Below are 55,600 nucleotides of genomic sequence, written 5' to 3' on the forward strand. Positions count from 1 at the left end.
CCGGCGCGCACCGGCTGGGCGGTGACGTTGACGGGCGGGTTGTCGATGGTGATGCGCGCAATGCCGCGCTGCGCGGTGAAGCGCACCGGATCGGTCATGGGAACCTCTCGGACAGTCGGGGATCTGGGGGCGCGAGGCCCCCGCTCAGGTCGTGGCCGGCGCGCGGCGCGCCTCGTATTCGGCCTTCAGCTCATTGCGCAGGGCGAATTTCTGGATCTTGCCCGAGGCGGTCGCAGGCAGCTTTTCGCGCAGCTCCAGCCGCTCGGGGAAATATTGCTTCGCCAGATGCTGCCCTTCGAGGAAGGCGATCATGCTTGCGAAATCGACGCTTTGCCCCGGCTTCGGCACGATGAAGGCGCAGGCCCGCTCACCCAGGCGCTCATCGGGATAGGCGACGATCGCGACCTGATGCACGGCGGGGTGCTTGTAAAGCAGCGCCTCGACCTCGACGACGGGGATGTTCTCGGCGCCGCGGATGATCACGTCCTTCGAGCGGCCGCAGATCCGGATATAGCCCTCGGCATCCATCCGCGCGATGTCGCCGGTGTCGAACCAGCCGGCCTCGTCGGTGTTGTTCCACTGCGGCCGCTTGAGATAGCCGCCGAAGTTGGAGCAGCCGCGCACGTAAAGCTCGCCCTCATGGCCCGGGGGCACGGGCTGACCGCCCTCGCCGCGGATCTGGATCTCCATCCCGGGCAGCACGAAACCGTCGGTATGCACCGAACGCGCGTCGGGATCGGTGGGCGCCACCACGGTGACCGCGCCGTTTTCCGTCATCCCCCAGGCGGAGATCACCTTGGCGCCGAGGATCGCATGCGCCCGCTCGACCAGCGGGCCGGGGATCGCCGTGCCGGCGCAGAGGAAGATCCGCAGGCTCGACATGTCCGCCCCGCTCTCCTCGACCGCGGTCGAGAGGTCCATCAGGAAGGGCGTCGAGGCCATGGTGAAACTCACCCCTTCCGAGGCGATCAGCTGCGCGCCAAGCGCCTTGTCCCAGCTGTCCATCAGCACCATCCGCGCGCCAAGCATCACGGGCAGCAGGAAGCCATACATGAAGCCGGTCTGATGCGCCATCGGCGAGGCCATCAGGATCCGGTCGGAGGCCCCCAGACCCAGCCGCGCGGCATAGGCGACAAGGTTCGAATACATCGTGTTCGCGGTGTGCATCACGCCCTTCGGCTCACCGGTGGTGCCCGAAGTGTAGATCAGCTGGCAGACGTCGTTCGCATCGCCGCGCATCTCGGCCGAGCGGGCGCGCAACGCGTCATCGGCGACGAGCGCCGGATCGAGGAGCATCGCGTCGAAGCTGTTCGGCCCCTCCCCGCCCGCGACGATGATATGCTGCAGATCGGGCAGATCGGGGCGCATCCCCTCGGCCATCGCCTCGTGATCGAAACGGTGGAAGATCTTCGGCACGACGAAGGCCTTCGCCTCGTCATGGCGCAGCATGAACAGAAGCTCATGCTCGCGGAAGATCGGCATCACCGGGTTGAACACGATGCCGAGCTTGCGGCAGGCGATGTAGAGGACGATGAATTCCCAGGAATTCGAGAGCTGGCAGGCCAGCACGTCGTCCTTGCCGAGGCCGAGCCGGTCGAGCCCCGCCGCCGCACGCCACGAGAGCGCGTCAAGCTCGGCCCAGGTGAAATCACGCCGCCCGTGGTCCGTCACCGTGATCGCGGTCAGCGCGCGCGTCCCGGGCTGACTGGCCAGGCATTCCTCGAAATAGTCGAGCAGCGTCTTGCCGGGCCAGTAGCCCGCGGCTTCCATCGCCGCGCGGCGCGGCTCGATCAGTATCGCGTCGAATTGCATCGTGTCTTCCTCCCCAAGACCCGTTTCAGCCCGCCACCGCGGCCCGACCTGCCCGCTCGCGGGCGATGATATTCTTCATGATATGCGCGGTGCCATCACCGATCTGCAGGCCGAGCACATCGCGCAGGCGCTGCTCGAAGGGCAGCGCGTCGGAATAGGCGGCGTGGCCGTGGATCAGCAGGCAAGCATGGATCGCCTCGTAAGACAGAAGCGGCGGCCACCATTTCGCCATCGCGGCCTCGGCCACATGCGGCAGGCCCTGATCCTTGAGCCAGAGCGCGTTGAGGCTGAGCAGCCGCGCGCCCTCGACCCGGGTGTCGAAATCGGCAAGCTGATGGGTGATGCCCTGAAACGCGCCGAGCGGCTTGCCGAAGGCGTGACGTTCGCCGATATAGGCCCAGGTCTCGGCCAGCGATTGCCGCGCCGTGCCAAGGCATTGCAACCCGATGAGCGAGCGCGAGAAATCGAAGCCCTGCATCACCTGCACGAAACCCTTGCCCTCTTCGCCGAGACGGTTCTCGACCGGCACGCGGACATTGTCGAAAAAGATCGAGCCGCGCCCGATCGCGTGCTGGCCGAGATCGGTGAAGCGGGTGGTCGAGATACCCGGCGTGTCCATCGGCACGAAGACCGCGGTGATCCCCTTGGCCCTGTCCTCGGGCCTTCCGGTGCGGGCAAAGACCACCGCGCCCTTCGCCTGATCGGCGGCGGAGATCGAGGTCTTCTCGCCATTGATGACGTAATGATCGCCCCCCCGCTCCATCTTCAGCCCGAGGTTCGCCGCATCCGAGCCGCCGCGCGGTTCGGTCAGCGCGATCGCGATCATCAGCTCGCCCGCGATCAGTTTCGGCAGCCATTCGCGCTTGATCTCGTCATTGGCGAAATTCGCGAGGATCTGACCATTGAGCGAGGCGAGGATATTGACGTAACCGAAGTTGAAATCGCCTTTCGCGATCTCCTCGATGATCGCGCCGGAATAGATCGAACCGGCGCCGAGCCCGCCGAATTCCTCGGGCAGTTCGGGCGCGATCAGGCCAAGGCTGCCCATCTCGCGCAAGAGATCCGCGCCAAAGCCGCCGCTCTTCTCGCGCGCCTGATAGCCGGGGGCCAGTTTCTCGGTGGCGAACTTGCGCGCGAGATCGCGCAGCGCGTTCAGCTCCTCGGTGTCGAAAATCGTCGGATACATCGCTTTCCTCCTCAAGCGGTGACGGGCCCCGGCCGGGCCCGCGGCCCGCGCCCTCCCCCGAGGGCGCGGACGGGGCCTTACTTGCCGAACTTGCGGAAGTCGGGCTTGCGCTTCTCGCGGAAGGCGACGCCGCCCTCCTTGCTCTCGTCGGTGTCGTAGTAGAGGCTGAGCGCGCGCATGCCGAGCGCCGAGATCCCGCGGATATTCTCGCTGTCGGCGTTGAAGCTGACCTTGGCGAGGGCAAGCGCGGTGGGCGAGCGCTCCATCAGCTCGGCGACCCAGCGGTCGACCTCGGCGTCGAGCTCCTCATGCGGCACGACGGCATTGGCGAGCCCCCAGGCGAGCGCCTCGGCGGCGGTGTAGCGCTTGTTCAGATACCAGATCTCGCGGGCGCGTTTTTCGCCGACGACGCGGGCGAGGTAAGCGGTGCCAAAGCCCGGATCGACCGAGCCGACCTTGGGCCCGACCTGACCGAACTGCGCCTTTTCCGAGGCGATCGTCAGGTCGCAGATCGTGGCCAGAACGTTGCCGCCGCCAATGGCAAACCCGTTCACCCGCGCGATCACCGGCTTCGGCACGTCGCGGATCAGCGATTGCAGCTCGTCGATCGGCAGGCCGATCACACCGCGCCCGTCATACTGCCCGTCATGCGCCGACTGGTCGCCGCCGGTACAGAAGGCCTTGTCGCCCGCGCCGGTCAGCACGATCACGCCGACCTTGCGATCCCAGCCCGCGGTCTGGAAGGCGTGGATCAGCTCGTCGACGGTCTGGCCGCGGAAGGCGTTGTACTTGTCGGCGCGGTTGATGGTGATCCAGGCGGCGCCGCCGCGAATCTCGTAAAGAATGTCTTCGTAGGTCATCGGTCGTCCTCAGCCGTGCATGGTCAGGCCACCGGAGACGGAAATCGTCTGGCCGGTGATGAAGGCGGCGTCGTCGCTCGCCAGGAACAGGATCGCGCCGGGCAGATCCTCGGGCTTGCCAAGCCGCCCCATCGGCACCGCCTTGGCGAAGGCCACGCGCAGCTTTTCCTTGTCGCCCGCGGCCTCCATGAAGCTTTCCAGCATCGCGGTCTCGGTCACGCCCGGGCAGACGGTGTTGAAGGTGATGCCGTGGCGCGAATGCTCGCGCGCGAGCGTCTTCATCAGCGCGATGACGCCGGCCTTGCAGGCGGAATAGACGCTCTCGCCCGAGGAGCCGCCGCGCCCCGCGTCGGAGCCGATCGAGACGACCTTGCCGCCCGCCTTGCGCTCCACCATCGAGAGCAGCACCGGCTTGGTGATGTTGAGCACCGCGCGCAGGTTGATGTCGATGATCTTCGACCAGTAGTCGGGTTCCGACTTCAGGAAGGGCACGAAGAGATCCCAGCCCGCATTGTTCACCAGCACGTCGATCGGCCCGAAATCGGCCTCGATCTGCGCCACCGCGGCGCAGGTGGCCGCGTAATCGGTGAGATCGACCACCATCGCGGTCGCCGCGCCGCCCTGCGCCTGGATCGCCGCGACCACCGCCTCCGCGGCCGCCGCGCTGATGTCGGCGACGATGACTCGGCTGCCCTCTTCGGCAAAGCGCCGGCAGGTCGCCGAACCGATCCCACCACCGCCGCCCGTTACGACAACCACTTTCCCTTTAAGACCACGCAAGATGCTCTCCTTCCATCGCATTGGGCCGCAGAGATCCGCCCGGATAATCGGGATCACCCCTGATTATCCGTCGAATCGCCTCATCCATGACTTGGACGGCCTCCCTGCAGCCACCATGAGGGAATCGGAAATTTATGTCAATATATTTACCTTCTTTTGCATGCGCAGCATCGCTTGACCACGGCGGCGACTGGCGCCAATACTGGCGCCATGAGCGAAAAGAACGAACATTCAGGGGATATGGCGCCGGGACTGGCGAACCGGCTGTTCTTTCGGCTCTACCAATGCACCAATATGTTGCACAAAACTGGCACCCGGGCGCTCGATGACCACCACATCACGACGCAGCAATGGGCGGTGCTCGGCGCGCTGACGCGCCCGGCCTTCGAACGCGGCGTGGCGGTGGGCGATCTTGCGGCCTTCCTGCTGGTGAGCCGGCAGAACCTGACCGGCGTGCTCACCCGGCTCGAGGCGCTGGCCTATATCGAGCGCACGGTGGATGAGAACGACAACCGCTCGCGGCTGATCCGGCTGACGACCAAGGGGCGCAGCCTCTGGGACGAGAACATGCGCCCGGTGATCTCGGATTACTACGATGCGGCGCTGCGCGGCTTCTCGACCGAGGATCGCATCCACATGATCCATTACCTCGACAAGATGTTACGCAATTTCAAGGATTTGGACCCAGAAGCCCCGGGCGAGAAAAAAGCGGCGGAGTGACCCGCCGCCTTCGGTTGCGCCTGCGCGATCAAAGCCCCGCGGACGCGCGCGCCCCGGCCACCAGCGCCTTCGCGATCACGATCTGCTGGATCTGCGTGGTGCCCTCGTAGATCCGGAACAGCCGCGCATCGCGGAACAGCTGCTCGGCGCGGTATTCGCGGATATAGCCGTTGCCGCCATGCACCTGCACGTTGCGGTCGGCGATCCGGCCCACCGCCTCGGAGGCGAACATCTTCGCGCAGGAGGCCTCGACCGAGACATTGAGCCCCGCATCGCGCTTGCGCGCCGCGTCGAGCACCATGCAGCGCGCGGCATAGGCGTCGGCCTTGCTGTCGGCGAACATCGCCTGGATCAGCTGGAAATCCGCAAGACTCTTGCCGAATTGCTTGCGCCCGACGGCATAGGCCAGCATGTCGTCGAGGATCCGCTCCGAGAGCCCCACGCAGGCCGCCGCGATATGCAGCCGCCCCTTGTCGAGCACCTTCATCGCGGTCTTGAACCCCTGCCCCTCGACCCCGCCGATCAGCGCCGAGGCCGGCACCCGGCAGTCCTCGAAGATCACGTCGCAGACATGCGCGCCCTGCTGGCCCATCTTCTTTTCCGGCTTGCCGAGGCTGAGCCCGGGCGTGCCACGCTCGACCGCGAAGGCGGACACGCCCGAGGCGCCCTTCTGCGCCGGATCGGTGCGCGCCATCACGGTGAACAGGCCCGCATGCGGCGCGTTGGTGATGAAGCGCTTGGTGCCGTTGAGGACGTAGAAATCCCCGTCGCGCCGCGCCGTGGTACGCACCGAACCGGCGTCCGAACCGACCTCGGGCTCGGTCAGCGCGAAGGAGCCGATCAGCTCTCCGCTGGCCAGCCGCGGCAGGTATTTCGCCTTCTGCTCGGGCGTGCCGTCGATCGCGATCCCCTGCATGCCGATGCCGACATTCGTCGCGAACATCGAGCGGAAGGCGGGCGCGGCGCGGCCCAGCTCGAAGATCGCGCTCACCTCCTCCTCCATCGTCAGACCAAGCCCGCCGAACTCCTCGGGCGCGGTCAGACCGAAGAGGCCAAGCGCGCGCATCTGCGCGACGATGCGATCGGGGATCGCGTCACTCTCGGAGACCTCGGCCTCGGCAGGGATCAGTTGTTCATCGACGAAGCGGCGCAGGGTCGAGCAAAGCTGCGCAAGCGTATCGGACTCCAGCGCCATCACATCCTCCCGTAGTTATGGCAATATATTGACGTATAATCGCCGCGACACCTTCGCGCAACACCGATTTTACAACACCAACGCCATCGCATCACTCAGACCGTAAAAGGCGCGCTTGCCAACTTACGACAATATATTTACTCTTATCCGCAGGGAGGACCACTCATGAAAGCCATCGTTCTGCGGCAGCGGGGCCGCGCCGGCGTCAGCCTGTGCGAGATGCCGCGCCCCGCGCTGCGCCCGGGCTGGGCGCGCGTCCGGATGATCGCCGCCTCGGTCAACCGGGTCGATCTCTACATGCGCGACAGCGGCGCGGGCATCACCCACGACCTGCCGCAGATCATGGGCGTCGACGGCGCAGGCGCGGTGATCGAGGCGCCCGATTGCCCCGGCCTTGCGCCGGGCGATCCGGTGGTGCTCTACCCCGCCGAGTTCTGCGGCACCTGCCGCGCCTGTCTCGCGGGCGACCAGCCGCTGTGCCACCAGATCCGCATTCTGGGCGAGCACCGCGACGGCACCTTCGCCGAAGAGGTGGTGGTGCCGGCGCGCTCACTCGTCCGCCTCGCCCCCGGCGCAGACATGGACCAGGCGGCGATGCTCGGCGTGGCCTATCTCACCGCCTGGCGGATGGTCTTCGGCAAGGCGCCCACCGGGCCCGGCCAGGTCGTGCTGGTGCAGGGCGCGGGCGGCGGCGTCTCCCATGCGGCGATGCAGCTTGCCCGGATGGCCGGCGCGCGGGTGATCGTCACCACCTCCGGCGCCGGGAAACTTGCGCATTTCCGCGCGCTCGGGGTCGAGGCGATCGACTATCGCGGCGAAGACGTGCCAAAGGCCGTGCTGCGCCTGACCGGCGGCGAGGGCGCCGATCTCGTCATCGACACCGTCGGCGAAAAAACCTGGGGCGCCAGCCTGCGCAGCCTTGCCCGCGGCGGGCATCTGGTGACCTGCGGCGCCACCACCGGCGCCCATCCTTCCGCCGATATCCAGCGGCTTTTCGTGCGCCAGCTCTCGATCCACGGCTCGACCATGGGCTCGATGGAGGAGTTCCGCCGCCTGATCCGCGCCTGGGAGGCCGGCGGTTTCACCCCGCTGATCGACCGCGCCTTTCCGCTCGCCGAGGTGCCCGCCGCCTTCGAGCGCCTCGAAGACCCCGCCCGCATCGGCAAGATCCTGATCCGCATCGCCTGAGGTTCCCATGGCTTACGAAAACATCCTCACCGCCACCGACGGCGCCGTCGGCATCATCACCCTGAACCGGCCCGAGGCGCTCAACGCGCTCAACAGCCGCATCACCGCGGAAATCTCGGCCGCCGCCGCCGCCTTCGACGCCGATCCCGCGATCGGCGCGCTGGTCGTCACCGGCTCGGCGCGCGCCTTCGCCGCCGGGGCCGATATCAAGGAGCTGAAGGACAAGGGCTTTGCCGAGGTCTATGACGAGCAGCTGATCACCGCGACCTGGGAGGGGCTGATGCGGGTGCGCAAGCCGGTGATCGCCGCCGTCTCGGGCCATGCGATCGGCGGCGGCTGCGAGCTTGCGCTGATGTGCGACATCATCATCGCCGCGGAAACCGCGCGCTTCGCCCTGCCCGAAACCGCGATCGGCACCATCCCCGGCGCGGGCGGCACCCAGCGGCTGACCCGGATCGTCGGCAAGGCGGTGGCAATGGACATGATCCTGAGCGGGCGCGCGCTGAGTGCCGCGGAGGCGCTTGCGATGGGGCTCGTGAGCCGGGTGGTCGCGGCGGGCGAAGAGGTCAGCACCGCGATCGCGCTGGCCGGCGCCATCGCGAAACGCTCCCGCCCGGTGCAGCAACTGGCGAAAGAGGCCGTGCTCAAGGCCTATGAGACGCATCTTTCCGAGGGGCTCTATGTCGAGCGCCGCCTGCTTTACGCGACCTTCGCACTCGAGGACCGCAAGGAGGGCATGACCGCCTTCGCGGAAAAGCGCCCGCCGGTGTTCCGCAACGCCTGACCGGGAGGGACCGGAGCGAGGCGGCCCTTCCGACGGCTCAGGAGATCTGCGCGCCGCACCGCCAGCCCGGGCGGGACCGCGAGGCCGGGCGGGCGCGGCGCGCTCACTGTTTCAGGGTCGGCGTGACGCCCCAGGTATCCGACAGCATGTACCCGGTCTGCCAGGGATCCTCGGGATCGAGCAGATAGGAATGCTGGCCGGTGATCCAGGCGCGCCCGGTGATCTGCGGAATGATCACCGTGCGCCCGCCCACCTGCTCGACGCTCAGGATCTTGCCGACGAAGCGCGAGCCGATGATCGAGGCATGGATCAGCTCGTCACCGGCCTTCATCTGCCCCTTCGCCTGCAGCACCGCCATCCGCGCGGAGGTTCCGGTCCCGGTGGGCGAGCGGTCCGACCGCCCCGGGGCGACGATGCAGCTGTTGCGCGTCACCTGGCCGCTGCCCTCGAAGGGCATCGCGAATTGCACGATCGACACGCCGCGCACATTCGCAAAATCCGGGTGCGCGACGTCGAACTGTTCGCGCGCGGCCTTGCGGATCTTCTCGCCGAGGATCGCGAGGTCGCGCGCCTCGTCGGGCACCACCTCGAAGCCCAGCGCCTTCGCGTCGACGATGCCGAAGAACATGCCGCCATAGGCGATGTCGAGCGGGATCGTGCCATGCCCCTCGACCTCCAGCGCGCCGTCGAGCACCGCGGCGAAGGCCGGCGCGTTGCGGAAGGTGATCGAGCGGCATTTGCCGCCCTCGCATTGCGCCGTGACCTCGATCACCCCTCCCGGCATGTCGAGCTTGAACCGCGTCACCGGCTCCTGCATCGGCACCATGCCGGTTTCGAGCAGAACGGTCGCGACGCAGATCGTGTTCGAGCCGGACATCGGCGGATATTCGGTCGGCTCCATGATGATCGCACCCGCCACGCATTCGGGCGAGATCGGCGGCACGATCAGGTTGACGTGGCGCGCCACCGAGCCGCGCGGCTCGCAGATCAGCAGCTGGCGGATGTGGTCGTGATCGCGCTCCATGGCGATCATCCGCTCCATCATCGTGGTGCCGGCCGGGGGCAGCACGCCGCCGACGACGACATCGCCGATCTCGCCCTCGGCATGGCAGCCGACGACGCTGATATTGATCCGGGAGCGCATGATCAGCCGTCCTTCTTTGGCGTCGCGAAGGGTTTGCCGCCGACGACCCAATCGCTGGGCGCGATCTCCGAGAAGATCACGGTGGTCGCCGACGGGGAAATGCCGGCCTGCGCCTCGAGCACGCGGGTGATCTCGGTGGCGATCTTCATCTTGGTCTCGTGATCGCGGCCGGGGAAGAGGTCAATTCTGACGATCGGCATGAGGATGGGCTCCAGGGCGGGACAGTGGGTTGCGCAGGGGTCAGGGGCCCAGACCATCGCAGGCCCCCGAGAGATTTCAATCCCGTCACCTCACTCCAGGTCTTCCGGCAGCAGCGCCGCCGGAATGTTCTGGTAGCAGACCGGACGCAGGAAGCGGCGGATCGACAGGGTGCCGACCGAGGTCGCCCCGAAATTGGTCGAGGCCGGATAGGGCCCGCCATGCACCATCGCGTCGCAGACCTCGACGCCGGTCGGGAAGCCGTTCGCCAGCACCCTCCCCGCCTTGCGTTCGAGAACGGGCATCAGGCGGCGCCCGAGGGGGGCGTCGGCCTCATCCAGGTGCAGCGTCGCGGTCAGCTGGCCGCCGAAGCTCCGCGCGACGGAGAGCATCTCCTCGGCGTCCCGCGCCACGACGACGAGGCCCAGCGGCCCAAAGACCTCTTCGGCAAGGGCGTGGTTGCCCACCCAGTCCGCGGCCGCGACCCTGAAGAGGAAGGGCTTCGCCTCGCGCCGGTCGCACATCGCGCTCAGCAGATCCTGCACGCCGGCCTGCTTGCCCATCGTGTCGGCGCCCGCGGCATAGGCCGCCGCGATCCCTTCCGTCAGCATCACCTGCGCGCCGGTCTCCGACAGCGCCGCGCGGGCGGCCTCGACGAAGGCATCCGCCTCGCGCCCGGCGATCACCACCGCGATCCCGGGATTGGTGCAGAACTGCCCCGCCCCCATCGCGAGCGAGCCCGCCCAGGCGCGGCCCAGATCGGCGCCGCGGCTGGCGATCGCCGCGGGCAGCATGAACATCGGGTTGACCGAGCCGAGCTCGCCGAAGAAGGGGATCGGCTCGGGACGGCTGGCGCAGAGATCGAACAAGGCGCGCCCGCCGGCCAGCGAGCCGGTGAAACCCACCGCCTTGATCAGCGGATGCTGCACCAGCGCCTGACCGACATCGCGCTTGCCGCCCTGCACGAGGGAGAAGACCCCGGCCGGCATCGCGCAGCGCAGGGTCGCGGCATGGATCGCCTCGGCGATGATCTCGCCGGTGCCGGGATGGGCGCCATGCCCCTTGACCACGACCGGGCAGCCCGCCGCCAGCGCCGCGGCGGTGTCGCCACCCGCGGTCGAAAAGGCCAGCGGGAAGTTCGAGGCGCCAAAGACCGCGACCGGGCCGATCGGGCGCTGCATCATCCGCAGATCCGGGCGCGGCAGCGGCGCGCGCTCCGGCAGCGCGGCATCGTGACGACGGTCGAGATAGTCCCCCGCGCGGATATGGCGCGCGAAGAGCCGCAATTGCCCCGTGGTGCGCCCGCGCTCGCCGTCGAGGCGCGCCGCGGGCAGCCCGGTTTCCTGAGTGCCGATCTCGGTGATCGCCTCGGCGCGGGCCTCGATTTCGTCGGCGATGGCCTCGAGGAAAACCGCGCGCGCCTCGCGCGTCGTGTAGCCGTAGGTCCAGAACGCCGCTTCGGCCGCACGCACCGCCTGATCCACCAGCTCGGGCGTTCCGACGGAGAAATCATGCGCCGGGCCATGGGCCGGTTCCGAGCGGAAGGTCTGACCGGTTGCGATCCACGATCCCGCGATCAGGTGCTTGCCATGGGGTGCGAAAGTCATCTGGAGCCCTTCCCTTGAAGCGATCGCGCGGGGGGCCGAGCCCCAAAAGTCGCGCGACGCGTCGTATTTGACCTGTTTGCGTTCTGCGGCGCGGCCCTTTCGCTGCCGGAATTCAGGGCCTCGCGCCACGATCCGCACCTAGCAGGAGTTTTCTTTTTTTGCCAGCGTTTTTCTTATTTGACTATTTCTTGCCTCAAAGTACAAGATTTCCACAGCCAATCAAGAATCAACAGAGGGGTTCACCAATGAACAAGATCACCATGATCGCCGCGCTGATCGCCGGGACGGCGCTCGCCGGCGCCGCGCAGGCGGACAAGCTCGACGACATCATCGCCTCGGGCACGCTGCGCTGCGCCGTCGTGCTCGACTTCCCGCCGATGGGCAGCCGCGACGCCAACAACGCGCCGGAGGGCTTCGACGTCGACTATTGCAACGACCTCGCCGCGGCGCTGGGCGTCAAGGCCGAGATCGTCGAGACCCCCTTCCCCGAGCGCATCCCCGCGCTGATGTCGGGCCGCGTCGACGTCGGCGTCGCCTCGACCTCGGACACGCTCGAACGCGCGAAGACCGTCGGCTTCTCGATCCCCTATTTCGCCTTCGAGATGGCGGTGACCGCGAATGACAAGTCGGGCATCAAGTCCTTCGACGACATGAAGGGCCACACCGTCGGCGCCACCGCCGGCACCTTCGAGGCGATCGCGCTCGAAAAGCAGGTGCAGGACTGGGGCGCGGGCGAGTTCCGCCCCTACCAGACCCAGGCCGACGTCTTCCTCGCGCTGAGCCAGGGCCAGATCGACGCGACCGTCTCGACCTCGACCGTGGCGATGGCGAACGTGAAGACCGGCAACTTCCCGGGCGTCTCGGTCGTCGGCAAGGCGCCCTTCGACACCGATTACGTCGCGCTCTTCACCAACCGCGACGAATACGGGCTGATCAACTATCTGAACCTCTTCGTGAACCAGCAGATCCGCACCGGCCGCTACGCCGAACTCTATGAAAAATGGGTCGGCGGCGATCTGCCCGCGCTGACCGTTCCGAACGCCTACCGCTGAGCGGAAACGGGAATACCGGCGGCGCGGGCCTTCCGCGCCGTCTTTCCTTTCGCTCCCCAACAGGCAGGAACCCGCAATGTTCGGTTACACCTTCCAATGGAACCAGGCCCTCGCCCGGCTTCCGAAGATGCTGGACGGTGCGGCGGTGACGATGGAAGTGGCGGTGCTGTCGATGCTGATCGGCATCGCGCTCGCCATCCTCCTGACGCTGCTGCGCCTGTCCGGCTCGCGCCCGCTCAAGGCCGTCGCGACCACCTGGGTCGAGATCGCGCGCAACACCCCCGCGCTCTTTCAGATCTACATGGCGCATTTCGGCATCGCCACCTTCGGCATCCACTTCAGCCCTTTCACCTCGCTGCTGATCGGCATCACCTTCAACAACGCCGGTTACCTGGCCGAGAACTTCCGCGGCGCGCTGAAGGCCATTCCCCATACGCAGACGCGCGCGGGCCGGTCGCTGGGCATGTCGCAGCTGCAGGCCTTCCGCTACATCATCTTGCCGCAGATGCTGCGCATCGCCTTCCTGCCGATGACCAATCAGATGGTCTGGGCGGTGCTGATGACCTCTCTGGGCGTCACCGTCGGCATGAACACCGACCTCTATGGCGTCACGCAGGATCTGAACGCGCTGACCTTCCGCACCTTCGAGCTCTTCGCGATCGCCGCGGTCATCTTCTACGTCATCACCAAGATCATCACGCTCGGCGCGCGCCTGATCGCGCTGCGCCTGTTCCGGTATTGAGGGAGACCCATGTTCGACACTGCCCTCTCCGCCGCCGATCTGATCTTCCTCGCCAAGGGCGCGGGCATGACGATCGTCGTCACCGCGATCTCGGTCACGATCGGCACCCTGCTCGGCATCCTCTTCGGGGTGATCCGGGTGCAACTCGGGGCCGTTCTGGCCACGCCGCTGACCTTCTTTCTCGACATCTTCCGCTCGGTTCCGCTGCTGATCCAGCTGGTTCTGGCCAATGCCTTCATGGGCATGGTGCTGCGGTTGCAACTTTCGGGGTTCACCATCGCCTGCATGGTGCTCTCGCTCTACACGGCGGCCTATTGCACCGAGATCGTGCGCAGCGGCATCGACGCCGTGCCCGCCACCACGCGGCGCGCGGCGCGCTCGCTCGGCATGAGCTGGCTGCAGGACATGCGCCATATCGTGATGCCGCTGGCCACGCGGGTCGCGCTGCCGTCCTGGATCGGGCTCGCGCTCGGCGTCATGAAGGACTCGGCGCTGGTCTATGTCGTGCAGGTGACCGAGCTTCTGAAATCGACCCAGATCCTGATCACGCGCCTGCAGGAGCCGCTGTTCCTGCTGATGATCTGCGGTGCCTTCTACTTCCTCATCAGCTTCCCGCTGGCCCGGTTCGGCGGGTATCTCGAAAAAAGGTGGTCCAATGATTGAGATCCAGAACGTCCACAAATCCTTTGGCAAGCTCGAGGTTCTCAAGGGCATCGACCTGACGGTCGAGCGCGGCGAGGTGGTCACCATCATCGGCGGCTCGGGCTCGGGCAAGTCGACCCTCCTGACCTGCATCAACGGGCTCGAACCGATCGACCAGGGCCGGATCGTCGTCGACGGCACCGAGGTGCATGCCCGGTCGACCAACCTCAACACGCTGCGCCAGAAGATCGGCATCGTGTTCCAGCAGTGGAACGCCTTCCCGCATCTGACCGTGCTGGAAAACGTGACGCTGGCGCCGCGCAAGGTGCTGGGCATGGGCCGCGCCGAGGCCGAGGCGATCGCCGAGAAACAGCTCAAGCACGTCGGTCTGGGCGAGAAGCTAAGCACCTATCCGACGCGGTTGTCGGGCGGCCAGCAGCAGCGCATGGCGATCGCCCGCGCGCTCGCGATGTCGCCCGATTACATGCTCTTCGACGAGGTGACCTCGGCGCTCGATCCGCAACTGGTGGGCGAGGTGCTCGAGACGCTGAAGATGCTCGCCGAGGAAGGCATGACGATGATCTGCGTGACGCATGAGATGGCCTTCGCGCGCGACGTGTCGGACCGGGTCGCCTATTTCCACAAGGGCATCATGGCCGAGATCGGCGTGCCGGAGCAGATCTTCAACGATCCGCAGCATGTCGAGACGCAGAAATTCCTGGCGAGCGTGCGCTGAAACGGGGTCGGGGGCGATGCGCCCCCCCCAAAATAGGAAAAGGCGCGGGGTCTCTCCCGCGCCTTTCTGATTTTCGGACAGATCGGATCAGGCGTCGAGCGTCGCCAGACCGCTGGCCTCGAACCGCTCGAGCTGCGCGATCTCGGCCGCGCTCAGCGCGATCCCCTCGGCCATCGCCTTGCGGCGCGCTTCGAAGCGGCGCTGCGAGGGCAGCCGCGCGCCCTGGGCGCCGAAGGCGGTCAGCAGCCGCTCGCCCTCGGCGATCGGATCGCGGCCGCTGCGGGCGGCGAAGACCTGCGGATCGAGCGCGAGCACGAGCGCCCCGTGACGCGGCAACAGATCGGAGCCGCCCATGAAATCAAGCGCTTCCCGGCTCATGAACTCGCCCAGCATCGCGCCGGACAAAAGCTCGACCATCGTCGAGATCGCCGAGCCCTTGTGGCCGCCGAAGGTCAGCATCGCGCCCCCGAGCGCGGCCTCCGGGTCGGTCGTGGGATGGCCGTCGCGATCGACGGCCCAGCCCTCGGGGATCGGCTTGCCCGCACGGCGGTGCAATTCGATCTCGCCGCGGGCCGCGACGCTGGTCGCGAAGTCGAAGACATAGGGATGCGCGCCCGGCCGCGGCCAGCCGAAGGCGATCGGGTTGGTGCCCAGAAGCGGCTCCTTGCCGCCCGCGGGCGCCACGAAAGCATAGCTCGGACACATCGAAAGCGCCGCGAGCCCCTCTTCCGCCAGCGCCTCGACATCATGCCAGAGCGCCGAGAAATGCAGGCAATCGCGGATCACCAGCGCCGCAAGCCCCGTTTCGCGCGCCCGCGCCGCAAGGAGATCCTTCGCGGCATAAAAGGCCGGGTTCGAAAATCCGCCCCGCGCATCGACCTCGACCACCGATTTGCCCGCGTCATGGATTTGCGGCACCGCATCGGGCACCATCTTGCCCGCGGCCAGCACGCGCAGGCAGCCTTCGATCCGATAGATCCCGTGCGATTTGCAATTGTCGCGTTCGGCCGCGACGATCACGCGGGCCACCGCCTGCGCGCTTGCAGGGCGCACACCGGCGCGCTCGAAGATCTTCTCGACCCGCGCGAGAAGCGCTTCGTAGGAAATGAGATGCGGCTCGGCCATGGCTGGCAAGGCTCCTTGATGAAATGTTGTGCGCTCAGGCCGGATCGTTCGCGAGCTTCTTGTCGACGTCGATATAGGTGCAGGCCCAGAACACCTTGGTTTCGCCATCGTCCAGCGCGCGCAGCCCGTGCCTCATGGTGCTGTCGAAATAGGCGCAGTCGCCGGGTTCCAGCACCACGGGCTGATAATGCTCCACGACCAGCTCGACCCGCCCCGACAGGACATAGATCGTCTCCTCGCCGTCATGGGCCTCGAGATCGCCGGGCTTCAGCGGCGCGCGCTTCTCGACCAGCGTGACCAGAGGGATGATCTTCTTTTCCGCCAGAGCGTTGCAAAGCACCTCGTATTCGAAGTTCTTCGACCGCACCTTGCGGCCCTTGCCCGCCTTGGTCACCGTCATGCGCGTGGTCTGATGCGCCTCGTGATCGGACGAAAACAGGCGCTCCATGCCGATGTCATAGGCGCGCGCGATCCGGACCAGATTCTCATAGCTCGGCGAGACCCGGCCATTCTCGATCTTGTGGATCGTCGAAAGCGCAAGGCCCGTCCGCTGCGCCGCGACTTCCAGCGTGAAACCGCAGGCCTGACGCACGGCCTTCATTCGGCCGCCGAGGTCGGAGCGCAGTTGCAGCCGCTCGGCTTCCCAATCGTCATTGGCCGCGGCGAGCGCGTTTTCCTCGCCGGAGGATTTTTCCATTTGCGTCATATTTTTCTTTTCTTACCAGTTGTGATCGTTTAAGCATATTCCCACGGCGAGTGCAACATATGCAATCCGCCAAAGACAAAGAGACTCCCAAACACGGCCCCGTCGATGTCGCTGAGCGCGAATTGATCGGATTGGCGCGCTTTTGGGAAGACGGCGAGGTGACACATGGCGACATCTATCGTCCCGGCTTCGGTTCAGGGGCCGCTCCTCGTCTGCGAGGAGGGGCTCAGTGTCTGGGGGGGCGTGAACCCCACGACCGGCGAGATCGTCGACGCGCACCATCCGCAATGCGGCCGCGCGCTGGCCGGTCATGTCGTGATGATGCCGACGAGCCGCGGCTCCTGCACCGGAAGCGGCGTGTTGCTCGGGCTGGCTTTCGCCGGGGCGGCGCCGCGCGCGCTGATCTTTCGCGAGGGCGAGGACATCCTGACGCTCGGCGCGCTGGTCGCGGGGCGGCTCTTCGGCCATGCGATCGCCGTCCTGCGCCTGACGGGCGCCGAATATGACGCGCTGGCGCGCGAAACCGCGGCCGAGATCACCCCGACGCATCTGCGCGCCGGCGACCGGGTCTGGCCGCTCACCCCGGCCGGATCGGCCACGCTCGAGCTGAGCGCAGGCGACCGCGCCTGTCTCGCGGGCGACGAGGGGGAGGCGGCGCAGCGCGCGATGGAGATCATCGTGACGATGGCCGAAGCGCAGGGCGCGCCGCGGCTGATCGACGTGGAGCGGGTGCATATCGACGGCTGCATCTACGCAAGCCCCGCCTTCCTGACCTTCGCCCGCGCGATGGCGGACAAGGGCGGGCGCGTGCGGGTGCCGACGACGACGAACGCGATTTCGGTGGATCACGCCAGATGGCGCGCGCAGGGCGTCGACGAGCGCTTCGGCGCGCCCGCGGCCGCGCTGGCCGATGCCTATGTCGAGATGGGCGCGCGGCCGAGTTTCACCTGTGCGCCCTATCTTCTGGCCGATCGCCCCGCCGCGGGCGAGGACATCGCCTGGGCCGAGAGCAATGCGGTGATCTATGCCAACAGCGTGCTGGGCGCGCGCACCGTCAAACATGCCGATTTCATGGATCTGTGCATCGCGCTGACCGGTCGGACCGCGCAGGCCGGCGTCTATCTGGAGCGCAACCGCGCCCCGCGCCGGATCATCGAGGTGACGCGCCCGGCCGGGGCCGACGATGCCTTCTGGCCGATGCTCGGCTGGCTCGTGGGTCAGGCCGCGCCCGACCGGATTCCGCTGATCCGCGGGCTCGAGGACAGCGCGCCTTCGGAAGACGATCTCAAGGCGCTTTGCGCCGCCTTTGGCACGACCTCGGCCACGCCGATGCTGCACATCGCCGGCATCACGCCCGAGGCGCATCGGCCCCCCGCGCCGGAAGCCGATCACACCCCCATCGGGCCCGAGGATTTCGCCGCCCTGTGGCGCAGGTTCAACGCGGGCGCCGCGGAGGTGGATCTCGTGGCCCTTGGCAGCCCGCATTTCTCCGCCGCCGAATGCGCCGCCTTCGCGGAGCTGATGGAGGGCACGCATGTCGCCCCCGGGGTGAGCGCGATCATCACCCTCGGCCGCGGCACGCTTGGCGCCATCACGGCCAACGGCGTCAGGGCGCGGCTCGAGGCGGCGGGCATCCGGATCGTCCCCGATCTCTGCTGGTGCTCGATCTCCGAGCCGGTCTTCCCGCCGCAGGCCAGGGTGCTGATGACCAATTCCGGCAAATACGCCCATTACGCGCCGGGGCTGAGCAACCGCGCGGTTCGCTTCGGCGCGCTGGCGCAATGCGCGCAGACCGCCCGCACCGGCAAGGCGCCGTCGACGCCCCCCGCGTGGATCACCGCGGCCGGAACCTGAAAAACCGGGCCGCGCATTTGCCGCCCCCTGCCCTTCCCACAGATAACGAACGGAGCCCCCCATGAACAAAGATGTGTTTCTCGGCACGATCCCCGCGCTGCTGACCCCCTGCACCCCCGACCGCCAGCCCGACTTCGACGCGCTCGTGCGCAAGGGGCAGGAGATGATGACCGCCGGGATGTCCGGCGTGGTCTATTGCGGCTCCTGCGGGGACTGGCCGCTGCTGAGCGACGAAGAGCGCATGGAGGGCGTCGAGCGCCTGACCAGGGCCGGCGTTCCGGTCATCGTCGGCACCGGCGCGATCAACACGAAATCGGCCGTCGCCCATGCGGCGCATGCGCAGAAGATCGGGGCCGCGGGCCTGATGGTCATTCCGCGGGTGCTCTCGCGCGGCCTCTCGGTCGCGGCCCAGCGCAACCATTTCAAGGCGATCCTCGAGGCCGCGCCGGACGTGCCCGCGATCATCTACAACAGCCCCTACTACGGCTATGCGACCAAGGCCGATCTGTTCTTCGCGCTGCGCGCCGAGCACAAGAACCTGATCGGCTTCAAGGAATTCGGCGGCAAGGCCGATCTGAGCTATGCGGCCGAGCATATCACCTCGCAAGATGACGAGGTGATCCTGATGGTGGGCGTCGATACCGAGGTCTATCACGGCTTCGTCAAATGCGGCGCGGTCGGCACGATCACCGGCATCGGCACGATCTTCCCCGAGGTGGCGCTGCTGCAGGTCGCGCTTTCGCGCCGCGCGGCCGAAGGCTGCCCCGAGGCGGATCTGCGTGCGCGCGAGCTGGCCGAGGCCTTCTCGGTGCTCGCCAAGTTTGACGAAGGCGTCGATCTGGTTCTCTACTTCAAGCATCTGATGGTGCTGAAGGGCGAGGCGGAATATGCGCTCAACTTCAACGAGACCGACGCGCTCTCGCCCTCGCAGGCGAAGTTCTGCGAGGCGCAGTTCCACCAGTTCAACACCTGGTTCGCCAACTGGTCGAAACAGGGCGGGGTGATCGCCGAATGCATGTGATCGACAGTCACACCGGGGGCGAGCCCACGCGGGTGATCCTCGACGGTGGTCCGGACCTCGGGTCCGGGCCGCTGGCCGGGCGCGCCGCGCGGCTGGCGACCGAGTATCGCGACTTCTACCGCTCGGTCATCCTCGAGCCGCGCGGTCAGGCGGCGATGGTCTGCGCGCTTCTGGTGGAGCCCGTCGATCCGAGCTGCGTGACTGGCGTGATCTATTTCGACGCCGAGGCGGTGCTCGGCATGTGCGGGCACGGCACGATCGGGCTCGCCGTCACGCTCGTTCATATGGGGCGGATCGGTCTCGGCGAAAGCCGGATCGAGACCCCGGTCGGCGTGGTGACGGTCGAGGTGCTCGACGCGAATACCGTCAAGGTGACGAATATCGAGAGCCGCCGCATCCGCACCGATGTTTCGGTCGAGATCGACGGCATCGGCACGGTCACCGGCGATATCGCCTATGGCGGCAACTGCTTCTTCCTCGTCGATCCGAGCCCGATCCCGGTCACCTCCTCGAACATCCGTCAGCTGACCGATGTGACGGTGGTGGTGCGCGAGACGCTGCGGGCCCGGGGCCTCGGCGGCGACGCCGGCATGCCGGTCGATCACGTCATCTTCTACGGCCCCGCCGAAACCCCCGAGGGGCACAGCCGCAACTTCGTGCTCTGCCCCGACGACGCCTATGACCGCTCGCCCTGCGGCACGGGCTCCTCGGCGCGGCTGGCCTGCCTCGCCGCCGCGGGTCGGCTGGCCGAGGGTGAGGAGATCGTGCAGGAAAGCGTGATCGGCAGCACTTACCGGCTGTCCTGGCGCAAGGGGCCGACGGGCGGCGTGATCCCCTCGATCACCGGCCGGGCCTATGTCATGGCCGAAAGCACGCTGATCTTCGAGGCACAGGATCCGTTCCGGCAAGGGATCCTCCTCTGACGTCTCCTCCCGGCGTTCCGCGCCGGGAGCATCTTCGTTTCCAAGGCGATCGAGAGCATCCATGAGCCATCAGACCCAAAGCGAAATCCTTGTCATCGGTGCGGGGATCATCGGCGTGACCACGGCGCTTGCGCTGCAAGCCGATGGCCACCGGGTCCGCCTGCTCGACCGCAAGGGCATCGCCGCCGAAACCTCGCGCGGCAATGCCGGCGCCTTCGCCTTCGCCGAGGTGGAGCCGCTCGCGACCCCGGGCATCCTGCGCAAGGCCCCGAAATGGCTGCTCGATCCGCTCGGGCCGCTCTCGCTGCGCCCGGCCTATGCGCTGCAGATCCTGCCCTGGATGCTGCACTTCTGGCGCGCCACCGCGCGCTCGCGCTACGCCGCGGCGGTCGCGGCGCAGTCAAGCCTGATGCAGATCTCGCAACAGGCGCTCGAGCGGCTGATCGCCCGGGTCTCGGGCGAGGCCCTGATGCGCCGCGAGGGCCAGCTGCAGGTCTATGAAAGCCGCGCCCAGTTCGAGGCGACCCTGCCCACCTGGGAACAACGCCGCCGCCACGGCATCGCCTTCCGCCTGCTGGAAAGCCGCGAGGCGATCGCGGAGATCCAGCCGGGGCTGAGCCCGCGTTTCACCCATGCCGGCTACACGCCCGACTGGATGAACACGGTCGATCCCGCGCTCTGGACCGAACACCTCGCGCGGGCCTTCGTCGCGGCCGGCGGCGTGATCGAGATCGCCGAGGTCACGGGCCTGCGGGCGCGCGCGGATGGCGTCGAGGTCACCACCGCGGCCGGCACGCGCAGCGCCGATCAGATCGTCGTCGCGGCGGGCGCCTGGTCGCATCAGATCGCCCGCATGCTCGGCGACCGGATCCCGCTCGACACCGAGCGCGGCTACAACACCACCTTCCCGACCGCGAGCTTCGATCTGCGCACGCATCTGACCTTCTCGAACCACGGCTTCGTCGTGAGCCGGATCGGCGAGGGGCTGCGGGTCGGGGGCGCGGTCGAGCTCGGCGGGCTGAAGCTGGCGCCGAACTACCGCCGCGCGGAGCTTCTGGTGCGCAAGACCGTCGAATTCCTGCCCGGCTTCGACCCGACGGGGGGCACGCAATGGATGGGGTTCCGCCCCTCGCTGCCCGACAGCCTGCCGGTCATCGGGCGCGCGCCCGGCGCCGAACGGGTGATCTACGCCTTCGGGCACGGCCATCTGGGGCTGACCCAATCCGCCGGCACCGCCGAGCTCGTTGCAAGCCTCGTGGCGCGGCGGGCACCGGCGATCTCGCTCGCCCCCTTCGCGGCCCAGCGCTTCTGAGACGGCAAATCGCGGCCCCGGAGGTGTCGCGCACCGGATCGGCGCGCGACAGTTTCCGCGGCCCGCGGTTTCTCAGAGATCCTTCACCAGCCGCAGCGCATCATAGATCGCGGCATGGGTGTTGCGCGCCGAGACGGCATCGCCGATCCGGAACAGGCGGAATTGCCCCTCGGCGTTGCGCGCCACTGCCTGCGTGCCGCCCGTCGTGAGTGCCTTGTAATCGACCTCGCCGAGGTTCGACGACGCGGGTTTCAGCGCGAAATAAAGCTCGTCGAGCGGCCGCGTCCCGTGGTTGACGACGACCTGATCCACCAGACGCGCGCGCGTGACGTCGCCGTAGTCGCTGCCCAGCGTGGCGCGCAGTTGGTTGCCGTCGCGCACCACCGAGATCAGCCGCCAGGTGACGGTGAAGGTGGTGTCGCGGCCTTGCAGGTTGCGCATGTAGGGCACGAGGTTCATCGCCATGATCTCGGGCGCGAAGCTGCGATCGGGGGTCACGATCTCGACCGCGGCGCCGGTGGCGGAGATCAGATCCGCCGCCTGCAGCGCCGCATGGTCGCCCGCATCGTCGAAGATCAGCACGTTGCGCCCGGGCTTCACGTCGCCCGACAGGATGTCCCAGGCCGAAACCACGAGATCGTTGCCCTCCGACAGCACCTCGGTATGCGGCAGCCCGCCGGTCGCGACGATCACCTCGTCGGGCTTCGTCGCAAGGACGTCCTCGGCCTCGGCATAGGTGTTGAAGCGGAACGCGATGCCGTGTTTCTCGCATTGGGCCTGACGCCAGGCGATGATCGAGATCATCTCGCGACGACGCTCGTCCTGCGCGGTCAGCCGGATCTGGCCGCCGGGCCGATCGGCCGCCTCGAAGACGGTGACGGCATGGCCGCGCTCGGCGGCGACGCGGGCGGCCTCCATGCCGGCAGGACCGGCGCCGACGATGGTGATCCGTTTCTGCCGCGTCGCGGGGGGGATCGTCTGCGGCATCGTCGCTTCGCGCCCGGTCGCCGGATTGTGCAGGCAAAACGCCATGCCGCCCTGATAGATCCGGTCGAGACAGTAATTCGCGCCGACACAGGGGCGGATGTCGTCTTCGCGGCCCTCGACGATCTTGCGCACGATATGGGGGTCGGCCATGTGGGCGCGGGTCAGCCCCACCATGTCGAGCTTGCCCGAGGCGATCGCATAGCGCGCGGTCGCCACATCGGGGATCTTCGCGGCATGGAAGGTCGGAAAGCCCGTCGCCGCGCGAATTTCACCGGCGAAATCGAGATGCGGCGCGTTGCGCATGCCCTGGATCGGGATCAGGTCGGTCAGCCCCGGATCGGTGTCGATATGGCCCTTGACCACGTTCAGGAAGTCGACGAGGCCGCTCGCCTTCAGCCTCTGGCTGATGCTCATGCCTTCGGCCCGGGTCATGCCGCCGGGCAGATCCTGATCGCCGGTGTAGCGCAGGCCGACGATGAAATCCGCGCCGCAGCGCGCGCGGATCGCGCCCAGCACATCGAGGGTGAAGCGCAGCCGGTTTTCCAGGCTGCCGCCATAGGGCGCCTCGAGGTCGTTGGTCAGGGGTGACCAGAATTGTTCGAGCAGATGGCCATAGGCCTCGAGCTCGATCCCGTCGACGCCCGCCGCCTTCATCCGCTCCGCCGCATCGGCGAAATCGCCGATGATGCGCGCCATGTCCCAGTCTTCCATCCGCTTGGGAAAGGCGCGATGCGCCGCCTCGCGTTCGTGGCTGGGCGCGACGACGGGCAGCCAGTCGGCCTTGTCCCAGCGGGTCCGCCGGCCGAGATGCGTCAGCTGGATCATCACCGCCGCGCCATGGTCGTGGCATTCGTCCACGAGCTGCTTCATCCAGCCGACGACCTCGTCCTTCCAGGCGAGGATGTTGTTGAACACCGGCGGGCTGTCCTGCGCGACCGAGGCCGAGCCCGCCGTCATCGTCAGCGCGACCCCCGCCTTCGCCCGTTCGACGTGATAGGCGCGATAGCGCTCCTTCGGCATCCCGTCCTCGGGATAGGCCGGCTCATGACTGGTGATCATGATTCGGTTCCGAAGCGTCAGATGCTTCAGTTTATAGGGCTGCAACAGCGGGTCGTTGGACATGGCGCTCACCTGATGGGCTGGGACAGGTCCGAGTTAGGATGAAATGTTCACATGTGTCAATATTGAGTTCATTCATGAACTTTACACGTTTTCAGATGAACATTTTTCTTGCCGGGCTGCGACGCGCCCCCTAAGCCGGGTACGGGCTGGCCGCGCTTGACGACCGGCCGGGCCAGGGCAATCGGGGGCAATCGCATGAAGATCGGACTGATCGGAGCGCTTGGATGGATCGGATCGGCGCTGGGGCGCGCCCTGCTCGATCGCGGGCTCGTCCCGGCCGATCATCTCACCGTGCTGATCCGGCGCGGGGCGCAGCCCGACTATCTGGGCCAGGCGGCGGTGCATTGGGCGGCCGATGTGGCGGAGCTGGTCGAGCGCTCCGATATCGTCATCGTCGCGGTGCGCCCGCAGGATTGGCCCGCGCTGCGGCTGCAGGCGCCGGGGCGGCTCGTGATCTCGGTCATGGCGATGGTGCCGCTGGCCGAGCTGGCGGGCTCGGGCGGGCGGATCGTGCGCGCGATGCCCAATGCGCTGGCCGAAGAGCGGCGCTCCTATTCGCCGTGGTTTGCCGGACCCGGGGTCACCGCGGCCGACAAGGACATCGTGGCGCGGATCCTGGGCTGCATCGGCGACAGCGACGAGATGACGTGCGAGGCGCATCTCGACGTGATGGCGGTGCTGCCCGGCTCGGGGCCGGCCTATCCCGCGCTGATGGCCACCGCCCTGCTGGACTTCGCCCGCGCGCAGGGCCTGCCCGAGGCGGTCGCGCGCCGCGCGGTCGAGGCGATCGTCTGCGACGGCGGCGCGATGCTGAAGGGGCGGATCGAGACGGCGCCCGATCTGCTCGCGACCTTCCGCGACTATGCCGGGATCACGGCGGCCGGGCTGAACCGCGCCGACGAGGACGGCTTTTCCGGCGCGCTGCAAAGCGGGCTCGCCGCGGCACTGGCACGCGGCCGCCTCCCCCCGGGATGACCTCTGTTGCAAAGCCGGAGGGCTTCTCTATGACTTCGGACATGACCGAGGAGATTCCCGAAACCGGCTGGCGCGGCTCGCGCGATGTCTGGCTCGACGCGGCCCATGAGCTGCTGATCGAGAGCGGGATCGATTCCGTGCGCATCCAGCCCCTGTCGAAGCGGCTCAGAATCGCGCGGACCAGCTTCTACTGGCATTTCAAGGACCGCGAGAGCCTGCTCACCGCGCTCGCCGAGCGCTGGGTCGGGCGCACCTCGGAGGGGATGATCGCCGCCTGCAGCGCCTTCGCCGAGACCGAGGCCGAAGCGATGCTGAACGTCATCGGCGCCTTCATCGGCGACAAGGCCTTCGACAGCCGGCTGGAATTCGCGATCCGGTCCTGGGCGCTGCAGGACGCGGGCATCATGGCGCGCCTGCACACCGAGGACGCCCGCCGCATCGCCGCGCTGATCGAGATGTTCCACAAATGGGGGCATTCGGACATCGACGCGCAGACGCGCGCGCGCACCGTCTATCTGACGCAGATCGGCTATATCTCGATGCAATTGCAGGAAGATATCGCCCTGCGCATGGCGCGCATTCCGGCCTATGTGCAGATCTTCACCGGCGTCGAACCCGCCCCGCGCGAGATCGCCCGGTTCCACGCGCAGCACGATTTCAGCCCCGAATAAGCCCCCCGCGCGCCCCTTCCCCGGGGCGGAACGGGGCGCTCAGGCGCGCGCCGCGGCCGCGACCTGCGCGATGTGATGCGCGACCATGAGGTCGAGATGCGCCCCGCCGCCATTCTTGAACAGGGTGATCTGCTCGGCCGAGCTGCGATGCACACCGCCGGGCGCCAGCAGCGCATAGAGATCGCCGCGGATATGGTCGCGCGGGATCGCCCCCGAGGCGATCGGCGCCATCACATCGCCGATGCGGTCCATGACGGTGCCCATGAAATCCACATAGACGACGGATTTCGCGACGAGCGCATCGTCGGATTCCCGCATCTCCGGGGTGAAGGCCCCGACCAGATCGACATGGGTGCCCGGCCGCACCCAGTCCCCCGGCAGGATCGGGTCGCGCGCCATCGTCGCCGTCGAGATGATATCGGCCCGTCCCGCGCTTTCGGCGGCTTCGGTCGTCGCGCTCACCTCGGCGCGCAGATCGCCAAGCCTCTCGACCAGGGCCTCGGCCTGATCCGGGCGGCGCGACCAGATCGCGATCTGCGCGAGCCCCGGGAAAGCGGCGTCATAGGCGCGCGCCAGGGTCTCGGCCACCGCCCCTGCCCCCATGATCAGCAAGCGGCGGCTGTCCGGCCGCGCCAGGCAAAGCGCCCCGAGAACGGAATCGGCGGCGGTCTTGTACTGGGTGACCAGCCGGCTTTCGATGATCGCCTGCACCGCGCCGAAATCGGGATCGTAGAGCAGCACCGCCCCCTGGACCGAGGGCCGGTCGAACCGGGCGTTGCCGGGGAATATGCTGTCGGCCTTGACCGCGAAGCCCAGCCCCTCGATATGCGCCGCGCGCGTCAGCAACTGGCCCTGGGCGCCCCCCAGCAGGATGTCGCCCTGTTGCGGCGGGGGGCACCGATGCCCGTGCCGCAGCGCCGCGATCACCCCCGCCCAGCTCAGGAGCGCGACGTTCTCGTCATAGGTCAGTATCGTGGCCTGCATGAAAGACTTCCTTTTCCCGAGAACGGAGAAGACGGGATCGAAGCCGGGGCAAACCGCCGGATCCCCGGGCCGGCCGCATCCCGTCGGCAGGCCCATCGGCACCGGCTTATCGCGCGCCGCGCCGGTTTGTCCAGCCATGCGCCCGGCCGCTGGCCGCCGCCGATCCCCGGCGCGGCGCGGCGCCCGGCTCAGCGCGCCCCGCCCTGCGACGGCACCCGCCCGGCCCCCCGCCGGCGGTATTCCTGCGGCGGCAAACCGAAATAGGCCTTGAAGGTCTTGCAGAAATGAGCGGCGTCACAAAAGCCGACATCAAAGGCGATTTCGGTGACCGTCCGGCGATGCCCCAGAAGCTGTTCGCGCGCCGCCAGCATGCGGATCTTGCGCCAGAAGGCGGCGGGCGAGCTGTTCAGATCCTGCAGGAAGGCGCGGTTCAACTGCTGCCGCGAGGTGTTCAGGGATTTCGCGAGGGCGGCGATGGAACAGGGCGAATCCAGTCGGAATTCCATCACCTGCACCGCCTCGATCGTCAGCTTCGACGCCGCCTCGAGCGCCTCGGCATATGGCTTCGCCTTCAGCGTGATGCGCGTCTCCTCCGGCTTGAACAGGAGATAGTTCAGCGCCTTGCGCGCGCGGCCGCTTTCGCTGAACCGGGCGATCAGATGCGCGGCGACCTCGATGGCGACGACGCTGCCCGGGCAGGTGATGATATTGCCGTCGATGACGTAGTTCTCCGTCGAGACCGGCTGCGTCTTGGGAAAGCGCTCGACGAAACTGCCCAGCACGTTGAAATGGGTCGCGCACCGCCGCCGGTCGAGCAGCCCCGCCTCGGCCAGAACCAGACTGCCGGTGCACAGCCCGACGATCGGGATGTTGCGCGCCGCCGCCGCGCGCAGATAGCCGTGAACCTCGGGCAAGACCTCGGGAAGACTGCGCAGGAGCCCCCCGCAAACCACCAGGCAGCCATATTCGGCCGGATCGTCCAGCCTGCCCGTGGCCAAGAGTTCGAGCCCGCAACTGGCCCTGAGCGGCGCCGGCCCCGCCGGAATGAAATCCCAGGCGAAATGGATCTGGCGGCTCTCGTCCTCGCGGTCGGCGGCCAGGCGGAGCGCGTCGGTGAAGCTCGCCATCGGGGTCAGGGTGAAATCCGGGCAGAGCAGAATCCCGACCCGCAGATAGGGCGCCTCGACATGTTGGGCGGATTGGGCGGGGGCGCTGATCGGCTGGACGGGGGTCATGCGGGCCGGAAATCGTCATCTCTGATCCAGACGTTATGTGGAATGTATCAAAACCACAATCTGAAATCTGCGCAGGCGATAGCATCACCGCTGACCGAAACCCAAGTGGATTGCCCTGCGCGATGCTCTCAAATTCCTACCCCAAACTGTTCGAGCCCCTGCCGCTGCGCCACAAGGTGCTGCGCAACCGTGTGAACTTCGGCGCGCATACCGCCAACATGGCCGAAGACGGCCTGCCCGGTGCGCGCCATCTCGGCTATTACCTCGAACGCGCGCGCGGCGGGGCGGCGATGATCGTGGTGGAGCCGATGCCGGTTCACGCGACCGCACGGCTGACGCGCGGGAACTTCCGTCATGGCGACGATGCCGTGATCGACGGGTTCCGGCGGATCACCGAGGCCTGCAAGGCCGAGGGCGCGGTGATGATCCATCAGCTCTATCACGTCGGCCAGCACGGCGATTACGACCTCTCCTATCGCGAAAGCTGGTCGCCCTCGGGGATGCCCTCGTTCCACGATGGCGACGGCAGCCACCGGATGAGCGAGGCCGAGATCGAGGAGACGCTCGAGGCCTTCGTTCAGGCGGCGCTGCGCGCCAGGGCCTGCGGCTTCGACGGGGTGGAGCTGTTCGGCCCCTACAATTCGTTGCTCGAACAATTCTGGCTGCCCTGGACCAACCGGCGCGACGACCGCTGGGGCGGCAGCTTCGAGAACCGGATGCGTTTCACCACGGAACTGACCGCGCGCATCCGCAAGGCGGTGGGCGAGGAGTTCATCCTCGGCATGGCGGTCAGCGCCGATCCCTCGGTGAAGGTGGCGATGACCTCGGAGCTGTTGCAGGAGGTCTGCGAATGGCATGACCGCCGGGCGCTCGTGGATTACATCAGCTGCGGCACCGGCAGCTATTTCGACCATTCCGCGGTGATCCCGGGCTTCCTTTATGCCGACAAGCTGGGCGCGCCCTATGCCGAGGCGCTGAAATCGGTCTGCAAGCACACGGTGATCCAGGCGGAAAGCCATGTCCGCACGCCCGAGAACGCCAATGCCGTAATCGCCTCGGGTCAGGCCGACATGGTCAGCATCGTGCGCGGCCAGATCGCCGATCCGCATTGGGTCGCCAAGGTCGCGGCCCAGCGCGACGCCGATGTGCGCCCCTGCATCTCCTGCAACCAGATGTGCTGGGGCCGGCGCTCGCGCGATTACTGGATCTCCTGCCTCGTGAACCCCTCGGCGGGGCGCGAATTCGAATGGGGCGGCGACAGCTTCGCCCCGAGCGACGCCCCGCAAAGCGTTCTCGTCGTCGGCGGCGGCCCCGCCGGCCTCGAGGCCGCCCGCGTCGCGGCCGAACGCGGCCACAAGGTCACGCTGCTCGAGGCGGCGCCGCAACTGGGCGGCCAGTTCCGTCTGGCCGGGCTGCAACTGCGCCGCGAGCAGATCCTCGATCTGATCGGCTGGTACGAACGGCAGCTGGAGCGGCTCGGCGTGACCGTCCATCTGAACACCCCCGCCGATGCCGAGGACGTCGCCGCCCATGGCGCCGACCGGGTGATCGTCGCGACCGGCTCGCAGCCGACCGGCACCGGCTTTCAGCGCGCGGCGCCCGAGATCGACGTGATGCCCGGCGTCGCGCTGCCCAATGTCTGCTCGGTCGAGGAGGTGCTGACACGCGCGGCCAGGCTCGGTCCGCATGTGGTCCTGGTCGACGACACCGGCGACTGGCGGGGCCTCGGCACCGCGCTGGAAATTTCGGCGCGCGGCCATCGGGTGACGATCGTCACCGGCTGGGCGCAGCCGGGCTATTTCCTGCGCCGCACCGAAAGCGACAAGCCCGCCCGTGCGCGGCTGAAGAAGGCCGGCTCGAGCTGGGTGACCGAAAGCGCCGTGACCGAATGGACCGGCAGGGGCGCGGTGATCCGCAGCCTTCTGGACGGCCGCGAGACCTTCCTCGAGGCCGACACGCTGGTGCTCGCCACGACCAACACCGCGGATACCTGGCTCCATGACGACCTTCTGAGCCAGGGCGGCGCGGCGCGCCCCGATCTGATCGGAGACGCCTTGTCGCCGCGGCTCGCCGTCGCGGCGATCTACGAAGGCCGGGTGCTCGGACAATCCGTCTGAGCACCGCAGACCACCCATAAAACAAACGAAAACAGGGAGATAAAAATGGAAGCTTCGGAACGACTGACGCGCATCCTCGCCGGCAAACAGCTCTCCCGGCGGGGGTTCATGCAAGCCGCGCTGGCACTCGGCGTGAGCACCGGCGCCGCCTCGGGCCTCTGGACGCGGGCACAGGCGGCGACGCCGCAGCGCGGCGGGCTGCTGCGCGCGGGGCTGATCGGCGGATCCTCCTCGGACTCGCTCGATCCGACCACCTTCAACGACACCTTCATGATCTCGGTCTCGCATGCGATCCGCAACCATCTGATCGACGTCGGCTATGGCAACACGCTGGCGCCGGCGCTGGCGGAAAGCTGGGAATCCTCGCCCGATTCCAGGGTCTGGCGCTTCAGGCTGCGCCGCGGGGTCGAGTTCGCGAACGGCAAGTCGCTGAGCGTCGAGGACGTCATCGGCTCGCTCAACCTGCATCGCGGCGAGGCCAGCAAATCGGGGGCGAAGGGGCTGTTTTCCAACGTGACCGACATCTCGGCCGATGGCGGCGACACGATCGTCATCACGCTGGAAAACGGCAATGCCGACCTGCCCTATGTGCTCACCGACTATCACGTGGCGATCGTTCCAGTGGTCGACGGCAAGGCCGATGTGACGACGGCGACCGGCACCGGCCTCTACCAGCTCGAAAGCTTCGAGCCCGGCATCAGCGCCCGGCTGATCCGCAACCCGAACGCCTGGCAACAGGGCGATCTCGGCCATTTCGACGAGGCGATGATCTATGTGATCGCTGACAATACCGCGCGGCAGAACGCGCTGCTCAGCGGCGAGGTGGATGTCATCAACCGCCCCGAGCTGAAACTGGCCAAGCGCCTTGGCGCGGCGCCCGGTGTCCGGGTCGAAACGGCGCAATCGAACCTGCATTACACGATGCCGATGCAGATGGATGTCGGCCCCTTCGACAATGCCGATTTCCGCATGGCGATGAAATACGCCCTGAACCGGCAGGAATTCATCGACAAGATCCTTTACGGCTTTGGCACGATCGGCAGCGATCATCCGATCGGCCCGGGCTTCCGCTTCCACGACCCCGCGATCACCGCCGCCGAATACGATCTCGACAAGGCGCGCTATCACCTGGAGAAATCGGGCCTCGGCACGCCCTCGGTCACGCTCTCGGCCGCCGATGCGGCCTTCAACGGCGCGGTCGATGCGGCGGTGCTGCTGTCGGAAAGCGCGGCGCAGATCGGCGTGAACATCACCGTCGCGCGCGAGCCGAACGATGGCTACTGGTCGAATGTCTGGCTCGCCAAACCCTGGTGCCTGAGCAACTGGGGCTCGCGCCCGGTCGAGGATCTCATCCTCTCGATCGCCTATCTCTCCTCGGCCGAGTGGAACGAAAGCCACATCCGCCTCGAACAGCTCGATCAGCTGATCGTCGCCGCCCGCGCCGAAAGCGACGAGGCGAAACGCCGCCAGCAATACAGCGACATCCAGTCGATCATCGCCGCGCAGGGCGGCTCGCTCGTGCCCGCCTTCGCGCAGGAGGCGATGCTGCTCTCGGATGGCGTCGCGACCAATGGCCAATATGGCGGCGGCTGGGAGATGGACGGCGGCCATTTCATCAAGCGTTGGTGGAAAGCCTGATGTCGCGCCCGGCCTCCCCCCGGGGCCGGGCCTTTCCGCCGCCCCCCGCCAAAGATGCGGTCGGGTTCCAAACGCCATGGCCAGCAAGACAGGAGACAGCCGGTGTCCGTGATCTGGTGGATGATACTGCGCAGGCTGGGCTTTGGCCTGGTGACGCTCTTCGTGATTTCGGTCGTCATCTTCGGCGCGACCGAGATGTTGCCGGGCGACCTGGCGCATAACATTCTGGGGCAATCCGCGACGCCCGAGACCGTCGCCGCATTCCGGCACGAACTCGGGCTCGATCTGCCCGCGCATAGGCGCTATCTCGACTGGCTCCTCGGCGCGCTGCACGGCGATTTCGGATCGTCGCTCGCCAACCGGCGACCGGTCGCCGACCTGATCGCGACGCGCCTCGGCCATACGCTGTTCCTCGCGGTCTATGCGGCGGCAATCGCCGTGCCGCTGTCGATCGCCCTCGGCCTCGCCGCGGCGCTGTTTCGCAATTCGATCTTCGATCGCACCTCGAATGCGGTCGCGCTGACGGCGATCTCCTTTCCCGAGTTCTTCGTCGGCTACATCCTGATCTTCCTGCTCGCGCAGACCGGCCTCTTTCCGTCGATGGCGCGGATCGACCCCACGACCACGCTGGCCGAGGCGCTCTATCGCGCCTTTCTGCCCGCGCTGAGCCTGACGCTGGTGGTGAGCGCGCATATGATGCGGATGACGCGCGCTGCGATCATCAACCTGCTCGCGCTGCCCTATATCGAGATGGCCCATCTCAAGGGCATCCATCCGATGCGGATCATCCTGCGCCACGCGCTGCCCAATGCGCTCTCGCCGATCATCACCGTGGTCGCGCTGAACCTCGCCTATCTGGTGACCGGCGTCGTCGTGATCGAGGTGGTCTTCGTCTATCCGGGGCTCGGGCAGCTCATGGTCGACAGCGTCGCCAAGCGGGATTTCCCGGTCGTGCAGGCGATCTGCCTGATCTTCGCGGCGGCCTATGTGCTGCTGAACCTGACCGCGGACGTGTTGGCGACGCTGTCCAACCCCCGTCTCGTGCATCGGAAGTGAGCCCCGGATGACCGTTTTGACCTTCCTTTTCTGGGGTGCCGCGACCGTCATCGGGATGCTCGGCGCGGGCTGGCTCTTTCGGGCGCTGGCCGGGGCGATCCTGCCCGGACCGATGGCGCGCGGCATCCGCAGCGCGCCGCTGACCGCGAGCCTCGGCCTCCTGGTGATCGTGATCTATGTCCTGGCCGCCGTCTTCGCACCGATGATCGCCCCCTTCGCCGAGCGCGAGATCGTCGGCGATCAGTTCCTGCCCTGGGATGCGGTGCATCTGCTCGGCACCGACAGCCTCGGGCGCGACATGTTCACCCGGCTGATCTTCGGCGCGCGCAACACGGTCGGGATCGCCTTTGCCACGACGCTTCTGGCCTTTTCGGCTGGCTCGATCCTCGGGCTTCTGGCGGTGACGATCGGCGGCTGGCTCGATCAGGCGCTGAGCTGGCTCGTCGACATCCTGATGTCGATCCCCTCGCTGATCTTCTTCCTGCTGCTGCTGACGATCTTCGGCACCTCGATCGCCACGCTGATCCTGGTGATCGCGACGGTGGATGCGACGCGGGTGTTCCGGCTGGCGCGGTCGGTCGGGGCGAATATCGTCGTGCTCGACTATATCGAGGCGGCGCGGCTGCGCGGCGAGGGGCTGTGGCGGCTGATCACCCGCGAGATCCTGCCCAATGTCATGGCGCCGCTGGTCGCCGAATTCGGGCTGCGGTTCTGCTTCGTCTTCCTCGCCATCTCGGCGCTGAGCTTCCTCGGCGTGGGCATCCAGCCGCCGCTGGCCGACTGGGGCGCGATGGTGCGCGAGAACGCGGCGCTGATCACCTTTGGCGACATCACGCCGCTCTTGCCGGCAGGCGCCATCGCGATGCTGACGCTGGCGGTCAATTTCGTGGTCGACTGGATGCTGCATCGCGCCAGCGGGCTCAAGGAGTGAGGTCATGAGCACAGATAAATCCGCCAAGCCGATCCTTCTGTCGATGCGCGGCGTCGAGATCGAGGGGCGCACCGAAGAGGGCTGGAAGCCGATCATCAAGGGGGTCGATCTGACCCTGCGCCGCGGCGAGGTGCTTGGCCTGATCGGCGAAAGCGGGGCGGGCAAATCGACGCTGGGGCTGGCCGCGATGGGCTATACCCGCGGCGGGTGCCGGATCTCGGGCGGGCAGATCGACTTCGACGGGATCGACCTGCGCGCGGCCTCCGAGGCGACAAGGCGCGACCTGCGCGGCCGCCGCATCGCCTATGTCGCGCAATCGGCCGCGGCGAGTTTCAACCCCGCGCATCGGCTGATCGACCAGTTCTGCGAGGCGCCGGTGCAACATGGCACCAGCGATCGCGCGACGGCGCGGCAAAGCGCCATCGACCTTTATCGCCGGATGCATCTGCCCGATGCCGGGACGATCGGCTTTCGCTATCCGCATCAGGTCTCGGGCGGGCAGTTGCAGCGCGCGATGACGGCGATGGCGATGGCCTGCCGCCCCGATCTGATCATCTTCGACGAGCCGACGACGGCGCTCGACGTCACGACGCAGGTCGAGGTGCTGGCCGCGATCCGCGAGGTGGTCGAGCAATTCCAGACCGCGGCGATCTACATCACCCACGACCTCGGCGTGGTGGCGCAGATGGCCGACCGGATCAAGGTGCTGCTGCGCGGCACCGAGGTCGAGGAGGCCGACACCCGCAGCATGATCGCCGCCCCGCGCGAGGATTACACCCGATCGCTCTGGGCGGTGCGCAACCATGCGCGCGCCGAGAAACCGCTGGCGGCGGACGCGAAACCGCTGCTCGAATTACGCAACGCCACGGCGGGATATGGCGGGCTCGACATCGTCAAGGATGTCAGCCTGAGCTTTCACGCCGGGCGCACCGTCGCCGTCGTCGGCGAAAGCGGCAGCGGGAAATCGACGACCGCGCGGATGATCACGGGGCTGCTTCCGCCGCGCCGGGGCGAGGTCTGGTTCGACGGCGCCCCCCTGCCCCTCGACTACCGCAAGCGCACGCGCGCGCAGCTGCGCCAGATCCAGATGATCTATCAGATGGCCGATACCGCGCTCAATCCGAAGCTGCGGCTGCGCGACCTGATCGGGCGGCCGCTGCAGATGTATCTCGGGCTTCGGGGAAAGGCGCTCGATCGGCGGATCCGCGCGCTGCTGGATCTGATCGAGCTCGAGCCCGCAGGGTTCATCGACCGCTTCCCGGGCGAATTGTCGGGCGGTCAGAAGCAGCGGATCGGCATCGCCCGCGCGCTGGCCGCCGAGCCGCGCCTCATCATCTGCGACGAGGTGACATCCGCGCTCGACCAGCTCGTGGCGGAAGGGATCTTGCGGCTTCTCGAGCGGCTCCAGAGCGAGCTCGGCCTGAGTTACATGTTCATCACCCACGACCTCTCGACGGTCCGGGCCATCGCCGACGACGTCGTCGTCATGCGCCGCGGCGAAGTGCTCGAACAGGGGCTGAAGCGGGACGTCTTCCAGCCGCCGCATCATCCCTATACCGAGCTGCTCCTCTCCTCCGTCCCGGAGGTCGATCCCGACTGGCTGACGCAGCGCATGGCAAAGCCCGTCTGACGCGGCGGGCGCCCCGGCGGGCGCCCTCAACCGGTCGACGGGCGCGCCGCCTTGATCGAGCGGTTGAACTTGGTCGGCGCGACGCCGAAGCGGGCCCTGAAGCTCTTCGAGAAATGCGCGACCGAGCCGAAACCGCAGGACAGCGCCACCTCGATCAGGCTCATGTTCGTCGTCGACAGCAGATTGCGCCCGCGATCGAGCCGCAGCCCGCGATAGTAATCGCCCGGCGTCTCGCCCGTCACCGAGACGAACATCCGCTCGACATGGCGCCGCGAGAACCCCGCCGCGCGCGCCAGTTCATCGAGCGGCAGCGGATCCTCGATATGTTCGGCCATCAGATTGGCGACCCGCAAGAGCCCCGGGTTGCGCGACCGGATCAGCACCGACATCGAGCTGCGCTGCTCCTGTTCGATGCCGACCATCACCTTGCGCAGGCACATTTCCGAAACCATCGCCGCGAATTCCGCGCCGTGATCCTCGGCGATGAGCGCCAGCATCATGTCGGTCGAGGCCGCGCCGCCGCCACAGGTCATCACCCCGTTCGACACTTCGAAACGGTTGACGGTGGGGGTGAGCGTCGGGAATTCCTCGCAGAAGGCAGGCTGGTTTTCCCAGTGCAGCGTGAAGCGGCGCTCGCCCAGCAAACCGGCCGCGGCAAGCGACAGGGCGCCGGTGCAAATGCCGCCGACCGCCCCGCCGAAACGGGCGTGGCGCGCGATTGCGGCGACGACCTTCGGGCTCGCGGCCGCCCTGGGCGGATTGCCCGCACAGACAAAGATCGGCGTGCCGCGATCCACCGGCCCGAGCGGACCGTCGACGCAAACCGAAATGCCCGACGAGCTGGCGACCGGCTCTCCCGTTTCCGACATCAGCCGCCACCGGTACAGCGGCTGCTGCGCCAGCTGGTTGGCAATGCGCAACGGATCGACCGCCGAGGAAAAGGCGAGCAGCGTGAACCCCGGCACCAGAATGAAAGCATAGGCGCGCGTCGGCCGCCCCGCCGGAAGCGGGAAATACGCGGCGCCAAGCGGAACGATGGGATCGTTGCCGGTCATGCTGTCCTTCATGCTGTCGAGCATTGCCAATGCCCGTCACCCAAACACGCGGCGCGAGAAGCGGTCAAGCAAGATCGCGACAGCCACGATCGACAGGCCCGCGCGCAGGCCAAGCCCCATTTCCATCCGCGTGAGCCCGCGCGTGACCTCGGCCCCCAGGCCGCCCGCCCCCACGAGCCCGGCCAGCACCACCATCGCCAGCGAGAGCAGGATCGTCTGGTTCAGCCCGACCAGAAGCGTCTTGCGCGCCGCGGGAATTTCGAGCTTGCCCAGGATCTGCCAGAAGCTCGCCCCCGAGGCCCGGCCGAGCTCGATCAGCTCATGCGGCACCTCCTTGAAGGCGAGCGTGGTGATGCGCAGCATCGGGGGGATGCCGTAGACCACCGTCGCGATCAAGGCGGGCACCTTGCCCAGGCTGAAAATCATCACCGCCGGAATGAGATAGACCCAGGGCGGGACCGTCTGCATGATGTCGAGCACGGGGCGCAACACGGCCTCGACGCGCGATCTGCGGGCCGCCCACAGCCCCAGCGGAAAGGCGACGAGGATCGAGACCGTGACCGAGACGCTGACGAGCGCGATGGTCTGCATCGCCTCTTTCCACATGCCCGCGGCCAGACACAATCCGAGGCTCGCGGCGGCAAGCGCCCCGTAGCGCAGCCCGTAACCGTAGGCGGCAAGCGCGACGACCACCGCGAGCATCAGCCAGGGCGCGGGCAGAAGCAGCGCATCCTCGGCGCCGCCGATCACGGCCTCCACGGCCCCGCCGATCGCCGCGAACAGGCCATGCGCATGGATATTGAGCCAGTCGATCGCCTGCGCGACCGAGGCGCCGGGCGAAAACATGGGAACGGGCGCGGCCATCAGCGGGTCTCCTTCGTGGCGTTCTGGCTGATCCGGTCGAGCACGATGGTCAGCACGACGATGGCAATGGCGGCATCGACCGATTTCGCGATGTCGAGCGTGCGCACCGAGGCGTAGATCGTCTGCCCCAGCCCGCCGGAGCCCACGATGCCCGCGATCACCACCATGCCGAAGGCCATCATCAGGCTCTGGTTCACCCCGGCCATGATCGAGCGCGCGGCGAAAGGCAGGCGGATCTTGGCGAAGGTCTGCCAGCCGCTCGCGCCGGTCGCGGCGCCAAGCTCCATGAACTCGGTCGGCGTGCGCGCGATGCCGAGCGCGGTCAGTTTGACGGTCGGCGGCACCGCCACGATGAAGGTCGCCAGAATGGCGGTGGCGGGGCCATAGCCCAGAAAGGCGATCGCCGGCAGCAGGTAGAGATAGGGCGGCAGCGTCTGGATCAGGTCGAGCACCGGATCGACGGCGCGCGCCACGCGCGGGTTGTAGCCCGCCAGCACCCCGACGAGCCCGCCCACGAGCACCGCGATCGTGGTCGCCGAGAGCACGAGCGCGAGCGTTTCGAGCGTTTCGCGCCAGAGCCCCATCGCCCAGCAAAGCGCCAGCCCCGCCGTCGCGATCAGCGCGAACCCCAGCCCGACCAGGCGCCAGGCGAGCACCCCGCAGCCCAGCGCGAGCCCCCACCACGGCGGCAGCTGCAAGAGCCACAAAAGCCCGCCGTAGCCGCCCTCGAGCAGCGCGCGCAAGGCCGAGAAGGCCGCGCTGCCATGCGTGCCGATCCATGTCATGCCCGCGTCGACGGCCTGGTCAAACGCCTTGATCTGTTGTTTCCACACCATCTCAGGCCAGATCCTCGACCGGGGCGGCGGCTGCCGGAGTGCCTTCGCCACGAATGCCCTGCAACAGCGCGCGCGCCGTCACCACGCCAAGATCTTCGCCCGCCTCCGCGATGGCCACGGCCTGATCGGGGGTCGAAAGCACCAGGTCGATCAGCCCCTGCACATCGGTCTCGGGCGAGCTGCGCGGCAGTCGCGACAGCACCTCGGGCGCGAACCCGGACAGCGGCCCCATCAGCGAATGCGCCTTGACCAGATGCAGCCGCGAAATCCCGGCCACGAATTCGGCGACATAGGCATCGGCCGGGTGCAGCACGATCTCTTCCGCCGTGCCCTGCTGGATCATCATGCCGTCCTTCATGATGGCGATCCGGTCGCCGATGCGCATCGCCTCGTCGAGGTCGTGGGTGATGAAAACCGCCGATTTCCCGAGCGATTTCGTAAGCTGGCGGAACTCGTCCTGCAGCTGTTTGCGAATGAGCGGATCGAGCGCCGAGAAGGGCTCATCCATCAGGATGATCTCGGGGTCGGAGGCGATCGCACGCGCCAGACCGACGCGCTGCTGCATACCGCCCGAGAGCTGACGCGGCAGGTGATGCGCCCAGTCCGCGAGCCCCACGCGCGACAGCGCATCGAGCGCGACCCTGTGACGCTCGCCCCGGGACACGCCCTGCACCTCGAGGCCGAAGGCGGCATTGTCGAGCACCGAACGGCCCGGGATCAACGCGACGGACTGGAACACCATGCCGATCTCATGCGCCCGCAATTCGCGCAATTCCTTGCGCCCCATGGCGGAAATGTCGCGCCCCTTGATCGCCACCTTGCCCATGCTCGGCTCGATCAGACGGTTGAGCAGACGCACCAGCGTCGACTTGCCGCTGCCCGAAAGCCCCATGATGCAGAAGATCTCGCCCTTGCGGATCTGAAAGCTGGCGTCGGACACGCCGACCACGCAGTTGTAGTCGCGCAGCACGTCGCGCTTGGCCAAGCCGCGCTCACGGATGGCCTTGATGGCCTCCTCGGACCGCTCGCCGAAAATTTTCCAGACGTTCTGGCAATCAATCAAAACGTCGAGGGCTTCGCTGTTCATTCGGGGGCTCTCGTGCCTGGAAGGAAGGGAGCCGGCCCGGCGCCATGCCGGGCCGGGTCGAAGATCATTCGCTCTTGATGTCTTCCCAGCGACCGATCAGCTCGGCATGCGCACCGACCCAGTCGGCCACCGCCTCATCCATGGTCTTGCCGTCGTTCACCGCCGAGTTGATCGCGGTGATGTCCTCGAGCGGGACATAGACGCTGGCGATCGCCTCGCGCGCGCCGGGGTTTTCCGCGGAAAAGCCCTTGGTGCCGATCCAGTAATAGCTTTGCGCCCCGGGGAAGACGCCCTTCGGATCTTCGAGGAACTTGAGGCCGAATTTCTGCATCATCCACGAGGGCTGCCAGACGGTGACGGCGATCCATTCGCCGCGATCCTCGGCGGCCTTCAGCGCGGCGGTCATCGCGCCGGTCGAGCCCTCGACCAGTTCGAGGTCGAGTGCGTAGGCGTCGACCGCGCTCGCCGCGTCGCGCATCAGCCCCGAGCCCGGCTCGATGCCGATGATCTTGCCGCCGAATTTGTCGGCATTGGCGTTGAGGTCTTCGATACTGGCAATGTCCACGTAGGAGGGCACGGCGAACGCCTGATAGAGCCCGTGCGACACCGGAGAGATCTTCTCCAGCGCGTTCATGTTCCTGACCCAGTAGTCATGCGACACGTAGTCGGTCTGCGAGGCCATGATGTCGATGTCACCGCGGGTCATCGCGGCAAAGGCGATGCCCCATTCCGAAAACTCGGTCACCTCGACGGTGTAGCCCTTGTCCTCGAGCACCTTCCGGGTGATGCCGGTGATCGGCGTCAGGTCTTCCCAGGACATGGTGCCCATGTGGATGACCTTGTCCTGCGCCTGCGCGGCACTGCCGAAGGCCAGCGCCATGGCCGCGGCACAGATCGAGGTGAGGAATTTCCGCATTTGTTTCTCCGCTGTTGGTCCGTTGCTGCGGCCCCGACGCCGGACCATGCGCCATCCTTCGCCGCAGAGCCTGCGACGGCATGTCCGGGTTTCAGAACCGACAAGTTTTCTCCCGCTCCGAAACACAGCCCGCGTTGTCCGCGAGTCTGCGACGTTCGGAATTCTCAGACTATCGCTGAGCCTGCGCTTTCGCGGCAAACCAGAATTTCGTCCGGCGGGGCATTAGAAAAACTGTGGCAAGCCGCGGCCGGGGCCTTGACGCTAGCGGGTTTCGGCACCGAGCACGCCGAGCAGATGGGTGACAAAGCGCGCAACCGCCGGACGCCGGAGCGCGTCCTTGCGATAGTTGAGGAAATTCCCCCGCCCCACACCGATCGTGCCCGGGTGCGCAAAGACCAGCCTGCCCTCGGCGATGTCGCGCGCGATCATGTGGTTCCAGCCCAGCATCACCCCCTCGCCATCGAGCGCCGCCTCCATCAACAGGCCCACCTTGTTGGTGACCAGACTCGAGGGCGCCTTGGCCCAGACCGCGCCCTGCGCGCGGAACCATTCCGCCCAGCCAAGCGGCTGCCAGCCGATCGCATCGGCGCTCCAATGGCTGTCGTGCAGATGCAGCAGGTTCGCGCCGTTCAGGCTTTCGGCGCTTTCGAACGGGCCGTAGGCGTTCAGATAGGCGGGGCTACACACCGGCTGCGCCACCTCGGGGAACAGGAAATGCAGCTCCTCCCCCACCTCGCAGCGCTCGTTGCCACAGAGGATCGCCACATCGACCTGCGCATAGTTGCGCAGCGTGTCGTTGGCATCCGAGGCAAGCACGACGAAGCCCACCTCGGAATGCTCGGCCCGGAAGGACCGGATGAGCGGCGCGAGCCAGAACCGCGCCATGCCGTCGGTGGCCGAGATCGTCACGACCTGCGGCTCCTCCGCGCCCGAAATCGCGGCGACCCCCGCGGTGATCCGGTCGAGCCCCGAAGTCACCGCCTCCTGCAGCGCCTTGCCGGCCTCGGTCAGCTCGAGCGCATTGTGCTTGCGGATGAAGAGCGGGGTTTCCAGCGCGGTCTCGAGCAGGCGGATCTGCTGGCTGACCGCGCCCTGGGTCACGTTCAGCTCCTTCGCCGCAAGCGTGAAGCTCAGGTGTTTCGCCGCCACTTCGAAAGTGGCGAAAGACCCGAGCGAGGGCAGATGGCGGCGTCTGATGGTCGGCGGCATGGGCTCACTCGCGGCGGGATTGCCACTCCTTGACCCGAAGATAGGCATTTGCGCCAATCGTGTCGAACGGATGTGGCGGCAGGCGTGCGGGGGCGGGTTCGGCGGCGAAATACCGGGTGATGTCGCTTTGCAGCCCGCAGGCGAGTTCGGCCGCGCCGATGCCCGAGAGCGTGCCCCTGACGGTCCCCAGACCATTCTGCACACAGGCCGCATAAAGCCCCGGCTCGAGCGCGCGCATCACCGAGGCCGCATTGCGCGACAGGCACAGATGGCCCGACCACGCCTGCGCGAAGGGCACCGCTTTCAGCATCGGAAAGCGCGCCTCGAATTTTTCCCGCATCCGGCGCGTGACGCGGGCCAGATCGGCCGCGCTCGTCGCCATTTCGGGGCGGTAATAGCCGCCCTGGCGGATGACGATGCGGTTGCCGCCCTGGGCCGGGCCGATCCGGCGCACGGTGGTTCCCATCGGGTCGGCCGGCGTGATGCCCCAGCTTTCCGCTCCGCCAAGCGCGCGGATCTGATCGGGGCTCAGCTCTGCGGTCATGCAGGCGTTCAGCATGATGTGCATGAGCCGTCCGCGCTCGAAACCGAAGCTTTCGAGATGCCCGTTATTGGCGAGAATGACCCGCTCAGCGCGCAGCGATCCCTCCGCGGTGCTCAGCCGCCAGCCCGAGGCATCGCTCTCGATCCGGGTCACGCCCGAGCGTTCGAAGAGGCGCACCCCCCGGCGTTCGAGCCCGGTCGCCAGCCCGCGCGCATAGCCCGCGGGCTGGATCAGCGCCGTGCCCGGCGTGAACAGCCCGCCGAGGTAATAGTCGCTGCCGGTCAGGGCCCGCATGGCCCTCGCGTCAAGCATCTCGAACCGCTCCCCCAGGGCCTGCAGATGCCCGGCATAGGCATGGTTCGCCGCCATCCCCACTTCGGAGCCGGCGCCGTTCACCTTGCCGATGCGCTGCAACGTCCCGGCGGGCAGCGCGTAATCCGCCACCGCCTCGGCCGCGAAGTCGATCGCCTGCCGGTTCAGCGCGGTCAGCTGCCGGTCGCGCGTCTCGCCGCCGCCCTCGTAACCCGAGGCGGTCAGCTCGTGCGGCAGGTCGATCATGAAGCCCGAGTTGCGCCCGGTGCCCCCCTCGCCCAGCTGCGCCGCCTCGAGCAGGACGACGTCGAGGCCCGGGTCGACCTGCTTGAGCCGGCGCGCCGCCGAAAGCCCGGCATAGCCCGCGCCCACGATGGCGATGTCGCATCCCTGCTGCCCCGAAAGGGCCGCCCGCCGCCGCTCGGAAGGGAGGATGGCGGCCCAGCCAGCCGGGCCTGTGAAGCGCGGCTGGCGTCTGGCGTCATGTCGGCTCATCGCGCCCCCCGCTCAGTCGACGCAAGCGTCGCTGTGATCGGTCAGATCCAGCCAGATCGTCTTGAGCTGGGTGTATTGGTCATGCGCGTGGATCGAGTTGTCGCGCCCGCCGAAACCCGACTGCTTGTAGCCCCCGAACGGCGTGGTGATGTCGCCCTCGCCGAAGCTGTTGACCGTCACCGTACCCGCGCGCAGCGCCCGCGCCCCGCGCAGGCCCCGCTTGCCGTTCGCGGTGAAGATCGAGGCGGCAAGGCCATAGTCGGTGTCATTCGCCACCGCAATCGCCTCGTCGAAGCTGCTCACCTCGATCACCGTCAGGATCGGCCCGAAGATCTCCTCGACCGCGAGTTTCGCATCGCGCGCGCCGACCTCGGCGATCGTCGGCTCGATGAACCCCTCGCCGATGATCTTGCCGCCGAGGTGGATCTTCTCGGCCTTCGCCACCTCGAGATAGCTGCAGACCTTCCTGAAATGCACGGGCGACACCAGCGCGCCCACCCGCACCTGCGGATCGAGCGGATCGCCGACGATCCACTCGCGGGCATGGGCCTTGACCCGTTCCAGGAGCGCCGCCTTGACACCCGATTGCACGATCAGCCGCGAGGCCGCCGAGCAGTTCTCGCCCATGTTCCAGAAGGCGCCATTGACGACATGCGCCGCCACCGCGTCCAGATCCTCGGCATCGTCGAGCACGATGCAGGGGTTCTTGCCGCCGAGTTCGAGCACGACTTCCTTGAGATTGCTGTCGGCCGAATAATGCAGGAAACGCCGCCCCGTCACGGTCGAGCCGGTAAAGGAGACCATGTCGACATCGGGGTGGCGGCCGAGCGGCTCGCCCACCTCGGCGCCCGAGCCGGTGACCACGTTGAACACGCCGCGCGGCACGCCCGCCTCATGGGCCAGTTCCGCCATGCGCAGCGCCGTCAGCGTGGTCTCCGCCGCCGGCTTGACCACCACCGAACAGCCCGCCGCCAGCGCCGGGCCGATCTTCCACGCCAGCATCAGGAGCGGGAAGTTCCACGGCAGCACAAGACCGACCACCCCGACCGGCTCGCGCACGATCATCGCCATGTGGTTGTCCGAGGCCGGGGCGAGCTGATCATAGATCTTGTCGATCAGCTCGGCATGCCATTTGATCACATGGATCGCCTCGGGCACGTCGACGGTCTCGCAATCATAGATCGTCTTGCCGCTGTCCACGCTCTCCATCACCGCCAGCTCGCGGGCATTGCGCGTCATCAGCTTGGCCAGACGGATCAGCACGTCCTTGCGCGCGCCCGGATGCATCCTGGACCAGCGGCCATCCTCGAAGGCCTCGCGCGCCTTGGCGACGGCGAGATCCACATCCGCCGCGTCACAGGCGGCAATCTCGCACAGCGGTACGCCGGTGGCCGGGTTGGTCGAGGGGAAGGTCTTGCCCGAAGCCGCCGGACGGAACGAGCCGTCGATGAAAGCATTGGTGGGCAGCTCGAGCGCGGCGGCAAGCGCTTCGTATTCCGCGCGGGTCAGCAGATCGGCCATGGTCAGTTTCCTTCCTTGATCGCCGCCACCGCCGTCTTCAGCGTGCGGATCACCTGTGCGAGTTCGCGCTTTTCGTCCTTGTTGAGCCCCTTGAGCGGCGGGCGCATCGGCCCCGCGCGCAGGCCCGTGATCTCGACCCCGTGCTTGACGCATTGGATGAACTTGCCGCCCTGTTCGAGCACCCGCATCAGCGGCAGCATCGCCGACATGATCCGGCGCCCGGTGGCGAAATCGCCCTGCAGGACGCAGGTCTCATAAAGATAGATGTGCTCTTCGGGCAGGAAGTTGGAGCCCGCGCAGATCCAGCTGCGCGCCCCCCAGGCGAAGAACTCGAGCGCCTGATCGTCCATGCCGCAACTGGTCTGGATATGGGGATAATCGCGGGCCAGAAGGTGCAACCGGTTGATGTCGCCCGAGCTTTCCTTGATGCCGATGACGTTGCGCGAGCGCCCCACCCGGTCGAGGAACGCGCGCCCCATCTCGACGCTCATCCGCCCCGGATAGTTGTAGAGGATGATCGGCAGATCGGCCGCGCGGTCGATGGCGAGGGCATTGAGCGCATTCTCGCGCTCGGTGGGCACGGAATAGGGCGGCGTGCCCAAAAGGATCGCATCGGCCCCCATCGTGCGCGCGCCTTGGGCCAGCGCGATGGAATCGGGCGTGCGCATCGCGCCGGTGCCGACGATGACCGGCACCCGGCCCTTCGCCCGTTCGGTGATGAACCGCGCCAGTGCGAGGCGCTCCTCGATCGTCTCGGCATAGTTCTCGCCGGTCGAGCCGCCCGAGATCAGGCCATGCACGCCGGCCTCGACCAGACGCTCGACCAGCTCTGCGAGCGCCTCGAAGTCGATCTCGCCATCCGCGGCGAAGGGGGTGATCACCGGGGTGTAAATGCCTTCCAACACCATCCTAGGCGTCATGTCGCGGTCTCCTGACTGGGACGCGCCCGGACCTGCTCGCGTTGGGTGGCAGGGGCGCGATCTGTATCCCATCAGCTAGAGGGAAGGCCCCGAACTCGGCAAAGGAGAATGTTCACGGATCAGGCATTAGCGAAACTATTGCGCCGAAGGCGGGCCGGGAAATCGTGTCTCTCCCCCCGGGATTCGCGACTTCGGACAAGGGCCGCAGGAGGGCGCGGCGCCTCCGCCTCGCGCAGGATCCAGGCCCTCACCTCGACCGGAGGGGTTTCCCGAAGCACCGCAACGCCCGCCGACGGATGGCAAGGTCGAGATCGGCCTCCGCGGCGATCTTGCCGAAATTCTCGTGATTTCCACTCAAAGCGAAAACCCCGACGTCCTTTCGGAGGCCGAGGCGTTGGACAATCTGCATTCTCGGGTTGTTTTGGTTGCGGGAGGGCGCAACAGACGATCTCTGCGGAATGGGTCCGGGGATACAAAAACCTCCGCGGCGGGGGCTACGGAGGTTTCGCAAAAATCGTTGGTTGCGGGGGCAGGCTACCGCCGTAACCTACCTGAACTCAGGTGTCCTGTATGAAGTCAGAATGTGCAAGCGACGCTAGGGGCGGATTGCGGCCTGCAAGGCCGCGGCATCGCATCCACAGAAACCGGCCAAAGCTGCCTGCCGGCGTAGTGACTTGGCGCCGTAACCGCAGGACAGCGAGGCGAGCTTCACAACTTTAGCCTTGGAGTTGCTGATGAGACAATGCCATTTGTTGGAAGCGGCGGCGAAACTGCCCTGCTTCGGCGTTGCGGCATTGCCCTGTCGGGGCGGATTGCAGCCTTTGGGTGGCGGGAATGCCCCGCCGCCCAAGGCGGTATGTCAGACGACTGGCTTCGTCGAGAGCCTACTGCAGCTGGTTGGCCTCGACTGGACAGTGCCTGACTTCAGCACCCTGCTAGTGACATGTAGGACTGCGCGGTCAGGGTACCCTCGCCCATCACCCAACCTAGGGTCAGGACTTCGGTAACGGGGGCGTCCCAGTCAAGGGTTTTGGCACATGTCGAATGTCCCGCTTAACCGCGGTCTTGTCCTTTGAACCGTTGATCCGCTTCCCTATTCGGCGGCCTTCTTTTGTGATCACCCCGGGTGCATGCTTCGGTCCGTGGTCGGCGCGATGGCCGCCAACATGATGCTGGTTCAATGCAATTCCGATGTGCCCATCTCATTGGCGTGCTCGATTCGATCGGCATCAGTCCTGAGCACGGCATCACCGGAACCGCGTCCCGTGGGGACCTCGAAGGCCCGCGATCAGGCGGGCAGCAGTCTGGAACCTGTGTCGTCAACCGGCATAAGGCACCGGCGTATCGAAGCGGAAGTCGGTGTCATCCTTCCACATCCGGTGCAGGATCACGGCGATACGTCGGGCCAGCGCAACCATTGCGCGCTTGGCGCCCCGGCGGCGCGCGAGCTTCGCCGCCCAGGTTCGCAGCCATGTTGCCCGCCCGCGATGCATCATGACGGTGGCAGCCTGGCACAGGGCACGACGCAGGTTGACGTCGCCCGCCTTGGTGATCCCGCCCGAGATGTCGCGCTCGCCAGACTGGTTGCGAGACGGCGTCAGACCGACCCACGGCCCGACCTTTTTCGAGGATGTGAAGCGACCAGGATCATCGATCGCAGATCGGTAGGTCAGTGCCACGACCACACCAATCCCGGGCATCGACATTAGGCGCAGACAGACCGGATCGTCATGGGCAAGTCGGCGGACATGGCGTTCAATGCCTGCCAGTTCTCGCCGCAGCGCTGCCCGCGCGCGAAGCATGGGTTCGGTTGCCGCTACCAGCATCGGATTACCTGCCGCCAGTTCGCGTATACGCTGTTCGAATAGGCCTCGAGATATGGCCCCAACTTTGAGGCCGAAGTTCCGCAACAGCCCGCGCAGGGACATTTCAAGCGTGATGAACCCTTGCTGCACCGCCTTGCGAGCGGTGAGCACAGCGCGAACCTCTTGTGCGGAGACCGATTTGCAGTGAACCGGTCGGAACCAGCCGAGGTGCAGCAGGCGTGCGATCCCTTCGGCATCCCGGCGGTCCGTCTTGATCGGCATGGCCTTCAAGGCGCCTTTCACCTGCCGGGTTTCCATCAGCACGACAGGTAGTTCAGCCGCGGACAACCCGCGATGTAGCCATTGCGACAGCGGGCCAGCTTCGAGCCCGATAGCCGCAGCTTCCCCGTCCTGATCGCCGATCCAGCGCAACAGCGCCTCGGGCTCGCTGGCCACCTGTGCCTCCCTCACGATCTTCCCATGCTCGCTGATCACGCAAATTGCGGTCTTCTCAAGCGACACATCCAGCCCAATAAAAAGCTTCATCCCGCAGTCCTCCATGTGGATCCGATACGGGAATGGCGCCAGCTTGCCCTCGATCTTGCAACGATAACGGGCGGGTCGCGACGCAGGCCCCGTTACGGCATCTCGTTCTCGCTTCATAGCCAGAACATGACGGTCGCCGCGAGGGCGATGGCGGACAGGAAGACCTTCGGGCACCGGTCGTATCGCGTTGCGACGCGTCGCCAGTCCTTGAGCCGCCCGAACATGATCTCAATCCGGTGACGGCGTTTGTAGCGACGCTTGTCGTGCCTGATAGGCTTGCCGCGAGATTTCCTGCCGGGGATGCAGGGCTTTATCCCCTTGTCTTTCAACGCATCTCTGAACCAGTCAGCGTCATCGCCCCGGTCGGCCAGCAACCACTCCGCCTTTGGTAGGCTGCCCAGCAGGGCCGCGGCACCGGTGTAATCGCTGATCTGACCTGCGGTCATGAAGAAGCGGATCGGGCGGCCATCGGCGTCGGTGACGGCGTGCAGCTTGGTGTTCATGCCGCCCTTGGTTCGGCCGATCAGACGGCCCCTCTGGTCGCCTGGCCCCCCTTTTTCGACCGCAGGCTGGTCGCCGTGCGGTGTGCCTTGAGATAGGTCGCGTCAATCATCACCGTCTTCGGGACGGCGGCCTCGGCGGCCAGCCCAGCCATCATCCGGGCGAAAACACCCTTGTCGCTCCACCGCTTCCAACGGTTGTAGAGGGTCTTCGGCGGACCATAGTCCTTCGGCGCATCGCACCAGCGCAAGCCATTGCGATTGATGAAGATTATGCCGCTCAACACCCGCCGGTCATCAACCCGCGGCTTGCCGTGGCTCTTGGGGAAGAAGGGCTGCAAACGGGCCATCTGCGCATCGGTAAGCCAGAAAAGGTTGCTCATGATCCAGTCTCCTTGCGGAGGCTGAATCACGCCGCGAGCTGATGATCAATGGGTCCTGACCCTAGGGAGGATGAACATGCCTGACCCGTCGCGCCCAATCTCGTGGCGCAGGACTTCACGGCGGATGGCCCGGACAGGAAGTGGGGGCGGATATCTCCTGCATCTGGACGGCGGAGGGCTGGCTCCATCTCGCCCCTCGCCATTGTCCTCGGACCAATGGCGGACAATGGCTCGATGCAGAACCTCTTCTCGCGGCGCGTGGTCGGTTGGGCCATGCGTGATCGTCTGAAGCGTGACCTCGCGGTCGAAGCCCTGCGCCGTGCTCTGGTGGCTCGCACCCCTGGGCCGGGGCTGGTTCACCATTCCGATCGCGGGTCGCAATACTGCGCGGTGGACTATCAGGCGCTGCTGCGCAAATGTGGCATCCTGATCTCGATGAGCGGGCGCGGGAACGGCCATGACAGCGCGATAGTGGAAACGTTCTTCAAGACCATCAAGTCGGAGCTGATCTGGCCGGTCGCATGGCAGACGCGCGCTCAAGCCCGAAATGCCGTCCCCAGATACATCGACGGGTTCCATACCCCCCTCAGGCGGCATTCATCGCGCGGCTTCCAGAGCCCGATCGCCTTCGAGCGAAAGGCCCGGGAAGTGAGCTAAACGCTCTCCACAAATCTCGGGAAAGTCCACAAGCCCCCTTGCCGCGATGTTGGAGCGTGCGCCGCCCTGGGTCCGCAGGCCGGGCCACGTCGTGTTTCTGGTCGACTGGCTGGCGATGTGCGTGGCGATGATGCTGCCCACTGCGGTGCCGGTACTTGACCAGCTCGGGCGGATCGGCGCGCGCGCGGGGCGGCGTTTCCTGCCGGTGATCGCGGCGGCGGGCTTTCTGGGCGTCTGGTTCGGCTTTGGCGTAGGGCTGCGCCTGACCGCGGTCGGCCTCGCAAGCGTCAACGCAATCGCCGATCTGATCGCGGCGAACCAGCGCGCGGCGCTTGGCACGCGGTTCATGGCCGCGGGGCTTTACATGCTCTCCCCGATCGCCGGGCGCTCTGCCGCTCTCCGATGAGCCTGATCGCAACGGGCTGGACCGGACGCCGCCCGCGGCGCGATGCGGCGCGTGTGGGGCTGCGCTATGGTCTCACCTGCTTTGGCTGCTGCTCGCGCTGACGGCGATGGCCAGCCCGTTGTGGATGCTGGTCGCGGTGCTCGCCATGTTCGCGCAAAAGAGCCTGCGCTTCGGGCCGCTGGCCGAGCGACTCGTGGGGACATTCCTGCTGCTCCTCCGGCTGATCTGCTTCACCGGATGGCTGACGATACCGGTCGATCAGATGCTCTGGACTCGGATCTATGCAGTTTGTTCTTCCCGCTGAAGGGGGACGGCCTCGCCGAGACTCCTCGCGCAAGCGCTGCAGCTGCTTGCCGGCATTCCACCGGCGCTGCGCCGCTCCCGAAGCCTGGATCGCCGGAAACTGGAATGTCCCGGCAGTCTTGCGATGACCGGCCGGGACGGCCATCGCGAGACTGCGTATGGATCGGGACGTTGTCTCCGATCGCGCTACGGGGCTGAACCTCATGACAGTCTGGACGCGCGTTTCCAGCCTTTCGCCTGCGTCGGCACGGCGCATGGAAGTGCCAGTGTCGCGCCATTGGTCCAAGCGGCAATGGCGACAGGCGTTCAGACACTCCGCCCGGCGCTTTCCCTTCTGTCGCACGCCTCGATGCCCCGTTGCCGGGCCTGCCGGGCCGCGAGAAATCCATCGTGGCATCATCGGCCGGAGCCAAGAGATCGATGTTGCGGGAGAGGAACGCGGTTCCAGAGCATGTCGGGAAATGTCTCCACCGCTCTCGAAAGCGACGACATCGCTCCCCCTCCCCCTCGCCAGCCTGCGGCAAGCCCGGCGCGGGTCAGCCCCGGGGTCAGCCACGATCGGGCTTTTCTCCGCGCTCCCGACCGCAGCGTGATCTCCGGCGTTCGGGATGACGGCCGCTCAGAGCTGCCCGAGTGGGGCAACCAGAAGCTGTGCCAACGCCCCGAGCCCGTTCAGGTCCTCCGCGGCGTAGCTGCCCCGGACATCGCACAGGGACAAGACGCCGATGACGCGATCGCCCTGACGCACCGGCGCGCAGGCGCAGGCCTCGCATCCGAGTGACAGGATCAGCGCGGCATCCGGAAAGGCCCAGCGCAGTGCATCCTCCCCGTCCCCGAGCCAGGCCCGCCCGCGGCGCAGCACCCCCTCGCCCCAGGGCGTGCGGCCCATCGGCTTGCGCCCGCCGGACGGATAGTCCGCCGGGTTCGAGCTATAGACGCGGCAGATCTCTCCCGCTCCCGGATCGTTCGCCAGGATGGTGAAGAGGCGAAACCCGAAGGCCTTGCGGCACAGATCCTCGACCATGGCGAAGCCCGGCTCGTCCAGCTCGTGGGAAATCCCGGTCATCCCGGGCGTGGTGGAATTCAGAACGTTCATCTTGTCTCAACCGTAAAGCAGATCGGGAAGCCACAGCGCGATGCCCGGGAACAGTGCCAATAGAAGCACGCCGAGAAGCATCAGCAGGAAGAAGGGGAAGGCGGCCCGGGCGACCTCGCCGATCGGCCGCCCGGAGATGCCCTGCAGCACGAAGAGGTTGAAGCCCACCGGCGGGGTGACCTGTGCCATCTCAATCATCAGCACCAGGTAGATGCCGAACCAGATCGGGTCGAAACCGGCCTGCAGCGCCAGCGGCAGCGCGATCGGCAGGCTCATCACCACGATCGAATTGCCGTCGAGGAAGAACCCCAGCCCCAGATAGAAGAGCGAGAGCACAATGAGCAGCGCCCAGGGGGGCAGCTCCAGCCCGGCAATCGCGGCGGCGACATCGGCGGGAATGTGCAGGTAGCCCATCGTCGTCGACATCAGCGCCGCCGCAATCAGGATCGAGCTGACCATGGCCGAGGTCCGCAGCGCCCCCATCAGCGTCTGTCGCATCAGTTGCAGGCTGAACTGGCCGGTCAGAGCGGTGACCGCGATCGCCGCGACGACACCGACGGCCGCGGCCTCGGACGGGGTGGCTATGCCCGAGTAGATCGAGCCGAGCACGATCACCATCAGCGCCATCAGCGGGACAAGATCGACGAGGGCGCGACCGAACTCGGCCGGCCCGTGGCGAGGCCGGTCCTGCGGCACCAGCGTCGGGTCTTTCCAGGCGCGCAGCGCGATATAGCCGGAATAGAGCCCGGCGATCATCAGCCCCGGCACCACCCCCGCGGCAAAGAGGCGGCTGACCGACTGTCCGGCCAGGATGCCGTAGACGATCATCACGATCGAGGGCGGGATCAGCAGCCCGAGGCTGCCCGCGCCGGCGAGCGAACCAAGCGTGATCGCCGGATCATAACCCCGCCTTGCCAGCTCGCCGGTGGTGATCCGCCCCACCGTCGCGGTGGTCGCGGGCGACGATCCGGACACCGCGGCGAAGAGGGTGCAGCCCAGCACGTTGGTGTGCAAAAGCCGCCCCGGAATATAATCGACGAAGGGCGACAACCCGCGGAACAGCCGTGCCGAGATGTCGGTCCGGAAGATGATCTCTCCCATCCAGATGAACATCGGGATCGCCGAAAGCTCCCAGCTTGCGGCATAGCGGGCGACGATGCTCGCGGCGATCGTGCCGATCCGCATCGGGTCCATCCCATGCAGGAAGAAAAGCGCACAGAAGGCGACCAGCCCGAGGCTGGCAAACACCCACACGCCAAGGCCGAGAAAGCCCAGAAGCAAGGCCAGCACGATGCCGGCGGAAATCAGAGTATCCATGTCAGGCATCCGCTCATTCGGTGAAGGCGTCGTCTTCGTGCGGCGCCGGCGAGGGCTGCCCCAGGAGGTGACGCAGCCCGTGGGCAAAAAGCTGCAGCGCGAACAGCGCCAGCCCCAGAAGCAGCGCCGCCTCGGGGATCCAGCCCGGGACGGCGGCGATCGAGGAGGAGACCGTGCCGCGGCTCCAGGCACGCAGCATGCGCAGCCAGAAGACCCAGGCAAGCCCCGCGACCGCGATGCCGACGACGAAGGCCGCAAGCGCCGTCAGCCGGTCCTGCATCCGCGGCGACAGGCGCCCCAGCAACAGGTTCACCCGGATCAGCTGATCATGTTCGAGCACATAGCCAAGCGACCAGATCACGCAGATCGTCAGACCGTATCCGACGAATTCCTCGACGACATAGGTCGATGTCGAGAACAGCGCCCGCAAGGTGATTTCGACGGCGATCAGCACCACCATCGCCACGAGAGCGAGCGCGGCAAGCGCGGCCGCCCCGCGCGACAGTCCGTAGACAAAAGCGAAGAAGCGAGACATTCCCATCCCTTCCCGCAGGGCGGCGCGCGCCGGGGCCGGCATGCACCGCGCCATGCTCATTTCGCGAAATAGGCGTCGAGGATCTTCTGCGCCCGCGCGCCGGTGCGGGTGCGCCAGTCATCGATGAAAGGCTGTGCCGCTTTCGCGAGGAAGGCCGAGAACTCCGGCGAGATCGTTTCGACGACCGTCACACCGTGGCTGCGCAGGGTTGCGTAATCGGCCTGCACGCTGCTGTCGAGCAGGCTCCAGCCAAGAGCCTCTGCCTCGGCGGCAGCCGCCATCACCGCGGCCTGATCCTCGGCGCTCAGCGCCTCGAACGCATCGCGGTTGACATGGATCGCTTGCAGCGAGGCGGCATAGTTCACATTGGTGAAATGCGACTGATGCTCCCACATCTGCACGCCGACGCCGCCATTGGCCGAGGTCAGCACCGCATCGATCCCATGCGTCGACAACTGCGCCGGAACATCCGACCAGGCGATCTGCATCGGGAAGGCCCCCGCATTCCGCATCGTCTCGGTCGAGGCGACGTCATAGGTCCGCACCTTGACCTGCCGCAGATCCTCGGGAGCGGCGAAGGCCGTGTTGCCCCACAGCCCCGAGGCCGGCCAGGGCGAGACCACCAGCAGCAGCTGGTTGTTGTCCTCGAGGATCCGCGCGTATTCGGGCCGTGCCAGCTCGTAAAGCCGGTGCACATCGTCAATCGTCGGCGCGAGGAAGGGCAGCGACGACAGCTGGAAGATCGGATCGATGCCCGCCCAGAAGGCGAAGGCCGACGAGGCGCCCTGCAGCGCGCCGTCGCCTACCGCATCGAACTGGTCCACGCCCTTGTAGCCAAGCGCGCCGCCATGATGCACGACGATCTCGAGATCACCGTGCGTCTTCTCGCGCACCGCCTTCGCGAACAGATCTGCGGCCTGCCCCTGCAGCGAGCTGGCCGGATATTCGCTCGACAGGTCCCAGGTTTCGGCGGCGAGCGCTGTCGCGGCAAGCCCGGCGCTCAGCGCCGTGGAGAAGAGAAGCATCTTGAACATTGGTGATTATCCCTGTTGCGGCCCGTTCGGGTCCATTTGTTGGCAGTCGGGCTCAGGCTCGGCTGAAGCGATTTTCCGGAACCAGGCGAAGAAGCTCTTTACGCATCTTTCGGACTATGCTGTTTTCAAGTTACATACAGACCTGTTCGCAAATCAAGGGCAAAACGTCGTCCTGATGAGCGCGGGCGCAACCGAAGGATCCACACCATGACCTCGCTTCTCATCCGCAACGCCCGCATCGTCGACGGCACCGCCCCGGAGCCAACGGATCCCGTTGACATCGCAATCGAAAACGGGCGGTTCACCGAGGTCGGCAAGGGCCTCTCCTTCGATGCCGATGCGGTGCAGGACCTGAACGGCGCGATCGTCATGCCGGGCCTGATCGACTGCCATGTGCATGTCATCGCGACCACCGCGAATCTCGGGCAGAACGCGGAACTGCCGAATTCCTGGGTAGCGCTGCGCTCAGCGCAAATCATGCGAGAGATGCTGATGCGCGGCTTCACCACGGTCCGCGATCTGGGTGGCGCCGACCGCGGCCTGCAGAAGGCGGTCGAGGACGGGCTGATCGAGGCCCCGCGCCTGGTGATCTGCGGCAAGGCGCTGTCGCAGACCGGCGGTCACACCGATTACCGCGGCCCCTATCACAACCGCGACGTCAGCTATTATCCGGACAGGCTCGGCGCCCTCGGGCGCGTGTGCGACGGCGTCCCCGAAGTGCGTCGCGCGGCTCGCGAGGAGGTGAAGAACGGGGCGCAGTTCATCAAGATCATGGCGGATGGCGGCGTCTCGTCGCCCTCGGACCCGGTCGGCTATCTCGTCTTCTCGGTCGAGGAGCTGAAGGCGGCGGTCGAGGTCGCCAAAGGCTTCGGCACCTATGTCTCGGCCCATCTCTACGACGATGCCGCGATCGTGCGCGCCCTCGATTGCGGCATCGACTGCATCGAGCACGGCAACCTGATGGGCGACGCGACGATCGCGCGCATCGCCCGCGAGGGGCAGGTCGTGGTGCCGACGAACATCACCTACGACTATCTCGCGCGGGCGGGAGCCCAGTTCGGCCTTCCCCCCGAATCCGTCGCCAAGATCGATGGCGTTCGCGAAGCCGGCCTCGAGCGGCTGGTGAAGCTGCACGCGGCGGGGGTGACGATGGGCTACGGATCGGACCTGCTGGGCGGGATGCATTCCGAGCAATCGGGTGAGTTCCCCCTGCGCGGACGCTATCTGCCGGCCCAGGCGGTGATCCGCTCGGCCACCGTCGATGCGGCGCGGGTGCTGCGAATGGAAGGGCAGATCGGCGTGATCGCCCCGGGCGCCCATGCCGATCTGATCGTGGTCGACGGCAACCCCCTTGAGGACCTCGCCCTGCTCACCCGGCAGGGGGCGCATCTGTCGCTGATCCTGCAGGGCGGTGTCGCGCGGAAGAAGGCAAGCGCGCTCTAAGCTCAGCCCTCGCGCGCCAGTGACGCCAGATCGATCTGGCGCGCGATCTGCTTCCACATCGTCAGCAGCCGCTGCGCGCTGCTCTCGTCATAGTCGAGGCTCTGGTGCACGGCGACGCCGCGCAGAACCGCCAGCAAGAGCCGCACGAAGGTCGCGTCGCGTTCGTTCTCGATCACCCCGCCGAGCAGCGCAACGGCCTTGGTGTCGCGCCGGATCACCCAGGCATCGTTGACCTCGCGCAGCGCCCGCCCCAGCTCGTTGTCCTGCCGCGCCGCCATCATCAGCTCCACCGCACCGATGTAATGCGGCGTCGAGAAGATGTTTTCCCAAAGCGCATCGGTCAGCTCCTCGGCGCTCAGCCGGCCCGGGTCATGTTGCGCGCCAAGCGGGAAGCGGTCTCCCCAGACATCGACGAGATGCTGGAAGGCCGCCACCAGCAGATCGTTGCGCATCGGGAACTGATGCGTCAGCGCCCCGCGCGAAACGTCCGCCTTCTGCGCAATCAGCGTGGTCGAGATCCGCTCGTAGCCAACCTCGACCAGCGCCTCGAGCGTCGCCTCGCAGACCCGCCTGCGGGTTTCGGCCGAGCGCTCGGCCTGGGTCCGCCGGACCGGGCGCATCTCGGGCGCAGCCCGGATCAGGTCCGAGGGGGGAACGTCGTGGTCATTCATCGGGCTTTCTCCTCGCCTTCGGGGCATATTCGGCAGTTTTTGTCGCCGTTGTCCAGATTTCCAATTTACAAACAGACTAGATTGTTTTTTGTTTTATCCAATCGTAGCAAAGAGAGCCGAAAAGAAAACCCGGCCCTGCGCGATTTCAGCCTTTTCCGACACGGAGCCCCCACATGATTCGCCTTCCGCTCGTCCTGAGCCTGCTCGCCGCA

Annotated in this window: 51 protein-coding genes and 2 pseudogenes (1 of these 53 cut by a window edge); 24 read left to right on the forward strand and 29 right to left on the reverse strand. The window is 67.0% G+C overall.

Going from position 1 to position 55,600, the window contains the following annotated elements; genetic code table 11:
• Positions 1-144: 144 nt before the first annotated feature.
• From AB7U46_RS07035 to AB7U46_RS07050, 4 genes are all read right to left on the reverse strand, one after another.
• Positions 145-1,812, reverse strand: coding sequence for a cyclohexanecarboxylate-CoA ligase (locus tag AB7U46_RS07035; protein WP_428336242.1), 1,668 nt, complete (start codon positions 1,810-1,812; stop codon positions 145-147).
• A 25-nt stretch (positions 1,813-1,837) separates the two neighbouring features.
• Positions 1,838-2,998 carry a cyclohexanecarboxyl-CoA dehydrogenase gene (gene aliB, locus AB7U46_RS07040; protein WP_428336243.1) on the reverse strand — a complete coding sequence of 387 codons (1,161 nt, stop codon included), beginning with the start codon at positions 2,996-2,998 and terminating at the stop codon, positions 1,838-1,840.
• Positions 2,999-3,075: 77 nt separating this feature from the next.
• On the reverse strand, positions 3,076-3,858 hold the full coding sequence (badI, locus tag AB7U46_RS07045) for a 2-ketocyclohexanecarboxyl-CoA hydrolase (RefSeq protein ID WP_428336244.1): 783 nt from the start codon (positions 3,856-3,858) through the stop codon (positions 3,076-3,078).
• Positions 3,859-3,867: 9 nt separating this feature from the next.
• Positions 3,868-4,638 (reverse strand): SDR family NAD(P)-dependent oxidoreductase, encoded by a 771-nt coding sequence (locus tag AB7U46_RS07050; protein ID WP_428336245.1) that lies wholly within the window; start codon positions 4,636-4,638, stop codon positions 3,868-3,870.
• Positions 4,639-4,878: 240 nt separating this feature from the next.
• Here AB7U46_RS07050 and AB7U46_RS07055 point away from each other — a divergent pair, with 240 nt between their 5' ends.
• Positions 4,879-5,358: a MarR family winged helix-turn-helix transcriptional regulator gene (locus tag AB7U46_RS07055; RefSeq protein WP_428336246.1), complete on the forward strand. Its 480-nt coding sequence runs from the start codon at positions 4,879-4,881 to the stop codon at positions 5,356-5,358.
• Positions 5,359-5,386: 28 nt separating this feature from the next.
• Here the strand turns inward: AB7U46_RS07055 and AB7U46_RS07060 are convergent, their stop codons facing one another.
• On the reverse strand, positions 5,387-6,553 hold the full coding sequence (locus AB7U46_RS07060) for an acyl-CoA dehydrogenase family protein (RefSeq protein ID WP_428336247.1): 1,167 nt from the start codon (positions 6,551-6,553) through the stop codon (positions 5,387-5,389).
• A 165-nt stretch (positions 6,554-6,718) separates the two neighbouring features.
• Here AB7U46_RS07060 and AB7U46_RS07065 point away from each other — a divergent pair, with 165 nt between their 5' ends.
• Entirely contained in the window at positions 6,719-7,741 is a 1,023-nt protein-coding gene (locus tag AB7U46_RS07065) for a zinc-binding dehydrogenase (RefSeq protein ID WP_428336248.1), read from the forward strand.
• A gap of 7 nt (positions 7,742-7,748) precedes the next feature.
• Positions 7,749-8,525 carry an enoyl-CoA hydratase-related protein gene (locus tag AB7U46_RS07070; RefSeq protein ID WP_428336249.1) on the forward strand — a complete coding sequence of 259 codons (777 nt, stop codon included), beginning with the start codon at positions 7,749-7,751 and terminating at the stop codon, positions 8,523-8,525.
• A gap of 103 nt (positions 8,526-8,628) precedes the next feature.
• On the opposite strand, the gene AB7U46_RS07075 is transcribed toward AB7U46_RS07070, so the two are convergent.
• From AB7U46_RS07075 to AB7U46_RS07085, 3 genes are all read right to left on the reverse strand, one after another.
• Positions 8,629-9,669: a proline racemase family protein gene (locus tag AB7U46_RS07075; RefSeq protein ID WP_428336250.1), complete on the reverse strand. Its 1,041-nt coding sequence runs from the start codon at positions 9,667-9,669 to the stop codon at positions 8,629-8,631.
• Positions 9,670-9,671: 2 nt separating this feature from the next.
• Positions 9,672-9,869: a tautomerase family protein gene (locus AB7U46_RS07080; RefSeq protein ID WP_428336251.1), complete on the reverse strand. Its 198-nt coding sequence runs from the start codon at positions 9,867-9,869 to the stop codon at positions 9,672-9,674.
• Positions 9,870-9,959: 90 nt separating this feature from the next.
• Positions 9,960-11,474, reverse strand: coding sequence for an aldehyde dehydrogenase (NADP(+)) (locus AB7U46_RS07085; RefSeq protein ID WP_428336252.1), 1,515 nt, complete (start codon positions 11,472-11,474; stop codon positions 9,960-9,962).
• Positions 11,475-11,719: 245 nt separating this feature from the next.
• On the opposite strand from AB7U46_RS07085, the gene AB7U46_RS07090 reads away from it, so the two are divergent.
• The 4 genes from AB7U46_RS07090 (at position 11,720) to AB7U46_RS07105 (ending at position 14,646) form a co-directional block, all read left to right on the forward strand.
• Entirely contained in the window at positions 11,720-12,526 is an 807-nt protein-coding gene (locus AB7U46_RS07090) for a transporter substrate-binding domain-containing protein (RefSeq protein WP_428336253.1), read from the forward strand.
• Positions 12,527-12,602: 76 nt separating this feature from the next.
• Positions 12,603-13,268, forward strand: coding sequence for an amino acid ABC transporter permease (locus AB7U46_RS07095; RefSeq protein WP_428336254.1), 666 nt, complete (start codon positions 12,603-12,605; stop codon positions 13,266-13,268).
• A 9-nt stretch (positions 13,269-13,277) separates the two neighbouring features.
• The gene (locus AB7U46_RS07100) at positions 13,278-13,931 is read left to right on the forward strand and encodes an amino acid ABC transporter permease (protein WP_428336255.1); all 654 of its coding nucleotides are present in this window, start codon (positions 13,278-13,280) and stop codon (positions 13,929-13,931) included.
• A complete protein-coding gene (locus AB7U46_RS07105) occupies positions 13,924-14,646 on the forward strand; it encodes an amino acid ABC transporter ATP-binding protein (protein ID WP_428336256.1) in 723 nt (240 codons plus the stop codon). The genes AB7U46_RS07100 and AB7U46_RS07105 overlap by 8 nt, the downstream gene beginning before the upstream one ends.
• Positions 14,647-14,733: 87 nt before the next feature.
• On the opposite strand, the gene AB7U46_RS07110 is transcribed toward AB7U46_RS07105, so the two are convergent.
• Complete coding sequence (locus AB7U46_RS07110; protein WP_428336257.1) at positions 14,734-15,771, reverse strand: Ldh family oxidoreductase; 1,038 nt, start codon at positions 15,769-15,771, stop codon at positions 14,734-14,736.
• 34 nt (positions 15,772-15,805) lie between these two features.
• Positions 15,806-16,477 carry a helix-turn-helix domain-containing protein gene (locus AB7U46_RS07115; protein ID WP_428336258.1) on the reverse strand — a complete coding sequence of 224 codons (672 nt, stop codon included), beginning with the start codon at positions 16,475-16,477 and terminating at the stop codon, positions 15,806-15,808.
• A gap of 165 nt (positions 16,478-16,642) precedes the next feature.
• Here AB7U46_RS07115 and AB7U46_RS07120 point away from each other — a divergent pair, with 165 nt between their 5' ends.
• From AB7U46_RS07120 to AB7U46_RS07135, 4 genes are all read left to right on the forward strand, one after another.
• Positions 16,643-18,331, forward strand: a complete 1,689-nt coding sequence (locus tag AB7U46_RS07120; protein WP_428336259.1) for an aconitase X — start codon at positions 16,643-16,645, stop codon at positions 18,329-18,331.
• A 61-nt stretch (positions 18,332-18,392) separates the two neighbouring features.
• Positions 18,393-19,352 (forward strand): dihydrodipicolinate synthase family protein, encoded by a 960-nt coding sequence (locus tag AB7U46_RS07125; RefSeq protein WP_428336260.1) that lies wholly within the window; start codon positions 18,393-18,395, stop codon positions 19,350-19,352.
• Positions 19,343-20,275: a proline racemase family protein gene (locus tag AB7U46_RS07130; protein WP_428336261.1), complete on the forward strand. Its 933-nt coding sequence runs from the start codon at positions 19,343-19,345 to the stop codon at positions 20,273-20,275. Before AB7U46_RS07125 ends, AB7U46_RS07130 begins: the two co-directional genes overlap by 10 nt.
• Before the next feature lie 61 nt (positions 20,276-20,336).
• Complete coding sequence (locus AB7U46_RS07135; RefSeq protein WP_428336262.1) at positions 20,337-21,587, forward strand: NAD(P)/FAD-dependent oxidoreductase; 1,251 nt, start codon at positions 20,337-20,339, stop codon at positions 21,585-21,587.
• Positions 21,588-21,659: 72 nt separating this feature from the next.
• Here AB7U46_RS07135 and hpbA read toward each other — a convergent pair whose 3' ends face one another.
• Positions 21,660-23,696 carry an N-methyl-L-proline N-demethylase HpbA gene (gene hpbA / locus AB7U46_RS07140; RefSeq protein WP_428336263.1) on the reverse strand — a complete coding sequence of 679 codons (2,037 nt, stop codon included), beginning with the start codon at positions 23,694-23,696 and terminating at the stop codon, positions 21,660-21,662.
• A 195-nt stretch (positions 23,697-23,891) separates the two neighbouring features.
• Between hpbA and AB7U46_RS07145 the strand changes: the two genes are divergently transcribed.
• Together AB7U46_RS07145 and AB7U46_RS07150 are read left to right on the forward strand one after the other, a co-directional pair.
• On the forward strand, positions 23,892-24,671 hold the full coding sequence (locus AB7U46_RS07145; protein ID WP_428336264.1) for a pyrroline-5-carboxylate reductase family protein: 780 nt from the start codon (positions 23,892-23,894) through the stop codon (positions 24,669-24,671).
• A gap of 41 nt (positions 24,672-24,712) precedes the next feature.
• Positions 24,713-25,342: a TetR/AcrR family transcriptional regulator gene (locus tag AB7U46_RS07150; protein ID WP_428336265.1), complete on the forward strand. Its 630-nt coding sequence runs from the start codon at positions 24,713-24,715 to the stop codon at positions 25,340-25,342.
• Positions 25,343-25,381: 39 nt separating this feature from the next.
• On the opposite strand, the gene AB7U46_RS07155 is transcribed toward AB7U46_RS07150, so the two are convergent.
• Together AB7U46_RS07155 and AB7U46_RS07160 are read right to left on the reverse strand one after the other, a co-directional pair.
• Positions 25,382-26,326, reverse strand: coding sequence for an ornithine cyclodeaminase family protein (locus AB7U46_RS07155; RefSeq protein ID WP_428336266.1), 945 nt, complete (start codon positions 26,324-26,326; stop codon positions 25,382-25,384).
• 188 nt (positions 26,327-26,514) lie between these two features.
• The gene (locus tag AB7U46_RS07160) at positions 26,515-27,561 is read right to left on the reverse strand and encodes a GlxA family transcriptional regulator (RefSeq protein ID WP_428336267.1); all 1,047 of its coding nucleotides are present in this window, start codon (positions 27,559-27,561) and stop codon (positions 26,515-26,517) included.
• A 122-nt stretch (positions 27,562-27,683) separates the two neighbouring features.
• Between AB7U46_RS07160 and AB7U46_RS07165 the strand changes: the two genes are divergently transcribed.
• From AB7U46_RS07165 to AB7U46_RS07185, 5 genes are all read left to right on the forward strand, one after another.
• Positions 27,684-29,678 (forward strand): FAD-dependent oxidoreductase, encoded by a 1,995-nt coding sequence (locus AB7U46_RS07165; RefSeq protein WP_428336268.1) that lies wholly within the window; start codon positions 27,684-27,686, stop codon positions 29,676-29,678.
• 45 nt (positions 29,679-29,723) lie between these two features.
• Complete coding sequence (locus AB7U46_RS07170) at positions 29,724-31,316, forward strand: ABC transporter substrate-binding protein (RefSeq protein ID WP_428336269.1); 1,593 nt, start codon at positions 29,724-29,726, stop codon at positions 31,314-31,316.
• Positions 31,317-31,418: 102 nt separating this feature from the next.
• Positions 31,419-32,372, forward strand: coding sequence for an ABC transporter permease (locus tag AB7U46_RS07175; protein WP_428336270.1), 954 nt, complete (start codon positions 31,419-31,421; stop codon positions 32,370-32,372).
• Positions 32,373-32,379: 7 nt separating this feature from the next.
• A complete protein-coding gene (locus AB7U46_RS07180; RefSeq protein ID WP_428336271.1) occupies positions 32,380-33,303 on the forward strand; it encodes an ABC transporter permease in 924 nt (307 codons plus the stop codon).
• A gap of 4 nt (positions 33,304-33,307) precedes the next feature.
• The gene (locus tag AB7U46_RS07185) at positions 33,308-34,933 is read left to right on the forward strand and encodes an ABC transporter ATP-binding protein (protein WP_428336272.1); all 1,626 of its coding nucleotides are present in this window, start codon (positions 33,308-33,310) and stop codon (positions 34,931-34,933) included.
• A 26-nt stretch (positions 34,934-34,959) separates the two neighbouring features.
• Here the strand turns inward: AB7U46_RS07185 and AB7U46_RS07190 are convergent, their stop codons facing one another.
• The 9 genes from AB7U46_RS07190 to AB7U46_RS07230 all read right to left on the reverse strand — a co-directional run bounded on the left by AB7U46_RS07190 (position 34,960) and on the right by AB7U46_RS07230 (position 44,692).
• Complete coding sequence (locus AB7U46_RS07190) at positions 34,960-36,012, reverse strand: GlxA family transcriptional regulator (RefSeq protein ID WP_428336273.1); 1,053 nt, start codon at positions 36,010-36,012, stop codon at positions 34,960-34,962.
• 12 nt (positions 36,013-36,024) lie between these two features.
• Positions 36,025-36,852 carry an ABC transporter permease gene (locus AB7U46_RS07195; RefSeq protein WP_428336274.1) on the reverse strand — a complete coding sequence of 276 codons (828 nt, stop codon included), beginning with the start codon at positions 36,850-36,852 and terminating at the stop codon, positions 36,025-36,027.
• Positions 36,852-37,688, reverse strand: a complete 837-nt coding sequence (locus AB7U46_RS07200) for an ABC transporter permease (protein ID WP_428336275.1) — start codon at positions 37,686-37,688, stop codon at positions 36,852-36,854. The genes AB7U46_RS07195 and AB7U46_RS07200 overlap by 1 nt, the downstream gene beginning before the upstream one ends.
• Before the next feature lies 1 nt (position 37,689).
• Complete coding sequence (locus tag AB7U46_RS07205; protein WP_428336276.1) at positions 37,690-38,775, reverse strand: quaternary amine ABC transporter ATP-binding protein; 1,086 nt, start codon at positions 38,773-38,775, stop codon at positions 37,690-37,692.
• Between the two features lie 64 nt (positions 38,776-38,839).
• Positions 38,840-39,691: a glycine betaine ABC transporter substrate-binding protein gene (locus tag AB7U46_RS07210; RefSeq protein ID WP_428336277.1), complete on the reverse strand. Its 852-nt coding sequence runs from the start codon at positions 39,689-39,691 to the stop codon at positions 38,840-38,842.
• A gap of 261 nt (positions 39,692-39,952) precedes the next feature.
• A complete protein-coding gene (locus AB7U46_RS07215; RefSeq protein WP_428336278.1) occupies positions 39,953-40,900 on the reverse strand; it encodes a LysR substrate-binding domain-containing protein in 948 nt (315 codons plus the stop codon).
• A 4-nt stretch (positions 40,901-40,904) separates the two neighbouring features.
• Positions 40,905-42,251, reverse strand: a complete 1,347-nt coding sequence (locus AB7U46_RS07220; RefSeq protein WP_428336279.1) for an NAD(P)/FAD-dependent oxidoreductase — start codon at positions 42,249-42,251, stop codon at positions 40,905-40,907.
• A 12-nt stretch (positions 42,252-42,263) separates the two neighbouring features.
• Positions 42,264-43,772: an aldehyde dehydrogenase gene (locus AB7U46_RS07225; RefSeq protein WP_428336280.1), complete on the reverse strand. Its 1,509-nt coding sequence runs from the start codon at positions 43,770-43,772 to the stop codon at positions 42,264-42,266.
• 2 nt (positions 43,773-43,774) lie between these two features.
• A complete protein-coding gene (locus AB7U46_RS07230; protein ID WP_428336281.1) occupies positions 43,775-44,692 on the reverse strand; it encodes a dihydrodipicolinate synthase family protein in 918 nt (305 codons plus the stop codon).
• Between the two features lie 851 nt (positions 44,693-45,543).
• Between AB7U46_RS07230 and AB7U46_RS07235 the strand changes: the two are divergent.
• Positions 45,544-45,627, forward strand: a pseudogene (locus AB7U46_RS07235) (transposase); the annotation flags it as partial.
• 384 nt (positions 45,628-46,011) lie between these two features.
• On the opposite strand, the gene AB7U46_RS07240 reads toward AB7U46_RS07235, so the two are convergent.
• The gene (locus tag AB7U46_RS07240; RefSeq protein ID WP_428336282.1) at positions 46,012-47,043 is read right to left on the reverse strand and encodes an IS110 family transposase; all 1,032 of its coding nucleotides are present in this window, start codon (positions 47,041-47,043) and stop codon (positions 46,012-46,014) included.
• A gap of 113 nt (positions 47,044-47,156) precedes the next feature.
• Positions 47,157-47,926, reverse strand: a protein-coding gene (locus AB7U46_RS07245; protein WP_428336283.1) for an IS5 family transposase whose coding sequence is annotated in 2 segments (ribosomal slippage) — positions 47,157-47,590 and positions 47,590-47,926 — 771 coding nt in all. Because the reading frame shifts where the segments join, the coding sequence is not laid out codon by codon here.
• An 84-nt stretch (positions 47,927-48,010) separates the two neighbouring features.
• Here AB7U46_RS07245 and AB7U46_RS07250 point away from each other — a divergent pair.
• The 3 genes and pseudogenes from AB7U46_RS07250 to AB7U46_RS07260 form a co-directional block, all read left to right on the forward strand.
• A pseudogene (locus AB7U46_RS07250) lies at positions 48,011-48,583 on the forward strand (IS3 family transposase); the annotation flags it as partial.
• A 91-nt stretch (positions 48,584-48,674) separates the two neighbouring features.
• Positions 48,675-48,989 carry a DUF2182 domain-containing protein gene (locus AB7U46_RS07255; protein ID WP_428336284.1) on the forward strand — a complete coding sequence of 105 codons (315 nt, stop codon included), beginning with the start codon at positions 48,675-48,677 and terminating at the stop codon, positions 48,987-48,989.
• A 106-nt stretch (positions 48,990-49,095) separates the two neighbouring features.
• On the forward strand, positions 49,096-49,293 hold the full coding sequence (locus tag AB7U46_RS07260) for a hypothetical protein (RefSeq protein ID WP_428336285.1): 198 nt from the start codon (positions 49,096-49,098) through the stop codon (positions 49,291-49,293).
• A gap of 618 nt (positions 49,294-49,911) precedes the next feature.
• On the opposite strand, the gene AB7U46_RS07265 is transcribed toward AB7U46_RS07260, so the two are convergent.
• Genes AB7U46_RS07265 through AB7U46_RS07280 form a run of 4 tightly spaced genes read right to left on the reverse strand, consistent with a single transcriptional unit; the run spans position 49,912 to position 53,274 of the window.
• A complete protein-coding gene (locus AB7U46_RS07265; RefSeq protein ID WP_428336286.1) occupies positions 49,912-50,388 on the reverse strand; it encodes a GAF domain-containing protein in 477 nt (158 codons plus the stop codon).
• 6 nt (positions 50,389-50,394) lie between these two features.
• Positions 50,395-51,705 (reverse strand): TRAP transporter large permease, encoded by a 1,311-nt coding sequence (locus AB7U46_RS07270; protein ID WP_428336287.1) that lies wholly within the window; start codon positions 51,703-51,705, stop codon positions 50,395-50,397.
• A 13-nt stretch (positions 51,706-51,718) separates the two neighbouring features.
• A complete protein-coding gene (locus AB7U46_RS07275) occupies positions 51,719-52,240 on the reverse strand; it encodes a TRAP transporter small permease subunit (RefSeq protein WP_428336288.1) in 522 nt (173 codons plus the stop codon).
• A 56-nt stretch (positions 52,241-52,296) separates the two neighbouring features.
• Positions 52,297-53,274, reverse strand: a complete 978-nt coding sequence (locus tag AB7U46_RS07280) for a TRAP transporter substrate-binding protein (RefSeq protein ID WP_428336289.1) — start codon at positions 53,272-53,274, stop codon at positions 52,297-52,299.
• A gap of 207 nt (positions 53,275-53,481) precedes the next feature.
• On the opposite strand from AB7U46_RS07280, the gene AB7U46_RS07285 reads away from it, so the two are divergent.
• A complete protein-coding gene (locus tag AB7U46_RS07285) occupies positions 53,482-54,717 on the forward strand; it encodes an amidohydrolase family protein (RefSeq protein WP_428336290.1) in 1,236 nt (411 codons plus the stop codon).
• Between the two features lie 2 nt (positions 54,718-54,719).
• Here AB7U46_RS07285 and AB7U46_RS07290 read toward each other — a convergent pair whose 3' ends face one another.
• On the reverse strand, positions 54,720-55,388 hold the full coding sequence (locus AB7U46_RS07290; protein WP_428336291.1) for a TetR/AcrR family transcriptional regulator: 669 nt from the start codon (positions 55,386-55,388) through the stop codon (positions 54,720-54,722).
• A gap of 173 nt (positions 55,389-55,561) precedes the next feature.
• Here AB7U46_RS07290 and AB7U46_RS07295 point away from each other — a divergent pair, with 173 nt between their 5' ends.
• Positions 55,562-55,600, forward strand: the beginning of a protein-coding gene (locus tag AB7U46_RS07295) for a C4-dicarboxylate TRAP transporter substrate-binding protein (protein WP_428336292.1). It continues 1,083 nt past the right edge of the window; 39 of the gene's 1,122 nt are visible here — the first part of the coding sequence; the start codon lies at positions 55,562-55,564; its stop codon lies off the right edge, out of view.

Source organism: Paenirhodobacter sp. (assembly GCF_050177655.1).
Taxonomy (GTDB): Bacteria; Pseudomonadota; Alphaproteobacteria; order Rhodobacterales; family Rhodobacteraceae; genus Rhodobacter.

What these genes read in the sequence shown, in the direction of transcription:
- AB7U46_RS07215 (WP_428336278.1), bottom strand. Translation starts at nt 40,900, where the DNA reads ATGCCGCCGACCATCAGACGCCGCCATCTGCCCTCGCTCGGGTCTTTC.
- AB7U46_RS07210 (WP_428336277.1), bottom strand. Translation starts at nt 39,691, where the DNA reads ATGCGGAAATTCCTCACCTCGATCTGTGCCGCGGCCATGGCGCTGGCC.
- AB7U46_RS07160 (WP_428336267.1), bottom strand. Translation starts at nt 27,561, where the DNA reads ATGACCCCCGTCCAGCCGATCAGCGCCCCCGCCCAATCCGCCCAACAT.
- AB7U46_RS07195 (WP_428336274.1), bottom strand. Translation starts at nt 36,852, where the DNA reads ATGGCCGCGCCCGTTCCCATGTTTTCGCCCGGCGCCTCGGTCGCGCAG.
- AB7U46_RS07100 (WP_428336255.1), top strand. Translation starts at nt 13,278, where the DNA reads ATGTTCGACACTGCCCTCTCCGCCGCCGATCTGATCTTCCTCGCCAAG.
- badI (WP_428336244.1), bottom strand. Translation starts at nt 3,858, where the DNA reads ATGACCTACGAAGACATTCTTTACGAGATTCGCGGCGGCGCCGCCTGG.
- AB7U46_RS07095 (WP_428336254.1), top strand. Translation starts at nt 12,603, where the DNA reads ATGTTCGGTTACACCTTCCAATGGAACCAGGCCCTCGCCCGGCTTCCG.
- AB7U46_RS07170 (WP_428336269.1), top strand. Translation starts at nt 29,724, where the DNA reads ATGGAAGCTTCGGAACGACTGACGCGCATCCTCGCCGGCAAACAGCTC.
- AB7U46_RS07220 (WP_428336279.1), bottom strand. Translation starts at nt 42,251, where the DNA reads ATGAGCCGACATGACGCCAGACGCCAGCCGCGCTTCACAGGCCCGGCT.
- AB7U46_RS07185 (WP_428336272.1), top strand. Translation starts at nt 33,308, where the DNA reads ATGAGCACAGATAAATCCGCCAAGCCGATCCTTCTGTCGATGCGCGGC.
- AB7U46_RS07200 (WP_428336275.1), bottom strand. Translation starts at nt 37,688, where the DNA reads ATGGTGTGGAAACAACAGATCAAGGCGTTTGACCAGGCCGTCGACGCG.
- AB7U46_RS07240 (WP_428336282.1), bottom strand. Translation starts at nt 47,043, where the DNA reads ATGAAGCTTTTTATTGGGCTGGATGTGTCGCTTGAGAAGACCGCAATT.
- AB7U46_RS07105 (WP_428336256.1), top strand. Translation starts at nt 13,924, where the DNA reads ATGATTGAGATCCAGAACGTCCACAAATCCTTTGGCAAGCTCGAGGTT.
- AB7U46_RS07065 (WP_428336248.1), top strand. Translation starts at nt 6,719, where the DNA reads ATGAAAGCCATCGTTCTGCGGCAGCGGGGCCGCGCCGGCGTCAGCCTG.
- hpbA (WP_428336263.1), bottom strand. Translation starts at nt 23,696, where the DNA reads ATGTCCAACGACCCGCTGTTGCAGCCCTATAAACTGAAGCATCTGACG.
- AB7U46_RS07225 (WP_428336280.1), bottom strand. Translation starts at nt 43,772, where the DNA reads ATGGCCGATCTGCTGACCCGCGCGGAATACGAAGCGCTTGCCGCCGCG.
- AB7U46_RS07145 (WP_428336264.1), top strand. Translation starts at nt 23,892, where the DNA reads ATGAAGATCGGACTGATCGGAGCGCTTGGATGGATCGGATCGGCGCTG.
- AB7U46_RS07150 (WP_428336265.1), top strand. Translation starts at nt 24,713, where the DNA reads ATGACCGAGGAGATTCCCGAAACCGGCTGGCGCGGCTCGCGCGATGTC.
- AB7U46_RS07265 (WP_428336286.1), bottom strand. Translation starts at nt 50,388, where the DNA reads ATGAACGTTCTGAATTCCACCACGCCCGGGATGACCGGGATTTCCCAC.
- AB7U46_RS07120 (WP_428336259.1), top strand. Translation starts at nt 16,643, where the DNA reads ATGGCGACATCTATCGTCCCGGCTTCGGTTCAGGGGCCGCTCCTCGTC.
- AB7U46_RS07125 (WP_428336260.1), top strand. Translation starts at nt 18,393, where the DNA reads ATGAACAAAGATGTGTTTCTCGGCACGATCCCCGCGCTGCTGACCCCC.
- AB7U46_RS07055 (WP_428336246.1), top strand. Translation starts at nt 4,879, where the DNA reads ATGGCGCCGGGACTGGCGAACCGGCTGTTCTTTCGGCTCTACCAATGC.
- AB7U46_RS07190 (WP_428336273.1), bottom strand. Translation starts at nt 36,012, where the DNA reads ATGCTCGACAGCATGAAGGACAGCATGACCGGCAACGATCCCATCGTT.
- AB7U46_RS07165 (WP_428336268.1), top strand. Translation starts at nt 27,684, where the DNA reads ATGCTCTCAAATTCCTACCCCAAACTGTTCGAGCCCCTGCCGCTGCGC.
- AB7U46_RS07230 (WP_428336281.1), bottom strand. Translation starts at nt 44,692, where the DNA reads ATGACGCCTAGGATGGTGTTGGAAGGCATTTACACCCCGGTGATCACC.
- AB7U46_RS07270 (WP_428336287.1), bottom strand. Translation starts at nt 51,705, where the DNA reads ATGGATACTCTGATTTCCGCCGGCATCGTGCTGGCCTTGCTTCTGGGC.
- AB7U46_RS07060 (WP_428336247.1), bottom strand. Translation starts at nt 6,553, where the DNA reads ATGGCGCTGGAGTCCGATACGCTTGCGCAGCTTTGCTCGACCCTGCGC.
- AB7U46_RS07110 (WP_428336257.1), bottom strand. Translation starts at nt 15,771, where the DNA reads ATGGCCGAGCCGCATCTCATTTCCTACGAAGCGCTTCTCGCGCGGGTC.
- AB7U46_RS07290 (WP_428336291.1), bottom strand. Translation starts at nt 55,388, where the DNA reads ATGAATGACCACGACGTTCCCCCCTCGGACCTGATCCGGGCTGCGCCC.
- AB7U46_RS07135 (WP_428336262.1), top strand. Translation starts at nt 20,337, where the DNA reads ATGAGCCATCAGACCCAAAGCGAAATCCTTGTCATCGGTGCGGGGATC.
- AB7U46_RS07080 (WP_428336251.1), bottom strand. Translation starts at nt 9,869, where the DNA reads ATGCCGATCGTCAGAATTGACCTCTTCCCCGGCCGCGATCACGAGACC.
- AB7U46_RS07085 (WP_428336252.1), bottom strand. Translation starts at nt 11,474, where the DNA reads ATGACTTTCGCACCCCATGGCAAGCACCTGATCGCGGGATCGTGGATC.
- AB7U46_RS07260 (WP_428336285.1), top strand. Translation starts at nt 49,096, where the DNA reads ATGGCCAGCCCGTTGTGGATGCTGGTCGCGGTGCTCGCCATGTTCGCG.
- AB7U46_RS07275 (WP_428336288.1), bottom strand. Translation starts at nt 52,240, where the DNA reads ATGTCTCGCTTCTTCGCTTTTGTCTACGGACTGTCGCGCGGGGCGGCC.
- AB7U46_RS07285 (WP_428336290.1), top strand. Translation starts at nt 53,482, where the DNA reads ATGACCTCGCTTCTCATCCGCAACGCCCGCATCGTCGACGGCACCGCC.
- AB7U46_RS07205 (WP_428336276.1), bottom strand. Translation starts at nt 38,775, where the DNA reads ATGAACAGCGAAGCCCTCGACGTTTTGATTGATTGCCAGAACGTCTGG.
- AB7U46_RS07115 (WP_428336258.1), bottom strand. Translation starts at nt 16,477, where the DNA reads ATGACGCAAATGGAAAAATCCTCCGGCGAGGAAAACGCGCTCGCCGCG.
- AB7U46_RS07155 (WP_428336266.1), bottom strand. Translation starts at nt 26,326, where the DNA reads ATGCAGGCCACGATACTGACCTATGACGAGAACGTCGCGCTCCTGAGC.
- AB7U46_RS07280 (WP_428336289.1), bottom strand. Translation starts at nt 53,274, where the DNA reads ATGTTCAAGATGCTTCTCTTCTCCACGGCGCTGAGCGCCGGGCTTGCC.
- AB7U46_RS07090 (WP_428336253.1), top strand. Translation starts at nt 11,720, where the DNA reads ATGAACAAGATCACCATGATCGCCGCGCTGATCGCCGGGACGGCGCTC.
- AB7U46_RS07180 (WP_428336271.1), top strand. Translation starts at nt 32,380, where the DNA reads ATGACCGTTTTGACCTTCCTTTTCTGGGGTGCCGCGACCGTCATCGGG.
- AB7U46_RS07035 (WP_428336242.1), bottom strand. Translation starts at nt 1,812, where the DNA reads ATGCAATTCGACGCGATACTGATCGAGCCGCGCCGCGCGGCGATGGAA.
- AB7U46_RS07070 (WP_428336249.1), top strand. Translation starts at nt 7,749, where the DNA reads ATGGCTTACGAAAACATCCTCACCGCCACCGACGGCGCCGTCGGCATC.
- aliB (WP_428336243.1), bottom strand. Translation starts at nt 2,998, where the DNA reads ATGTATCCGACGATTTTCGACACCGAGGAGCTGAACGCGCTGCGCGAT.
- AB7U46_RS07075 (WP_428336250.1), bottom strand. Translation starts at nt 9,669, where the DNA reads ATGCGCTCCCGGATCAATATCAGCGTCGTCGGCTGCCATGCCGAGGGC.
- AB7U46_RS07130 (WP_428336261.1), top strand. Translation starts at nt 19,343, where the DNA reads ATGCATGTGATCGACAGTCACACCGGGGGCGAGCCCACGCGGGTGATC.